The following is a 45,814-nucleotide window of genomic DNA, read 5'->3' on the forward strand; positions in this document are numbered from 1 at the left end:
GAACGCTGCCTCGCGACGATCGCCGAGCGCGAGCCTGCGGTGCGAGCCTTCGTGGTCGTGAACGAGGCCGGCGCGCGGGAGGCCGCGGATGCGAGCGGCGCGCGCTGGCGGGCGGGGCGGCCGCTCTCGCCGATCGACGGCATGCCGGTGGGGATCAAGGACCTCCTCGAGACGCGCGACATGCCGACCGAGATGGGCTGCGTGGCCTACGCGGGCAATTTTCCCCGACGCGACAACGCCGCGGTCTGGGCGCTGCGCGAAGCCGGGGCGGTGGTGCTCGGCAAGACCACGACAGCCGAGCTCGGCGGCACGCATCCGCCGGTGACGACGAACCCGTTCGATCCGGCGCGCACGCCGGGCGGGTCGTCCTCAGGCTCGGCCGCCGCGGTCGCGGCCGGGATGGTGCCGGCCGCGATCGGCAGCCAGGTCGGCGGCTCGATCATCCGGCCGGCGAGCTACTGCGGCAACTGGGCCCTGAAGCCATCCCAGGGCGCGATCAACCGCGGCGAGCGACAGGCGACCAGCATGAGCACGCATGGCGTGCACGCGACCTGCGCGGAGGACATGTGGCGCGTGTCGATCGAGATCGCGCGCCGGGCCGGCGGCGATCCGGGCCGCGCACCGCTCGCTGGTCCCGCGGATCCGCCCTCCCCGCACCGCCCGTTCACCGTGGCGGTGATGGAGACGGAGGGGTGGGAGGCGCTCGACGACGCGTCGCGGGCAGCCTTCGAGGCTGTGGTGGCGCAGATCGCCGACGCCGGCGTCACGGTGCTGCGCCGCCGGGACGTCCCCGCGATCGAACGCCTCGAGCGCGCCCTCGTCGGCGTGCGCAAGATGGCCAACACGATCACGGCCTGGGAGAACCACTGGGCGATCCGCAACCTCGTGGCGCAGCACCCCGACGGCGTCAGCGCGCGGGCCAAGGCCACGGTCGCGACCGCGGAACGCCTAGGGGCCGAGGGCTACCAGGATCTGCTGCGGCGGCGGGAGGCGGTGCGCACCGTGTACGCGGCGCTGGCGCCCACGCTCGACGCGCTGATCGCGCCGGCCTCGCCCGGACCGGCGCCGCCCTGGTCGGGCGATCGTCCCGGCGAGCCGCTCGCGCCTCGCCCGACGGGGGATTCCGTGTTCAACACACCGAGCTCGCTCCTCGGCGCGCCCGTTGTGACGGTCCCCCTCGCGGCCGTGGGCGGCCTGCCAATGGGCATTCAGGTCGTGGGGCAGTCCGGGACAGACGCGCGGATGACGGCGATCGCGCGTTGGATGGATGCGGCGGTGCGGCGGGTGGTCCTCTAACCGAGCGGCGGTGATCCCGTTGCCGTCCGGGATTTACGGCCCAGCTGTGTAGGCATGGCGAGGGCAGGAGAGATCTATGGACATCAATCGACGCCTCCTCCTGGCCGGCGGGGCCGCACAACTCCTGGCGTCCCACGCTGCCACAGCCGAGGATCGCCCCATCGCGCCGGCCGAGACCCGGATGAAGGCCATCGTGGTCGGACCGGAGGGGCCGAGCCTCGTCGAGATCGACATGCCGAGGCCGAAACCCGCGGAGGTGCTCGTCCGGGTTCGGGCCGCCGCCCTCAACCGCGCCGATCTCGCCGTCGCCTCGGGGCAGCCGCACGGCCCGACCGGAGGGCCCGACGCGATCCCGGGGCTGGAGTGGGCCGGGGAGGTCGTGGCGGTCGGCGCGGCCGTGAACGACTTCCATCCGGGTGACCGCGTCATGTGTTCCGGCGCCGGCGGCTACGCCGAGTATGCCGTGGCGGATCACGGGCGGACCCTTCCGCTTCCCGCGGACCTGTCGTTCGAGGTCGCCGCGACCCTGCCGGTCGCCCTGCAGACGATGCACGATGCGCTCATCACGCAGGCGCACCTGCAACCGGGCGAGACCGTGCTGGTCCAGGGGGCGAGTTCCGGCGTCGGGCTGATGGGGCTTCAGATCGCCCGGTGGCGGAGGGCCTCATTGGTGATCGGCACGTCGCGAAGCCCCGAGCACCGCGCGCGGCTGGCCGAGTTCGGCGCAACCGTGGCGATCGACACCAAGGATCCGACTTGGCCCGAACAGGTCCGAGCGGCGACCGGCGGCCGGGGCGTCGACGTGATCATCGATCAGGTCTCAGCGCCGGTTGCCAACGGCAATCTGCAGGCCGCGGCGGTCCTGGGCCGCATCGTCAACGTCGGCCGCCTCGGCGGGAGCCGGGGCGAGTTCGATTTCGATCTGCACGCCACGAAGCGCATCAGCTACATCGGCGTGACCAACCGGACTCGGTCGATCGAGGAGCAGCGCGCGATCACCGCGCGCGTCCGGGCCGACCTGTGGCCGGCGATCGCGGCCGGGGGCTTCCATCTGCCGATCGACGGCCGCTATGCCTTGGCCGAGGCGCCGGCCGCGCTCACCCGCATGAGGAAGAACGAGCATTTCGGGAAGATCGTCCTGACCGTCTGACGCCTGGTTCTCGGTACGCCGATCGCCGACGGCTTGGTCGCGTCGAGCTCAGCCTCTCGGCGCCGCAGCCGGAAGTGCGGGCTTCACGTCACCGCCGAACCAGCCGCGGATCGTGCCGAGGATGTCGCTCGGGATCACGACCCAGGATGGTAGGACGCCCGCGACGCTACCGTTCCAGCGCCCCGCCAGCGTCTGCCGCGCCTGGGCGTCCGAGCGGCGGATCTCTAGGTCGAGGATCCGCTCTTGGATCGGCAGCGTGGCGAGCTGCGCTTGGGCCGATTGCGCCCGCTTGTTGGCCATGAACGTGTCGTCGATCGCCGCCTGGATCGCGGCGTTCTCGAAGTTCAACTCGTCGGCGAAACCCAGCGTCGTGACTGTGACGCCCATCGGCGCGAACTGGTCGATCACCGCCTTCTCGACGGCCGCCATGATCTCAGCCTTCTGGTGGATCGCGTCATCGGTCGAGCGGCGGCCGAACTCGCGCGCGAGCACCGCCTGAACCGTGCGGTGGACGTTGCCGTCGACCACCTCGGCGAGCGAGCGGCCGTACAGCACCGAGGCGAAGCGCGCCTCGTCGGTATCCTGGGCGGCCGGCTTCGTGCCGAACCAATACAGGAACTTGGCCGCGTCCTCCTCCTTGACGAAGGCCGAGATGACGACCGAGGTCGACAGACCGATCGACTCAGCGGTCTCGAAGCGGAAGCCCTGATCCAAGCTCGACGTGCCGCGGTTGGCCGAGGTCGTCCACTCGCGCGACACCGGCGTGCGATCGACGATGATCAGGCGCGCGGCCGGCACGTAGTAGTCCGATAGCGTGCCGGTGTTCGGCAGTTTCGTGTGCGGGATCTGCACGCGCTTGGCCGCGACCTTGCTCTCGGCGAGGAACCTCTCCGAGCCGAACTGCGCCTGCGTGGTTTTCGTGTCGCCGCTCTCCGGGATCACGAAGGCCGACTGGTTCGGCAGGATCTCGATGTATTCGCCGTAGTCGTACTTGCTGAAGTAGGCGCACGCGGGCTCGGGCTCCGCGAATGCGCCAAGTCCGAGGACGACGACCGCCAGGCGCGCGCGTCGGGCGGGCACGAGCCAGATCATCGCGAGGACGGCGAGCAGTGCCGGGAACGCCAGGGGCGAGCCGCCAGCGAGGTCGGACGCGATCTGCGTCTTGAAGGGGGCGGCATCGCTGTCGAAGAGTTGTGCGACGGCCATGCGGCCTGCGGCCAATCCGGCCTCGGTCGAGGCGAGCCGTGGCAGGCCGGCGAAAACCGTTATGGCGCCGAGCGACAGGCCAGCGCGGATGAGCGTAGACATGGAAAGTCTCAAGGATCGAATGCCCAAGACGAGCGTCGGCGATATCAGTACTCGCGCCGAAGCGTGTCAGGGTCTTCTTCGCGAAGCTCGGCCTTGAGCCGAGCAGCCGCGGTATGGAACAACCCCTACACTCCTTCGTTTGGGGGGGCCGCCCTCAGGGGCAGGCCGCGCACCGGCCGGCGTGAGATGCTCCGTCGAAGCGCCTGATCAGGCGTGCCGACTACCCCATGCTGGACCAGCCGCGGCGGTCCTGGCACCGGTCGTGAATTCCGCGGCGCGCAGCGTGGCCACAAAGCCTTCCGGCGCGGCCGTGCCCAAACACGTCGCGGCGTCAGGCTGGCGCCGCGACTATCGCGTCACGCGGGGCGCGGACGGCGTTCACGGCTCCGCCGCCACGGGCGTCGTCGGGGTCACGTGCGGCTCGGGTCGGTCCGAAGATGCTGCGGCCGAGGGCCTCGGGCGTCCGAGCAGGACGACGGCCACCGTGGCGACCGCGGTCACGCCGGCGAGCGGCAGGAGCGCCAACGGCCAGCTTCCGGTCGCATCCTTGATCGCCCCGGTCGCCCAGCTCGTGAAGAAGCTCGCACCGGTGCCCACCGCGTTGATCTGTGCGATCCCCGCGACTGCCGCGCGCGAGGACAACCACTCGGTCGTCAGCGCCCAGAAGGGGCCGCGCGACGCCGATACGCCGAACAAGGCGAGGCACAATAGGCATACGGTCGGGATCAAGCCGTGCAGGACGAGGCACAGGCAGAGGCCCAGCGTCGTCAGTGCGGTGGGGACGGCCGTGTGCCAGACGCGCTCGTCGCGCCTGTCGGAACTCCGGCCGCCCGCGTACATCGCCAAGGCGGCGACAACGAACGGGATCGCGTTCACGAGGCCGACCTCCGCCGTCGAGAGGCCGAAAGACTTCAGGAATTGCGGCTGCCACAGCGACAAGCCTGCGTTGGCGGTGGCTTGCCCCGCGTAGATCAGCGACAGCACCAGCACGGTGCGATCACCCATCACCGCCCAGACGGAGGTCTTCTCGACGCTGATCCGTGCGGTAGCGTCGGCGGCGAGCCGGTCGGCGAGCCAATCCTTGTGCTCCGGGTCGAGCCAACGCGCCTGCGCCGGCGAGTCGGTCAGCCAGAACAGGCCGACGAGGCCGATCAAGACGGCCGGCATCGCCTCGATGATGAACAGCCACTGCCAGCCCGAGAGGCCGAGCCAGCCGTCGAGCCCGAGCAGCGCCGCCGAGATCGGCGAGCCGACGATGCCGGCCACGGGACTCGCGACCATGAACAGGCCGATGACGCGGGCCCGCTCCCGGGCCGGGAACCACTGCATCAGGTACAGGATCACGCCGGGCACGAAGCCGGCTTCCGCCGCACCCAGCAGAAACCGCAGCACGCAGAAGGAGACCGGACCAGAGGTCAGCGCCATCGCTCCGGAGACGAGCCCCCACGTGATCATGATCCGCGTGAGCCATAGGCGCGCTCCGACCCGGACCATCGCGAGATTGCTCGGCACCTCAAACAGCAGGTAGGCGATGAAGAACATCCCGCCGCCGAGACCGAACGCGCTCGCCGTCAGCCCGACTTCCCGGTTCATCTGCAGGGCGGCGAAGCCCGCGTTGACCCGGTCGATGTAGTTCGCGAGGTAACTCAGCGCCAGAAATGGCAGCAAACGCAGGCTAATCCTGCGCAGAGCTTCTCGGCCGACCGCGTCAGCCGGCATCGACGGGATACTCACGGTGTTCCTCCCAGTATTTGGCCGGCCCACGTCTCGACGCGCGGGTCACGGTGGCTCTAGATGGTGGGTGGCCCGAACGCGCCGAAGAGCGAAGGCCGCATCCGCGGTGGCCCCGGGCCGGAGGCGACGTCATGCGCATACGAGATGTCACTGTGACCCTGTTCGGCTGGGACGATATCCCGCCGACGCGCTACTCCGGACGCACGGCGCGCGCGGTGGGCAGCAGCCAACTCGGCCTCGTCACGATCCACACCGACGAGGGCATCGAGGGGCACGCCTTCCTTGGATCGGCCTACGGACCGGCCGATCTCGACGCGCCGCTTCTCGTGCGGGTGCTCAAGCCGGTGCTCATCGGGCGAGATCCCCTCGACCGCGAGCGCCTGAACCAAGAGCTGTGGGCCCGCGTGCGCGCGGCCTCCGTCCGAACGATCGGCGCGCTCGACGTCGCCCTTTGGGATCTCGCCGGCAAGGCCGCGGGACTGCTGATCCATCGGCTCATCGGCACCTATCGCGACCGCGTGCCCGCCTACGCCAGCTCGCAGATCCTCGAGGGGGCCACGGCCTACGTGGAGCAGGCGTGTGCGTATCGCGACGCCGGCTGGAGCGCCTACAAGATCCACCCGCCTCAAGTCTGGCGCGAGGACATCGCGATCTGCGAGGCGGTGCGGGCCGGGATGGGTGACGGGTTCACGCTGATGCTCGACGCCTGCTGGGGGTATTCCTACGAGCAGGCGCTGCGGGTGGGCCGCGCGATCGAGGCGGCGGGCTACTACTGGTACGAGGATCCGCTCGCGGATTCCGACCTCTACGGCTACGTCAAGCTCAAGGCCAAGCTCGACGTGCCGATCATGGCGACCGAGTATCCGCAGGCCGGCTTCGAGTCCTACGCGCCCTGGATCCTGCAGCGCGCCACCGATTTTCTGCGCGGCGACGTGGCGGTGAAGGGCGGCATCACCACGCTCGTCAAGGCGGCCCATCTCGCGGAGGCCTTCGGGATGAACTTCGAGGTTCACCACGGCGGCAACTCGCTCAACAACGTCGCCAACCTCCACGTCGTCATGGCGATCCGCAACACCGAGTTCTTCGAGGTGCTGCTGCCGGATGCGGCGCAGAAGTACGGCCTCGCCGCGGACATCGCGATCGATGCAGCCGGCATGGTGCACGCGCCCACGGGGATCGGGCTCGGCGCGGAGATCGACCACGAACTCATCCGCGCGAAGACAAAGGCGGTCCTGACTTAGGGGCGCGCCCATACAAGTCACGACGCCGCGTGCGCCCGCGGCCGGCGGCTCGCCGCCGGGTCTTCGATGAGCCCGGCGGCGTCGGCGAGACCGGCGATGTACTGGCCCGCCTCGCGGATATCCTGCCGGATCGCGGCGGCTGCCGCCTCCGCGTCGCCCGTGCGCAGGGCCGAGAGTGCCGCGGTGTGCAGGTCGCTCCCTTTCTCAAGCAGCACGTAGTCCGGGATGACGTAGGTCAGGACCGGGCCGCACCTGAGCCAGATGTTCTCGATCAACCCCTCCAGGATGGGCATACGCGCGAGGGCGTAGAGCTCGAAATGGAAGCGCCGGTGCAGATCGAGATACGCGTCGAGGCTCTGCTGCCGGATCAGGGCCTTCATCTCGGCGAGCAGCGCGTCGAGGACACTCAGGTCGTCCGGTACTGCGCGCTCGGCGGCGCGGGCCGCGGCCCGACCTTCGAGGTCGCAGCGGATCGTCAGCAACTCGTCGAAACGCTCCACGTTCATGCGCGGGACCACGGCGCCACCCCCCTGCCCCGAGCTGCCACGCTCCAGCACGTGCTCGGCGATCAGCCGGTTGACCGCGTCGCGGACCGGCGTGAGGCTGATGCCGAGTTCGGCCGCCACCTCGCGCAGGAGGATCCGCTCACCCGGCCCGAACCGTCCGCCGAGCATGGCGGTCCGCAGCTCGGCATAGGCCTGATCCCAGAGCGGCAGCCGCTCGACGTGCCTCATGATGTTGGCCCCCCAGCCCCTCGGCAGCCCACGCGGCACAGATCGAGCCGGACCGATGCCGCGGGATTCGACCCCGCTTGACAACGTACCCGCATACCATCGTTATAACAAACAACGAAGACGTGAGGAACGCCATGATCACCCGCCGCAGCCTCGTCGGAAGCTTCGCCCTGGGTGTCCTCGGGGCACGGACCGCCATGGCGCAGTCGACCTTCCCGGCGCGCGAGGTCACCTTCATCGTGCCTTGGAACGCGGGGGGCTCGAACGACATCCTGGCGCGCGGACTTCAGCCGCTCCTCAAGGAGCGCGGCATCACGATGATCGTCGAGAACCAGCCCGGCGCCACCGGCACGATCGGGATGCGGCGCGTCGCGACGGCCAACCCGGATGGCTACACGCTCGGCATGGGGACGAGCTCGACGCTGGCCTACATGGCCGAGGGCAAGACGCCCCTGAAGAGCAATCAGTTCACCCACATCGCCCGCGTGTCGATCGATCCCCTGATGCTGCTCGTCCCCGGATCGAGCCCGCACCAGACGCTGGACGACTTCCTCGCCCACATGAAGAAGAACCCGGGCAGCGTGTCGATCGGCACGCCGGGCAACTACAACCTCAATCACATCTTCGCCTCGATGACCGCCCGGGCGGCCGGCGTCGCCTACATCAACGCGCCCTACACGGGCGGTGCCAAGGTCATCACCGACCTTGCCGGCGGGCAGATCCAGGCCGCGGTGCTCAAGCCCGCCGAGTCGCTCGGCCAGTTGCAGCAGGGCCTCGTGCGCGCGCTCGGCGTGTTCGCCGACGAGCGCCTCCGGCAGTTTCCCGACGTGCCGACCTTCAAGGAGCGCGGCTACGACGTGTTCCCGTTCGGCCCGGTGGTGCAGATGGCCTACGTGGTCGCCCCGGCCAAGCTCCCGCCGGAGGTGCGCACCAAGCTGATCGACGGCTTCAGCGCCGCGATCGGGGACCAGCGTTTCAAGGACTTTGCCGAGCGCAACGCCTTTCTGACCGCGCCGCTGACCGGGGACGCGCTGGCCGCCGAGGTCGATCGGGTCGAGCAGTCGATCAAGGTCGTGGCCGAGAAGGTCTTCAAATCCTGAGCCGACCTGCCACTCCGAGCGCTCGAACGATCTGAATAACGACTGGGACGGATAGCGTGACCAAGATCAAGACCATCACCTGCCATGTGGTGACCACGCCGATCAAACGGCCGTTCACCTCCTCGCGCGGCTGGCTGTACAAGACCCGCGGCACCTGCCTCGTCGAGATCGAGACGGCGGACGGCATCGTCGGATGGGGCGAGTGCTACGGGCCGTCCGCGGTGGCCAAGGCGTTCATCGACACGCAACTCGCGCCCCGGGTGATCGGTCAGGACCCGTTCGACGTCGAGGTCGTCTGGGAGGACCTCTACAACCGGATCAAGGATTACGGGCCGAAGGGCATGTCGATCGCCGCGATCAGCGGCATCGACATCGCGCTGTGGGACATCATCGGCAAGAGTGTGGGCAAGCCGGTGCACAAGCTCATCGGCGGCGCCTTCCGCACCAGCGTCGACGCCTACGCGACCGGCCTGTACTTCACCGACATGGACCGCCTCGTCGAGGAGGCGGTCGAGGAGGCGCGCGGTTACGTCGAGGCCGGGTTCAAGGCCGTGAAGATGAAGATCGGCCTCGGTTCGATCGAGCGCGACATCGCCCGCGTGGCGGCGGTGCGCGAGGCGGTCGGGCCGGACATCCGGCTCATGGTCGACGCCAACCACTCGCTCACGGTTCCGACCGCCATCCGCATGGGTCGGCGGCTGGAGGAACTCGGCATCGAGTGGTTCGAGGAGCCGATCTCGCCGGAGGATCTCGACGGCTACGTCGAGGTCACCCGCGCCCTCGACATGGCGGTGGCCGGCGGCGAGAACGAGTTCACCCGCTGGGGCTTCCGCGACGCCATCGCGCGCAAGGCGATGGACATCGTCCAGCCGGACGTGTGCGCGGCCGGCGGCATCACCGAGTGCAAGAAGATCGCCGCGATGGCGACGGCGCACGGCGTCGAATGCGTGCCCCACGCCTGGGGCTCGGTGGTCGGCCTGGCCGCGACCATCCACTTCCTCGCCTCGATCCCCGATCAGCCCCCCTGCCTGTTCTCGGTCGCGCCGATGCTCGAGTTCGAACAGGAGGAGAACCCCTTCCGGGATCACCTGGCCCTCGAGCCGATCCGGCAGGTCGGCGGCAAAGTGGCGGTCCCCACCGCGCCGGGGCTCGGGGTCGAGGTCGACCGCGCCGTGATCGACCGCTACCGCGCCGCCTGAGGCACACCGCGATGCGCTTTGTCACCTTCACGAGCGACGGCGCGGAGCGGGCGGGTATCCTGCTGGGCGACGCCAGCGGGCCGGACGACATGGTCGTCGACCTCGCCCATCCTGCGCTGCAGTCGGCGCTCGCCGGCTCTCCGCCGCAGGTCCTCGACCTGATCCGCTCAGGATTGGCCGCCGCCGCAGCCCGCCTGCGCGATCACGCCATCCCGGAGGCGGCACAGCTACCTCTGCGATCGGTGCGCCTGCGCGCGCCGTTGCCCAAGCCCGGCCGGATCTTCGGGATCGCGCACAACTACGTGGACGCGCTGGCCGAGCGCGGCGCGCCCCATCCGGCCGAGCCGTTCCTGTTCATGAAGGAGCCGTGGACGGTGATCGGTCCCGGCGAGCCCGTGGTGCTGCCGCCGGGCATCGGCGGCTGCACCTACGAGGCCGAGATCGCCGCGGTGATCGGCAGCCGCGCCGAGCATGTCGCGGCGCAAGACGCTCTGGCCCATGTCTGCGCCTACGGCGTGTTCAACGACGTCAGCGCCAGCGAGCTGATCCGCCGCGACGGCTTCGGCCCGGGCAAGAACATCGCGACCTTCGGCCCGTTCGGCCCCTATCTCGCGACCAGCGATGAGGTCCCCGACCCGCAGACGCTGCGGATTGGCCTGTCGATCGACGGGGTGAGCCTGCAGGACTCCACCACGGCCCGAATGCTGTTCTCGGTGGCCGACCTCGTCGCCCACCTGTCGCGGCAGACGGTGCTGGAACCGGGCGACGTGATCGCCACCGGCACGCCGGCAGGGATCGCGGCACTGCGCCAACCGCCGGCCTGGATCCGGCCCGGCACGACGATGACCGCCTGGGTCGAGGGTTTGGGCAGCCTGATCAGCCCCATCGTCGAGGAAGGTCCATGACCGAGCGCCCCGTGGTCCTGTTGACCAACCCGATCCATCCGGAGGCGGAGGCGATGCTGGCCGTCCATGCCCGCCCCGTCACCGCCCCCGACCCGAGCCCCGAGACCCTGCGGGCGCTCATCGCCGAGGCGGAGGGGCTCGTGGTGCGCGTCAAGCTGCCCGACGATATCCTGGACGGCGCGACGCGGCTGCGCGGCATCGTCCGCCACGGCGTCGGCCTCGACATGATCCCCGTCGCGGCGGCGACCGCGCGGGGCATTCCGGTCGCCAACCTACCCGGCAGCAACACGCAGGCCGTGGCGGAGTACGTGTTCGCCGCGCTGTTTCACCTGCGCCGCCAGGTCTGGCGTCTCGACGGCGGCCTGCGCGCTCAGGGATGGGGCGCCGTGCGACCGATCGCCGACGGCCTCGCCGAGCTCGGCGGCAGCACCCTCGGGATACTGGGCTTGGGCGAGATCGGCGGCCGCGTCGCGCGGATCGCCCATCACGGCTTCGGCCTGCGCGTGCTCGGCGCCTCCCGCAGCGGCGCGACGCTCGGCGGTCTCGTCCAGGCGGTCGACCTGGAGACCCTGTTCGCGCAGAGCGACGCGGTGGTGATCGCCTGCCCGCTCACCGAGGCGACCCGCGGCCTCGTCGACGCCGCGCTGATCGGCCGGATGCGCTCGCATGCCATCCTCATAAACGTCGCCCGCGGGCCCGTGATTGACGCGGCCGCGCTCGCCGCCGCCCTGCATTCCGGCGCGCTCGCCGGGGCGGCGCTCGACGTGTTCGACGCGCAGCCATTGGCCTCCGACCACCCGCTGTTGGCCTGCCCGAACCTGCTGCTGACCCCGCACGTGGCCGGCATCACGCAGACCAGTTCACGCGCGATGAGCGTCGGCGCCGTCGAAGAGATGCTGCGCATCCTGCGCGGCGAGCGACCGCGCAACCTCGTGAACCCCGAGATCCTGTCCGCCTGAGAGAACCCATGCGCATCACCCGCATCCAGTCCGTCCCGATCTCGTTTCGGGTCCCCGAAGGTCAGAACGTCCGCCTCGGCATCGGCCGCGCGGTCAAGCGCGACGCCGTGCTCGTGAAGGTCGAGACCGACGAAGGCCTCGTCGGCTGGGGCGAGGCCCATCACGGGCGCTGCCCGGGCGCCATCGCCAAGCTCATCGACACGACGCTGTCCGAGCTCGTCCTCGGCATGGATCCCCTCGACGTCAACGGCGTCTGGGCCCGGGTCTACCGAATGCAGCTCGCCAGCCACGGCATGGGCGCGGCCGCCGCGATGGCGCTGTCCGGTCTCGACATCGCCCTGTGGGACATCCGCGGCAAGGCGACCGGATGGCCGATCTACCGGCTGCTCGGGGGTGGCCCCCGCGCGGTGCCGGCCTATGCAGGCGGCATCTCGCTCGGTTGGCAGGAGCCGGCCTCGCTCGCCGACGAGGCGCGCGCCCACGTCTCTGCCGGCTACCGGGCGGTGAAGCTGCGCGTCGGCGACAGCCCCCGGCGCGACATCGCCCGGGTCGAGGCGGTGCGCGAGGTTTTGGGCGCCGACGTCGAGATCCTAGTCGATGCCAACACCGGCTACACGGTCGACGACGTTCGCCGGGTGATGCCGGCGTTCGAGGCGGCCGGGGTCGCGTGGCTGGAGGAGCCGTTCCCACCCCACGACGCCTACAGCTACGGCGAGGCCGCGCGGCTCGGCACCGTGCCGCTCGCCGCCGGCGAGAATCACTTCACCCGCTACGAGTTCGTGCAGGCGCTGCAGGCCGGCTATCTCGGCTTCGTCCAGCCCGACCTGTCGAAGACCGGCGGCATCACCGAGACGATGCGGATCGCCGCCCTCGCCTCCGCGTGGAAGATCTCGATCAACCCGCACACCTCGGCCACCGGCATCAATATGGTGGCGACGCTCCACCTGCTCGCGGCCGTCGACAACCCCGGCTACTTCGAGGGGGACGTGGCTCGGCACAACCCCTTCCGCGACGACGTGGTCGGTCTGCCCTACCGGCTCGACGCCGAGGGCAAGGTGTGCCCGCCGGACGGTCCGGGCCTCGGCGTCGAGGTCGACGAGCGCTTCCTCGCTGCCAATCCGCTGATCGACGGTCCCTGCTACGTCTGATCTTCTTTGACAGATCGCGCGGCCCCGCGACGCCCGGGGGCTTCGCACGAGCAAGAATAAAAAAAGCCAGGTCGACCGGAGGGACGCGTGCTTCACTCGATCCAACTGCACAGGGAGCGCTACGCTGGCGCCCTGACCGCGCTGATCGGCCTGGGGGCCGTCGCGGAATCGGCCAGCTACGGCCTCGGCACGATGGCGGCGATCGGGCCGGGGGCCTTCCCGCTGGCCATGGGCGTGATCCTCGTGGCCTGCGGCCTCGGCATCGGGCTGTCGGAGGCTCCGGCCGCCGACGCGCACGACCACGACCGCGTCGACCTCAGCCGACCCGAATGGCGCGGCTGGGCCTGCATCATCGGCGGGATGCTCGCCTTCCTGCTGCTCGCCCGGACCGCCGGCCTGTTCCCGGCAACGTTCGCCTGCGTGTTCCTGTCGGCGATGGGCGACCGCACCTCGACGGTGCGCGGTGCCTCCCTCCTCGCGACCCTGATCGCGGCGTTCGGCTGCGCCCTGTTCTACTACGGCCTGCACATCCAGCTGCCGCCGTTTGCCTGGGGGCAGTCATGATCGGCACGGCGCTCACCGACCTCGCCCACGGCTTTGAGGTCGCCCTCCAGCCGACCAATTTCTTGGCCTGCTTCACCGGGGTCCTGCTCGGCAACATCGTCGGCGTGCTGCCCGGGATGGGCGTGATGGCGGCGATCTCGATCCTGCTGCCGCTCACCTTCGCCATGCCGCCGGTGGCCGCGATCCTGATGCTGTCGGGCATTTTCTACGGGGCGCAGTACGGGGGCGCGATCTGCTCGATCCTGCTCAACCTGCCCTGCCATCCGCCGCACGCGGTGACCTGCCTCGACGGCTATCCCCTGACCAAGCAGGGCAAGGGCGGCACGGCGCTGGGCATCACCATGATGGGCGGCTTCTTCGGCGCCTCGTTCGGCATCGTGATGATGATCTTCTTCGCCCCCCTCCTCGTGCGGGCGGCGCTGAAGTTCGGGCCCGCCGACGTGTGCTCGCTGATGCTGCTCGGGCTGCTCGCCGGCTCGACGCTGGCCCGCGGCTCGGCGCTGAAGGGCATCGCCATGACGACGCTCGGCCTCCTGCTCGGCATCTTCGGCACCGACGTCACGTCGGGCTACGAGCGCTTCACCTTCGGCCTGCCCGAGCTCGCCGACGGGGTCGAGATCGTCGCCCTCGCGCTCGGCCTGTTCGGGATCGCGGAGTTCCTCAAGAGCGTGAACAAGGTCGAGCCGTTGCGCGGCGGCGCGAGCGTGCGCCTGCGCGACATGCGCCCGAGCGGGGCGGACCTGAAGCGCTCCGCCCTGCCGATCCTGCGCGGCACGCTGATCGGCAGCCTGTGCTCGCTCATCCCGGGCACCGGCCCGACCATCGCCTCGTTCGTCGCCTACGCGGCCGAGAAGAAGATCTCGCGCACCCCCGAGCGCTTCGGGCGGGGCGCGATCGAGGGCGTGGCGGCGCCCGAGACCGCGACGCACTCCTCGGTCCAGGGCGATTTCATCCCGACCATGAGCCTCGGCATCCCGGGGGACGCGGTGATGGCGTTGCTGCTCGCCGCCCTGACCATCCAGGGCATCACGCCGGGCCCGCTTCTGATCTCGCAGCACCCAGACATCTTCTGGGGCCTGATCGCGAGCTTCTGGGTCGGAAACATTCTCCTGATGGGGCTCAACGTCCCCCTGATCGGCATCTGGGTGAAGCTGCTGACGATCCCCTACCGCTACCTCTATCCCAGCGCGCTGTTCTTCGTGTGCATCGGCGTCTTCTCGACCAGCAGCAGCCTGTTCCACGTCGGCGAGACGCTGGTGATCGGGATCTTCGGGTACCTGCTGCTGATCCTCGGCTTCCACCCGGCCCCGATCCTGCTCGGCTTCGTGCTCGGGCCGCGCTTCGAGGAGAACTTCCGGCGCGCCATGCTGCTGTCGCAGGGCGACCTGACGGTGTTCGTCGAGCGCCCGATCAGCGCCGCCTTCCTCACCGTCTGCGCCATCCTGATCCTCGGACAGCTCTACCTGCGCTGGCGACGCCGGGGGGCGTTGGTGCCGGACGGCCCCGTCGTGATGGAAGGATAGGCGGGGCCGAGCACGATCCTTTCCGCCGAGACCAAGTTGCCGAACTTCGGCGAGCGGTCGAACCGGGTAGGCATGCTTCTTGGAACGCGCCGCGGGATTCAGGGTGCGCGCGGGGAGCGCCGTTCGCCACAGCGCGGCGAACCTTCGCGATAGGCTCGAATCGTCCGAGGGCGCGGAAGCGGGGCTTTCGCATCCCCTCACACCCACGCGCGAGGAGCTCCGTGGCTGCATCTGACCTTCATCCCGACCTGCTCGTCTTCGACGGCCTCGTCCTCACCTCCGGCGGTCGCCGGGAACTCGAGCTCATGCGGGCCGGTGGGCTGACGGGGGCCAACTTCACCTGCTCGGTGTGGGAGGGGTTCCGCCCGACCATGGAGCGCATCGCGCGCTGGAAGATGTCGCTCGCTGCGAACGCCGACCTCGCGCGCCCGGTGCTCACCGCAGCCGATCTACGCGCCGCCAAGCGGGAGGGCCGGATCGGCGTGGTCCTGGGCTGGCAGAACGCGTCGGCGATCGAGGACCAAATCCCGTTCATCCAGCTATTCCACGACGTCGGCGTGCGCGTCGTGCAGCTGACCTACAACACGCAGAACCTCATCGGCTGCGGCTGCTACGAGGCGCGCGACTCCGGCCTCACAGGCTTCGGCCACGAGGTCGTGGCGGAGTTGAACCGCGTGCGCATGCTGATCGACCTGTCGCATGTCGGGCCCAAGACCTCCGAGGAGGCCATCGCCGCCTCACGCCTGCCGGTCTGCTACTCCCACGTGGCCGCGCGGGCCTTGAAGGATCATCCGCGCAACAAGTCGGACGGCCAGCTCCGCGCCATCGCCGAGAAGGGCGGGTTCGTCGGCGTGACCTTCTTCACCACGTTTCTGGCGCGCGGCATGGACGCGACGCTCGACGACTTCCTCGACGTCGTCGAGCACATCATCGGCGTCGTGGGCGAGGAGGGCGTCGGCTTCGGCACCGACGCCCGGCAGCGCTACGAAGCGTGGTCGATCTACTGGGAGGACTACACCGAGGCCGACCCGCCCTACTGGACGCATGACAAGGGCTACGCCCGCCAGCTCACGACCTTCGCGCCGCAGCGCCGGCCCGCGGCCTTTGTCGATTACGCGAGCTACGGCGCGCTGACCGCCGCCATGGAGGCGCGCGGCTGGCCGGAGTCTCGCATCCGGCGCGTCATGGGCGAGAACTGGGTTCGCTTCCTCGGCGATGTCTGGGGCGCGTAGCCTCGCGGAGCGATCGGAGGGTTCGAGGATGATGGCGTTCGCTGAGTCCTATTTCACGTCAACGCATCGCTGGCCCTGGCGGCGGGTGGTCGCCGCGGCGCTGATTGCGTTGCTCGCCGGCCTGCCCGGTGCGGCGCAGGCTGAGAAGACCGAGATCGCCATCGCCAAGCAGTTCTCGATCGCGTTCCTGCCACTCATCATCATGGAGCGCGACCGCTTGATCGAGAAGCACGCCCGCGAGGCGGGCCTGCCGGAGGTCAAGGTCAACTGGCTCACCTTCAGCGGGCCGGACACGATGATCTCCTCGCTCTTGTCCGGAAGCGCGGACGTGGCGGCGGCCGGCATCCCGGGGGCGCTCATCGTCTGGGCGCGCACGCGCGGCTCGCGCCAGGCGGTGAAGGGCATCGCGGCGATCGGCGCGGTGCCGCTCTATCTCGTGACCCGCGACCCGGCGATCGCCTCCATCCGGGACTTCAAGGACACCGATCGGATCGCCACCCCGGGCGGCAAGGGCACGATCAACGCCGTCCTGCTGCAGATGGCGGTCGCGCAGACCCTGGGCGAGGCGAGCGTCTCCCGGTTCGATCCCCTACTGTTCTCGATGGGCCAGCCGGACGCCACCACGGGCATGCTGGCGGGCGTCGATACCGTGAAGAGCGTCGTCAGCACGCCGCCCTTCCAAGACCAGCTGCTCGCCGCGTCCGGGATGCGCCGACTGTTCAGCTCGTTCGCCGTGATGGGCGGGCCGCACAGCTACGCCAACGTCCTGGCGACGACCCGATTCCATGACGAGAACCCGAAGCTGTTCGGCGCGATCGTGGCGGCCCTGAAGGAGGCGGAGGCGGCGATCGCGGCGGACCCGCGCGGTGCGATCGCGGGCTGGATCGCCGCCACCGGATCCAAGCTGCCGCTCGCGGTCGCCGCGCGCGTCCTGGACGAGCCCGGGACCAACTGGAGCCTCACCCCGCAGAACGTGATGACGTTCGCCGACTTCATGGCGCGCACCGGCATGATCGCGAGTGCGCCCGCGTCGTGGCGCGACCTCTACTTCCCGGAAGCCGTGTCCGATCGGCCCGGCGGCTGAGGGTTCGATACCCGCCGCGAACGAGGCGAGAACGCGCTCGGCCTCCTGAGGCGGCCTCACCCTCCGCTTGAGGTCTCGCCGCGTCATCGCCGCTGGATCCGTCTCAGGGCGAGCGGCCGCACTTGCGCTCAGGACGCGAAGCGGCCGACGGCGTAAGGGGCCGGATCGATCGGGGCCGCGCGCCGTGCCAGAAGCGCGGCGACCAGGCGCCCGCTCGGCGGGCCGGCGGTCATTCCGTAGTGGCCATGGCCGAACGCCAGGTGCAGGCCCGGCTGCTGCGGGACCGGACCGAGCACGGGCAGCGTGTCCGGGAGTGAGGGGCGGAAACCGAGCCACAGCTGCGGCTCCCCGTGAGTGAGGCCGGGAAAGAGCGCACGCGCGTGCTCAGCCAGGATCCGGGCGCGGGTCTCGTCCGGCGGGGCGTCGAGGCCCGCGAACTCGACCGTTCCGGCCGCGCGCAGGCCCCCTTCCATCGGCGTCACCCCGAAACCGCGCGACTTGTAGCTGATCGTGTAGCGCGGCTCGATCGAGGGCGCGGGCAGCATGGCGTGGTAGCCGCGCTCGGTCTCGAGCGGCACGCGCACGCCGAGCGGATCGAGCAGCGCCTTCGACCACGCGCCGCCCGCGACTACGACGTCGGCGGCGACGCGGTTCGCGACGTTGGTCCAGACCGTGAAGCCGCCGCCCTCGCGCGGTATGAGCTTCAGGGCCCGCTCGGCCACGATCGTGCCGCCCTCTCCGCGCAGACGCTCGGCCAGGGCCCCGACGAGCCGGGCGGGGCTGATCGTGTAGCCGTTGCCGGGCACGAGGAGCGCGCGCCGCACGGCGCGGGAGATGCCGGGCACCATCTGCTGCAGGTCGTCGGCCCCGAGTACCTGCGCCTCGATGCCGTGCCGCTCGCGGATCTGCCGCTCGACCCGCGCGCCCGCGCTCTCGCCCTCGCCGTCCCAGACCTGGATCTGACCGGTACGCCGAACGAGCTCGCCGAACGCCTGCGGTCCGATTAGGTCCTGCCAGCAGGCGAACGCGTCCTTGTGCAGGGCGCGCAGCGCGTCCGAGATCGCTAGGACGCGCTCGATCCGCCCCTCCTTGATCCAGCGCATCAGCCAGGGCAGCGCGGTGGGCAAGTAGGAGGGGTGAACGACGAGGGGTCCCTTCTTGTCCCGGAGCCAGCCGGGCACCTGGCGCAGCATGCCGGGCATCGCGATCGGCGAGGCCGTGTCGGCGCTGATCATGCCGGCGTTGCCGTAGGAGGCGCCGCCGCCCGGCGGCAGCGGATCGATCACGGTGACATTCCGGCCGGCGCGCCGGAGGTAGAGCGCGGTCGACAGCCCGACCACGCCCGCGCCGAGGACGATCGCGGTGTTCTCATCGCTCATGCGGCGTCTCCGGCGGCCGAGGACAGGCGGTGGTTCGACCGTGCTTGGTCGGACGGATAGCGTTTGGATCCCGCTCCGGCGATCGCGGACCGCGCGCGTCGCCCGCACGGTGCGGGCGGGATCGTGGGAGCGGGGCGAGAACCGGGCATGGGGTCATGTGGCCCGGCGCCGGCGCAGGAGCGCGTCTGCGGCCAGGATCACGCCCGTGACGCCGATCAGAAACGCGCTGACCGCCGCCACCGTCGGCTCGACCTGCATGTGCAGGCTGTTCCAGATGCGCACCGGCAGGGTCTGCGTGGCCGCGTTGGTGAGGAAGAGTGAGATGATGAGCTCGTCGAAGGAGGTCAGGAACGCGAACAGGGCGGCCGAGGCGAGGCCGGGTGCGGCGAGCGGCACGACGATCGTGCGCAGCGTCCGCGCGCGGCTCGCGCCGAGGCTCAGGGCCGCCTGCTCCAGGCGCAAATCGACGGATTGCAGCGCAGACAACAGGATCAGAAGGACGACCGGGAAGGCGATCACCGCGTGGCACAGGCCGACCCAGACCACGCTCCCGACCAGCCCGAGGCGCGCGGACGCGTAGTACATGGCGATCGCCGTGACGACGGTCGGCGAGACGATCGGCAGGAGTGCGACGGCCAGGATTAGCCGCTTGGCCGGGAACGCGCCGCGCACGAGCGCGTAGGCCGCCAGGAACCCGACCCCGGTGGCGACGACGCAGGCCACGCCGCCGATCGCGAGGCTCGACCACAGCGCGGCACGCCAGGCCGGATCGCCGAGGAAGGCCGCGAACCAGCGCAGCGACAGGGAGGTGGGCGGGAAGCGCAGGAGGGTGCCGCCGCTGAAGCCCAGCACCACCACGATGCCGATCGGCAGGATCAGGAGCAGGCAGGCGCATCCGACGAACAGCGGCAGCGCGGCGCGCACGCTTCAGGCCCCCATCATGCGGCGCAGATCCGTCACCCGGGCATAGATCGCGAAAAGGATCAGGGTTGCGACGAGCAAGACCACCGACATCACGGCCGCGCTCGGCCAGTCGATCAGGATCTCGACCGCCCGCTCGATCAGCATCGCGACGGTGACGTCGCCGGGGCCGCCCATCAGCGCGGGCGTGATGAAGAAGCCGAGCGCCAGGATGAGGACGATGAGCGAGCCCGACACCACACCAGGGACGGACAGCGGGAAATAAACGCGCCGAAACAGGTAGAGCGGGCTAGCTCCAAGCGCGCGCCCAGCCCGCAGTAGGCCGGGATCGATTGCCTTCATGGTCGCGTAGAGCGTGAGCACCATGTAGGGCAGCAGCACGTAGGCCATGCCGACCACGATGCCGAAGGTGTTGTAGAGGAGCGCCAGGGGCGCCCCGACGAGCCCCGACGCGCCCAGGAGTTCGTTGATGAGCCCGCTGCGGCCGAGCACCACGGTCAGCGCGTAGGTCCGCACGATCACGCTGGTGAAGTACGGCACGATCACGCAGAACACGACGAGCGCGGCGCGCCAGCCGCGGCGGTTGGCCAAGTAGAACGCGATCGGGTAGCCGATCACCAAGGTCGCGAGCGTGACGAGGACTGAGACCCAGAGCGTCGTGAGCGCGGCGACCTGCATCGAGCGCGCGGTCAGGACGTCGACGAAGAGCGCCGGCACTTCGGCGGGCGCCGTCTCGACGAACAGGGTCCGCGCCAGGAACCAAGCGAGCGGCCCGAGGAACAAAAGCGCGAGCAGGCCGAGCGCGGGCAGGAGCAGGAGCCACGTTCGGTCCCGCCCCATCACGCTGCGTCCGGCGGCAGGATGACCGTGTCGGCCGGAGACCACGCGAGGGCGACGCGCTCGCCGAGCTCCGGGTGGTGATGGGCGGCCACGTTCGGGGCGTCGGCGGTCACGAGCGCGCCGCTGCCCGTCTCGACGGCGTAGCGCACGACGCTGCCGAGGAAGGACGCGCGCCGCACCGTGCCGCTCAGGCGGTTGACACCGTGGCGCGGCGGATCGGCTAAAGGGTGCAGGGTCAGCTTCTCCGGGCGCACGAACAGCTGACCCTCAGTCCCCGCCGTGCGCGTTGACGGATCGTCCGCGTGCAGGACTGTCCCGTCCCTGAGCTGAAACGCGACGCGGCCTGGGCAGGACGTCACCACTGCGCCCGGTAGGAGGTTCGCCTCGCCCAGGAAGCGGGCGGTGAAGGCGTTGGCCGGACGCTCGTAGACGTCGCGGGGCGCGCCGATCTGCTCGACGCGGCCGCGGCTCATGATCGCAACGCGATCGGACAGATTCATCGCCTCCTCTTGGTCGTGAGTGACGTAGAGGACGGTCATGCCGAGCCGCCGCTGGATCTCCTTGATCTCGACCTGCAGGTCGTAGCGGAGGTTCTTGTCGAGGGCGCCGAGCGGCTCGTCCATGAGCACGACGGGCGGCTGGAACACGATCGCCCGGGCGATGGCCACGCGCTGCTGCTGCCCGCCCGAGAGCTGGCGCGCGTAGCGGTCGGACAGGTGCTTGAGCTGGACGAGGTCAAGGGCGGCTGCGACCCGCTCGCGCACGAGCGCCTTCGGCATCCCACGCGCCCGAAGCGGGAATGCCACGTTCTCGAACACGTCCATGTGCGGGAAGATCGCGTAGTTCTGGAAGACCATCCCGAAGCCCCGCCGCTCCGGGGGCACAGCCGCGAGGTCGACCCCGTCAACCAGGAGGCGCCCGGCGTCGATCGCCGCGAACCCCGCGACCATCATCAGGGTCGTGGTCTTGCCCGAGCCGGAGGGACCGAGCAGCGAGAAGAACTCGCCCGCCTGGATGCGGGTGTCGAAGCGGTCAACAACAGTCTCGGAGCCGTAGATCTTGGTCAGCCCCTGGAGCTCCAGCGCCTTGCCGGCTGGTGCCGAGATGGCGGCTGCCGAGCGCTCGTGCGGGCGGGCGAGGCCGACGGCGCCCGGCACGGTCGCGCCCCGTTCGATCACAGCACCCAATTCGACCAAGCGCGGCTCACTTTGGTTCGATTGGCCGACCACCAGTTGATGTCGTTCTTGAAGCCCTTCGACACGGTCCAGGGCGTGCCGGTCGCGGGATCGAGCAGGAGCTTCGAGGTGTGCGGGTAGACCTTGGTGTTGACCGGGATCGCCTTGTATTCGGCGAGCCAGCGCTTCTGCACGTCCTCGCTGATCGAGTAATCGATGAACTTGAGCGCGGCCTCGGGCGCTTTGGCCCCTTTCGGTATGGCGTAGGACTGCACCAGGACCTGGTTCTGGTTCCACTGGATGCCGAGCGGCGCGCCGCCGTCGATGGAGGCCTGGGCGCGGGTATTCCAAAGCACGCCGAGCACGGCCTCCTTGTCAGCCATCATCTGTGCTGACAGCGCGCCGGTGTCCCAGAACTTGGGCACGCTGGGCTTGATCCGGCCCATGGATTTCAGGGCGCGCTCGATATCGACGGGGTAGACCTTGTCCATCGCCACGCCGTCGGCGAGGAGCGCGATCTCGAGGTTCGGGGCCCCGGACTCGATGCCGGCCAGTGTGCGCGGCCCTGGAAACGCCTGCGTGTCCCAGAATTCGGCCCAGGATTTCGGCTCGGAGCCGGGCTTGAACACGTCCGTGCGGTAGCACAGCACGAACGCGTACACGAACGAGCCGACTTGATAGGGGAGCTTCAGGCTCGGATCGATGTCCTCGAGCTTCGTGTAGCGAAACGCGCCGTAGTCGATCGGGACGAGGGCACCCGCCTCCTCAAGCATGAGGTTGGCGTCGTTGCCGGTGTCGATACAGTCGATCTCGACCTGCCCGGCCTTGTACATGGCGAGCAGCTTGCCCACCGTGCTCGGGACGGGCACGATCTCGATGCCGGTCTCCTTCAGGAAAGGCTCGTAGACCGTCCGGCGCTTGATCTCGTCGAAGGAGCCGCCGGGGGTGCGCACGCGCAGCTGCGTGGCGGCCCGGGCGGGATTCGTGATCACGGCCGGCATGGCGAGCAATGCCGTGCCGCCTATGACGAGGCTGCGCCGCGTCGGTGTCGTAGACAGCTTCGGCACGGCGGGCTCCCATTACCTCGGCGCGGAGTTTAGGCGCAGGAAATACTGCCCGGCTAGTAGAAATCACGGGCAAGTCTGATCGCATTTGCGACGTCCCGCACACGCAGCGGGCTGCCGGGGTGGTCCGCGGTCTAGCCCCGCGCTTGCATACTCACGTCGGAGATCGGAGCGTGGTCTCGCCGGCCGTCGAAGGGAGCGCCCATGATCAAGAGCGAGCCGTACTGGTGGCAGGCGGCACCTCTGGCCGCGTCGGACCCTATGCCCGTGCGCGACAGCTCCGACGTGGTCATCGTCGGTGCGGGCTATACTGGGCTGTCCGCGGCGCTAACGCTGGCTCGGGCCGGCCGCAGCGTTCAGGTCTTCGACCGCCAGAGACCCGGCGAGGGCGCTTCCTCTCGCAATGGCGGCATCACGAGCGGAAATCTGCGCCCGTCCCTCGCCGCGTTGACGAAGCGGTTCGGCGCCGAGCGGGCGGCCGCCCTCGTGGCCGAGTCCAAGGCGGCGCGCGAGGACCTTTATCGGTTCATCGCCGAGGAAGGCATCGACTGCGACTTCAAGCTTGTCGGCCGCTTCGCCGGCGCCTCCCGGGCCGCCGACTACGACCGCCTGGCGCGGGAGGCCGATCACCTGCGCGGCGCGTTCGGCATCGAGGCCCACCCGGTCGCGCGGAGCGAGCAGCGCAGCTACATCGGTACGACGTTCTACCATGGCGGCAACATCCGCATGGACATCGGGGGCTTGCATCCGGCCAAACTGCACGCCGCGATGCTCCGCCTCGTCCAAGACGCGGGCGCCCTCGTGCACGGCGAGACCGCCGTTCTCGGTATCCGCGGCGAGGCCGGGCGCTATGAGGTCCTGACCGCGCGGGGTGCGGTCCGCGCCAGCCACGTGATCGTCGGCACCAACGGCTACACGGACCGGTTCGACCGATGGCTGCGCAGCCGGCTCGTGCCCGTGCGCAGCCGCATTATCGCGACCGTGCCGCTCTCGGCCAACCTCATGGGCGAATTGATGCCGAGCCTTATGATGTATTCAGAGACGCGCAAGCTCCATTACTACTACCGGCCCTCGCCCGACGGGACACGCATCCTCTTCGGCGGCCGCGACGGGACGATCGCCGGCGATGCCGAGTGGCCGACCGCGAGCCTGCGGCGCGCGCTCGGCGACATCTTCCCCCAGCTTGACGGCGTCGCGATCGAGCACAGCTGGTACGGCAACGTCGCTATGAACCGCGACATGATCCCTCGCATCTTCGCGCGAGACGGCCGGCGCTACGCCGCGGGCTACTGCGGATCGGGCGTGGTGTGGGCGCGATGGGCCGGGCGGAAGGCGGCGCATCAGGTTTTGAGCGATCAGGCTGGAGGCTCGGCCCTCGACTTCCGCCCGCCGCGGTGGGTCCCGCTGATCGCTGGCAAGGCGTGGTTCATGCCGGCTGTGTTCGGCTGGCTGCGCTTCCGGGATCGGTCAGCCGCTCGGGGATGAGAGCATCCCGGTGCAAGAGCTGCCGCGTCAGCCCCTCGCGCTGTCCGCTTCTCGGCAACCGGCGTAACCGTTCGAACGGCGGGAATGGGCGCTGAGCGGAATGTCGGCTTTCGGGCAGCAACCCAATGACGGCTCACCACCCCAAGCCGAACTTGCCGGACAGCCGACGAACGTCCGCTATCGAGCAACGCCGATGACGATCCGGGCGACCGGCTTGGGTCGCAAGCAGCCAGCGACGAGCTATTGTGGTTCGCCCATCGCTGGCTCGCAGCCTACGAGGCGATCGGGGACCTGATCGGCTGCCCCGAGCCCCCGCACGTCGCGCAGGTCAGGGTCATCCTGCGAGTTCCCTTGTCACGCGTGCGGGGCTGATTGGCCTCCGGGCTCGGCGGCCTGAAGGCTTTCCAGCAGGTCGATGGCATTCTCGGCGATCACGTCCCACCGGCAACAATTGTCAGGCTGGGCTTCCAGGATGGGCCGGTTTCGCTCGACGCTCGCAGCGATGATGTCAAAGACCCGGTCCGCTCGCGGGTGCTGCGCTAGTCGGGGCGAATAGTACTCCACAATCTCGATGAGCATCGCCAGGACCTTCGCGTCATGACGTGCCTTGCGGGCCGGATCTCTCAAAGCCCGTCGCGACGCCAGCGGGTTCAGCTTGCTCGGGTTGGGGCATGAGATGCCTGTCAATAGCTCCCGGATCGGCCCGGGTGCCTTCTGGTAGGGCTGGCCTAGTCCATCGCTGATGAACACCTCGCCAGTGTTAGGGAGATGAATAGCGTGAACCATTGGGTTGCCGCGCGCGCGGGTCGCGTCGACCATCGCGAGCATCTCGGGAGCGCTCTGCCGCATCTTGGCCACGGTGGCGCTGTCGAGGGTCATCGTCATGGCGTGCCTCCTTCCACAGGGGTCAGAGACGCGCCGCGACGCCGGCGATCACCGGGTGCGCGGAGGGGTCCACGGTTATCGGTGTGCCGGTGGCGGCCTTCGCGGTGAGGGCGGCCGCAAGCTTGTTCCAATCGCAACCCATGTCGATTGGATCGCAGTTCGCCCGGGCCTCGACGACGCCATGCCAGAGGTCGGCGCCCTTGATCTCCACCAGTAGTTCCTCCGTCGAAAGCCACATGCCGGCGCCCGGATGAGACGCTCTCAGGGCGACCAGGACGGCCACGCCAGCATCGAAACTGTCGAGCCGGAGCGCGTAGCGGTGGGCGGGGCGATCGGGCAGGCCGACGTGAATCGCGAAGCTGCCTTCGTCTTCGGCATCTTCAATCGGTGCCAATAGGTCGTGGTGGCCAAATTCAGTGAAAGCCTCCAGCATAAAATAAGTCGCGCGCGGTAGGTCGTTGCGCACTTCCTGTTCTGGGAAGTAAGGACTTGAGTTAAGGACAGTCATAATCGATCCCTAAAATGTATGGATTTAAAATCGAAGGTGATCCGCACCGCAACGGCGCGTGGTCTTGGATACCGGGCCGGGTCAGCTGGTGTCCATTTTAATTTGCGCCGCGGCAGCCTGTTGCACCCCGGCCAGAGCCTAAATAATCTCGTGACCCTGCAAGAAATCTTTGAGGACGGTATCGTGAAACCGATAAAGCCGCTGACGCCAGCGCAGGCGGACAAGCGGCGCACCCGCCAGCAGCGGTTGCAGCAGCGCGTCGCTGACGAGCGCGCCCGGTCAGCCGCCAAGGTTCGCGAACTTCAGTCTGAGATGCCTTGAGCGCCGGGACCGCGACATGAAAATATGGACGCGGTGCGCGGCGGGCTGGCATTACGGTCGGACGCCGCGCCCACAAGCATTTCGAGGGGCGCCGGCCCGATTGCCGGAGACCATGAATTGCCGAAGACACCCGACAAGGGCCGGAGCGCCCGCGAGCACCTACTACGCCGCCAGTTCGACCAGCGTCTCGCCGCCGAGGGACTGTCCGCGCAGGAGAAGCGGGACCGACGAGCCCAGGCCGACATCGCCGCGTCCGAGCGCGCCGAGCGCCGCCGCCAACGTCACCTGTTGCGGCGGCCCGGCTACGCCACCGCCGAGGCCCGGCAGCCGTTCGAGCCCGAGACCCGCATCATCCGAGCCGTCGACCCCTCGGGCGACCCTCAGACCGATCACCGTGCTGGTAAGCCGTCTCGCCGGTTGACCTTCAGCGAGATGCGGGCCGAGGCCACGGCTTTCCCGGATGTGCCAGCAGAGGTGCGCGAGCGCCAGCGGATCGCGCGGAAAGGCATGCGGGGGCGGCGCAGGAGGTAGCGGTTAGGAGACCCGCAGCAGGCGCTGCACCTCCTGTCCGGGACCGGGATCGGGCGGCCGGCGATTGAGCCGCGCCTCCATCCCCTTGTCCGATGTGAAATGAACATGAACCCTTGCCGAGACCACGATCCTGTCGCCGGTGCGCGGGCTCCGGCTGGCGCGGGGCTCGCGGTCGCGGACGCAGAAAGTCCCGAAATCGCGTAGCTCGACCCGGTGGCCGGACGCCAGGGCATCGGCAACGCGATCGAGGATGGCATCAACCACCGCCTCGACATCGCGTGCGTAAAGGTGTGGGTTCTGCTCCGCGATGCGGATGACGAGCTCGGACCGGATCATGAGCGCAGGGTGACGGCGGCATCACACGCTGCCACCGCCCAGATGCAACTTGTTGAGCCGGCCCTGCGTCTCGGCGATCTGCTTATCGAACAGTCGAAGGGCCGAGACAGCCTCCATAAGCTGGCTCTGAAGCTTGCCCTCCATCGTGAGGGCGAGGGCGGTCTTGTAGATGTCGGACATCGACTAGTCCCTCCCGCCGATGTGCCGCTGAATCCGGCGGCCGACGATCTCGATAAGGTGTGGGTCGTTCTGGGCTTTGGCCGCGCCGAGAACCGGGCGGGGCGGCATCCGGGACGTGTCCAGTTCGAACCAGGCCGCCCGCTCGTCGTCGCTGCCGACCTCGGCGCGGGTCGGGTCTTCGACGTGCCGCTAAAAGGTCTCGGCGAACTCGCCCGTCCGGCGCAGCGGATCGTCGAGCGTGAACCTCTTTCGGGTGCGATCGTCGCCGGTCGCCTTGGCGAGGGCCGGCCACACCGGGTCGGACTGATAGTTGCCCAGGATCGCCTTCACCTTCTCCAGCAGGAACGTGGTGGCGTCGTCCAGCGCGGCCTGGTGGGCCTGGGGCAGGCTGTGCGCGACGCCTTCCAAGTAGGTCGCCAAGGCGCCGGCGCTGCTGAAGGTGCGGGACATCAGCGACCGCCCTCCAGACTGGCAATGCCGAGAAGCTGCGAAGTCAGGCGTTCGAGGTCTGCGGTCGCGTGTCGGAAGGCGACTGCGGCCGGGACAGCCCAACGGTCCAGGGCCGCAGCCTGTGCCGGGGTGGCGCCGCCCGCCTCGATCATCTTGACGGCCGTGGCGTTCATCATCGCCGCGAAGCGCGCATAGGCATCGCCTAAGACAGCCGTCTGCGCCATCGCCGCGTCGAGGGGGGGGGCGGCGGCGGATGCTGCTTCTTGCCAACGGCCGCGGGCACGGCGCTCGGCGCGGTTTATGGCTATGCCCCCGTGCCCTTTTGAGTGTTCATCTTGGGCTGAGGCCGATCACCGGTATCGGCCAGCACCTAGCTCGCGACGCGCCAAGTCGGAGACGGTTAGGCCCTGAGCTTCGGTCGCGCCGACGATGGCCGCCCGCAGGGGGCGGTCCAAACGAACATATAGGTAGCTCGGAAACTTCACGCGACCGGTCATGGCTTCTGCCTTTGCTACGGTCAGACCTTAGATCGTCTTCGCAATTGTGTTGTGCTAATCTGGAACACATCGGGATTGGGCAACGTGTTCGCTGATTATCTATGAGGTTAGCTTGTAATCCTGAGTGATAACCTGGCCCTGCACGAGGCTCATGCCTCATGCTCAACTTGCTCCTCAGTCTTGCGGCGCGCCTGGTCCTCGGCTTCACGGCGGACATAAGTGCCGTCCGCCTTCTTCCGGAGTATATTCGCCATGTATTTTTGAAGCAGGCCCCAAAGGGACACGCGGTAGTTAATCAGGCTCCAGTTCGCGAACAGATTGTCCACGGCATTATGCATGTACGAAGCCGCCCCCTTCATATTATTCGGATTATCAAACCATAATTCATCTGCTGTATTCATTTTCATTAAGCGGTAATATTCAGTGAAGCTTTGACCCATGTGGAATGCGACAGCGAGAGACCACGGATGGCCGAGATCTTCCTGCAATTCCTCCAAGGTCGAATGGATGGCCTGAACCGCGTAGGCATCCTGAGCTTCATCAATAGCCTGACGCGCCGCGGCCGCAGCAGACTTAGCGGTGTCGTCGGTCACGAACGAGATCGCAAGCCGATACTCCATCTCCTCGCTGATCGTGCGCTCCGAAGCCTCAGCGGCCTTCTTAAGCTGGTCATAGAGGCTGCCGCGGACGCGCAGCGAGAGCGTAGGGCGCCGACCCTCTCCCGGATACTTAGCGGGACGACCGCCCTTGTTCCGCTTCGGCTCGTCGTCGGTCATTGCGTGCCCGTCAGTGCCGCTTGATGTTTTGTCGTGGTACGGCAGCAGAAACCGTTTGACAAGCGCGGGGGCGCGACTCCATAGGGTTATGTCGTCATATGGCGACAGAAATGGGGACCCGCGTATGGACCGCGATCTGCTGGAAGTTTTGACGAAGCCGACCGTCGATCCGGTCCTGGCGGGGCGCGTTCTTGGCGTCGGCCGTAGTGCCTCCTATCGAGCAGTTAAGGACGGATCCCTGCCGTCGTTCATGGTCGGGGCGCAGTACCGTATTCCGACTGAGCACCTTCTCAAGCAGCTCGGCCTCGACAGCCCTGAGGCCCGCGCCGCGGCTCTGCGTCGTATTCAAGGTTAGCGCCGGGCCGATGGCATGAGCAGTCCCGCGCAGGCTGCCTATTTCCGCCATTCGCGGGCCGCTCATTTCCGCGTCGATGCGGCCGGCGCACTCAAGCAGGAAGCAGACATGAAGAAGCCCGCAGGCGCGGGCGCTCACGGGCTCTTCAACGGTGTCGTTTTCGCAGCCGACGCCAATGGATATGCCTCAGCGGCCCACGCGCTTCAAGTCCGACATCTCGCCGCCCGCTCCGGATTGAGCCGCGCTGTCGCGGCTCTCAAGGCCGAGCACTGCCATGGTGTGCCCGAGTCATGGAGGACCGCGCGATGAGCGCGGCTGTCTACCACTACACCGACACGGTGCGTCTGCCGTGGATCCTGCAGGCGGCTGAACTGCAGCCTGGGCGGAACGTTCTCAAGTCACGGCCTGCTCCTGATCTGCTCTGGGCCACGGCCATGCCGATCCCGGACAAGACGGCGGCCGGCTACAGCAACGAATCGTTGACGGCGTTGCGTCGGGGCGACACGCGCACCGTCCGGTTCACGCTCCGGGCCGACGATTTCGCCGTCTGGCCTCAGGTGGTCGCGGGTTGTCCTGCCTGGACGCCGGCCATGATCGAAGCGTTGGAAAAGTCGGCCGGTTTTCGAAGCACGCCCCGGGCTTGGCGCGGTCGGATCTATCCGCTTCCCCGAAGCGCATGGTTGTCCGTCGAGACGCGTAGCATCGCGGATCCGACTTGGGTGCCGCTCGACCCCGACGCCGAACTGATCGATCTCAGCATCGAGGGCGGCCCCGCACTCGGCGTGCAGATCGGCGACTATGCCTACATGTCGGGCAAGGTCCCGATGCCATCCGGGGTGGCTGCGTATTCCCCGTTCGTCTTGTCCCGGCGGGCTGCCGCATGAGCGCCCCTGTCCTCAACCCGACTCATAAGGCATGCATCGGCCCGTTCGGCATCTACGCCTGGAAGCGGGCCTACACACCCCGTCAGGATTCTGAGAACCGCGCCCGCGTGCGGTTCTGCCAGGATCGGGCGTGGCGCTTGAACGAGTGGGAACGGGGCTTCCTCAACAACGTCGCCCGCCTGCACGGCAACCTCACGATCCGCCAGGGCGACCGCCTCGCCGTCCTCACCGATCGCCTCGAAATGGAGGGCCGGAGCGCGTGCTGAACTTGCATCGTGCGGCCTCTTGCCTGCCGGGCGGCCGCGTCATCAGTGGCGGCGTCTCGTTCCGCGCCCCGGGGCACCGCGCTGGCGACATGTCGGCTCGGATCCTGCCCGCGGCCGACAAGCGCAACGGCTACAGCGTCACGTCGTTCGCGGGCGACGACCCGCTCTACCTGCGCGACTTCATCGACGCGCAGTGCGGCCTCCCCCGGTGGGAGGAGCGCGAGCGCCAGCAGCCGCTGTATCCGCGCGAGCTTGCCCATCAGGAACGTGTTCGGGAACAGCAGCGCGTCGCCCGCGAGACCGAAGCTCGGATCAAGGCCGAGCGCGTCGTGCGGATCTGGCGCGAGGCGCAAGTCGATCCGCGCGGAAGCCTCGTCGAGACGTACCTGAACAAGCACCGCGGCCTCGAGCTGCCGCGCGGCGTCTGCGGACACGCGATCCGATTTCACCCCGCCGGGCCGTGGGAAGGTCAGCGTGTCCCGATGATGCTCTGCGCCTATCGGGACATCCGCACCGATGACGTCGTCGGCCTGCATCGAACCCGCCTTGATCCCGGCGCTGCGTACAAGGTCGGCCGAAAGATGCTCGGTCGCGCCGGCGGAGCCGCGATCAAGCTCACCCCCGACGCTGAGGTGACGATGGGTCTCGCCCTGGCTGAGGGCATTGAATCCGCGCTGGCCGGCATGGCGCTCGGCCTCGTGCCGATGTGGGCTACGGGCAGCGTCGGCGGAATCGCGGCCTTCCCCATCCTCTCAGGCATCGCATCCCTGACGATCTGCGCTGAGACCGGGGCCGCGAGCGAGAACGCCGTCGAGGAAGTCGGAATCCGCTGGAGTGAGGCCGGGCACGAGGTGCGGATCTGCCGTCCTCGTCACGGCTGCGATCTGAACGATGCGATCCGGGGGGCGAACCGGTGATGGACGCGCCGAAGCAACCCGACCTCGACGCCTCGGCGACGGTCCATCCGTTCCGGCGCGCACAGCGCGAGACCGAACCCGACGAAGGGCGGTTTGCTCCGATCGAGGGGCAACCGGCGTCATCAACGTCTAAGATCCCCGAGATCCGTTGGCATGGCGATGGGGATCCTCACGCTGATCGCGGGTGGCTTGTCCGCGACCTGGTGCCCGAGAGCGGCAAGGGCCTGATTTCCGGACAATGGGGGGCGGGCAAGACCTTCGGTGCGCTCGACCTGTCGGCTTCGGTGATGACGCTGACCAAGTTCGCCAACCGCCGCACGGAGCGTCAGGGCGGCGTCCTCTTTATCGCGCCGGAGGGCGCCTTCGAGATCCCGATCCGCCTGCGCGGCCTGATCGAAGGCAAGCTCACTCAGATGGAGGCGCTGTCGGGCCAGCCGATGTCGCTCGACCGCCTGCCCTTCGCCTGGATTGAGGAATGCCCTCGACTCGTCGAGCGGAGTGCCCTCGCGACGCTGCTGACCGTCGGGAACGAAGTCCGAGACCGTCTGCGCCAGGAATTCGACCTGCCGCTCGTCCTCGTCATCATCGACACGATCGCTGCCGGAGCCGGATTCGACGATGAGAACAGCGCCGCCGAGACCCAGAAGGTGATGGATGCGATGCAGGCGCTTAGTCGAGGGACTGGCGCCTTCGTGATGGGCGTCGATCACTTCGGGAAGTCGAGCGAGACCGGCACTCGGGGGAGCTCGGCCAAAGAGGGCGCCGCCGACACGGTGTTGGCCTTTCTCGCCAACCGCGACGAGGCCGGAAACGTCAGCAACACGCGCATGGCTCTCCGGAAGCTCCGCGGCGGCCGAGTCGGGATGGAGACGCCCTACACCCTCGACGTGGTGCAGATCGGCGAGTCCTACAATCACGAGCCGGTCACGACGTGCGTCGTGAACTGGCAGGATCGCGAGCGCGGAAACGCATCGCCGCCAGCTCGCAACCCTTGGCCGAAGAAGCTGCACCTCTTCCGCAAGGCGCTCGAGGCGACCGTCGCCAGCCAGGGTAAGCGAATCCGGCCCTTCGGGAACGAGGGTGCCGAGCAGGTTGCCGCGGAGGCCGCGATGGTCCGCGCCGAATTTGTCGCTCGCTACCCTGCGGCCGCATCCGACACCGAGGCCAAGAGGTCCGACGCCAAGCGGAAGGCTTTCGATCGAGCGGTGCTGACGGCCACCGAGAGTGGGCTGATCGGGTGCTGCGAGATGAGCGGATTCGACCACTACTGGGTCATCGCCAATGTCCCGTGATGCGGTTCGTGGCCCGGATGGACAGACAGGACACTCTCTAGTGTTCGTGTCCTGTCCGTCCAAAATGTCCAGTTCACTCGGACGGGTCGGACATTCCAGATTTTGTCCGCTTTGTCCGTTTTGTCCGGGAGGGGGATGCCCGATGATCCCCACCACCGATCGCTGGGGGCCCTTCCGGAGCAATCTGGACGAGGCCGGGCGCCGCGCCTGCCTTCGCGGTCTCCGGTCGACCGCTCGACTGCTGGCTGGTCCGCGCGCGGTTGAACTCTGTCGCCTCCTCGCCCGATTCGAGACCGACCCGGCATCCCTGAAGCCTGCGAGCTGCACGTCGAACGCTGTAGCCGCCAACGATCGCCGCAAGATCTGGGCCGCCTACGCCGCGCTCGCCCGGTCCGATTTCAAGCTCGCCGCGGGAGGCCGATAGCGCCATGCCTCGCGAGCGCCACCCCGCCGACGTGCTGCCGGGCTCGCTGCCGCCCCGCGGACTGTCGCGCACCGAATCAGCCGCCTACCTCGGTGTCTCGGCCTCGTTGTTCGACGTCATGGTCAGGATGGTCGCATGCCGCCGCCGAAGCGGATCAACGCCCGCATTGTCTGGGATCGGATCCGGCTTGACGCCGCGTTCTTCGCGTTGCCCGATGATGGCGACGACGAGACCGCTCCGAAGTCACCGGACGCCTGGGGGGATCTCGCCGTATGAGGATCGAGGTCGACATGCCGGGGCGGCTCCCTCGCTACTGCGTCGAGGACGTGGACCGGCACGGGAACGTGCGGGTCTACCTGCGCCGCAAGGGCTGGCCCAAGGTCCGGATCCAGGGGGTGCCGTGGACCCAACCGTTCATGGAAGCGTACCGGGCCGCGCTCGACGGCACGCCCGAGGAGAAGCCCCGCGATCGGCACGCCACGCAGGCCGACAGCTGGAAATGGCTTTGCCAGCAGTACATCGCCTCGACCAAGTTCAAGGGCCTCGACCCCGTGACCCAGCGCCGGCGCCGCGCGCTCCTTGAGGCCACGTATGAGGAACCGACGAAGCCCGGGGCCAATACCGTGTTCGCCGACTTCCCCCTAGCGCGCCTGACTCCGGCCGCGATTCGGATCTTGCGCGACCGCAAGGTCGCTGTGCCGGACGGAGCCAACAACACGATCAAGGCGATCCGGGCGGTGTTCAAATGGGCAATCCATCCCGAGGTGGCCCTGGCACAGCACAACCCCGCTCGGGAAGTCACCTACTTCACCAGGGCTTCGGAGGGCTTCCATACCTGGAGCGTCGAGGAGGTGCAGGGCTTCATCGTCCGTCATCCGCCGGGCAGCCGCGCCTACCTCGCCCTTTGCCTGTTGCTGTTCGCCGGCGGTCGCCGATCGGACGCGGTGCTGTTCGGCCGCCAGCACCTGCAGGGGGCCTGGCTCCGCTACACGCAACACAAGGGTCGGAATTCCAAGCCGATGACGCTGGAAGTCCCGGTGCTGCCGGTCCTGCGTGCCGCGATCGAGGCATGCCCGAATCAGACCCTGACGTTCCTCATCACCGAGCGCGGCCAGCCTTTCACGTCGAACGGATTCGGTAACTGGTTCAAGGATCGGTGCCGGGAGGCCGCCCTGTCCCACTGTTCGGCCCATGGCCTTCGGAAGGCCGGCGCGACCCTCGCGGCCGAGAACGGCGCGACTGAGCGGCAGCTGATGGCGATGTTCGGCTGGAGAACGTCCAAGATGGCCGAGCACTACACCCGCCGGGCCGAGCAGAAACGGCTCGCTGGGGGCGCCATGCATCTGATCGATCTGGATCGCCTCGGCTCAGGTAGTGTCCCACTTTTCGAGGCTCAGAGAGCCGGTGGGACTTCGAGCGGAAAAACCGCAATGAAATCAGCGTCGATTTCAGCGATTGGTGCCCAGGAAAGGACTCGAACCTTCACCTCTCGCGAGACTGGTACCTGAAACCAGCGCGTCTACCAATTCCGCCACCTGGGCATACCGCCGGCTATCGGCCGGCGACGGCTCCGTTTAGGCAACCGAGCCGTCGCCGTCAATCGCGATTTCAGCCCCGTGGCCATTCCCGGATGTCGACGAAGCGTCCGGCCACCGCCGCCGCCGCCGCCATTGCGGGCGAGACCAGATGCGTGCGCCCGCGCGGACCCTGGCGGCCCTCGAAATTGCGGTTCGAGGTCGAGGCGCAGCGCTCGCCCGGCCGCAGTTTGTCCGGGTTCATGCCGAGGCACATGGAGCAGCCCGGCTCGCGCCAGTCGAAGCCCGCCGCCTTCAGGATCTTGTCGAGACCCTCGGCCTCGGCCTGCGCCTTCACGAGGCCCGAACCCGGCACGATCATGGCCGAGACGCCGTCGTGTACCTTCCGGTCGCCGACCACCCGCGCGACCTCGCGCAGATCCTCGATTCGGCCATTGGTGCAGGAGCCGATGAAGATCCGGTCGAGGGTGATGTCGGTGATCCGGGTACCCGGCGTCAGGCCCATATAGGCCAGCGCCTTCTCCTTGGATTGACGCTTGTTCTCGTCGGCGATCTCGGACGGGTCCGGCACGCGGCCCTGGACCGAGATCACGTCCTCGGGGCTGGTGCCCCAGCTGACGATCGGCGGCAGGTTGGCGGCGTCGAGGCGCACCTCGCGGTCGAAGAAAGCGCCTTCGTCCGTGACGAGGCTCTCCCAGTGGCGGCACGCCGCTTCGAACGCCGCGCCCTTCGGGGCCTTCGGTCGGTCCTTCACGTACGCAAAGGTCGTGGCGTCGGGCGCCACAAGGCCGGCGCGGGCACCGCCCTCGATCGACATGTTGCAGATCGTCATCCGCCCCTCCATCGAGAGGGCGCGGATCGCCTCGCCGGCATATTCGATCACGTGGCCGGTGCCGCCCGCGGTGCCGATCTCGCCGATGATCGCCAGGATGATGTCCTTGGCGGTCACGCCCGGCGGCAGGGTATTGTCGACGGTGACGCGCATGTTCCTGGCCTTGCGCTGCACCAGCGTCTGGGTGGCCAGCACGTGCTCGACCTCCGAGGTGCCGATGCCGTGCGCCAGCGACCCGAAGGCGCCGTGCGTCGAGGTGTGGGAATCGCCGCACACGATGGTCTGGCCCGGCAGCGTGAAGCCCTGCTCCGGCCCGATGATGTGGACGATGCCCTGGCGCCGGTCGAGGGCGTCGTAGAACTCGATGCCGAAGTCGCGCACGTTCTCGGCCAGAGCCTCGAGCTGAGTCCGGCTCTCGGGATCCTCGATGCCCTGGCTGCGGTCGGACGTCTGGACGTTGTGATCGACCACCGCCAGCGTCTTCTCCGGGTGGCGGACCTTGCGGCCGGCCGTGCGAAGGCCCTCGAACGCCTGCGGGCTCGTGACTTCGTGAACGAGGTGCCGGTCGATGTAGAGGAGGCTGGAGCCGTCCGGCTGAACATCGACGACGTGGTCGTCCCAGATCTTATCGTAGAGGGTGCGCGGGCTGGTCATCGGTCTTCGTCTTCGACGTTGGGGCGGTGCAGAATTCTCGCGATGGTGCGGCTTCCTTAGTAGGCATCGCGGTGGGTTTGCGAAAGAGGCGAGCCCCGCCCCTGTCATATGGCCGCCCGGCGCCGGCGGGCGGATGTCACGGGCCGCGCCGGATCCCGCTGGCTTTGCACCCCGTCGAGGCCCTATGCCGGGATGGGGGAGCCGGCCGTGCCGCCGAACGGTCGAAGGTGGGAGTGTGCGATGCCTGATGCGCCGGCCGAGATCCTGTTCCTGCGGAAGATGCACCCGCTGGTGGAGGCGGCCTTCGAAGGGCGGCACATCGTCCATCGGCTCGCCGGTGCCGCGGATCCCGACGCCCTGCTCGCCGAGGTCGGATCGAGGATCCGAGCCTTGGTCGTCGGCGGCGGGGCCGATGCCGCCTTGATGGACCGGCTGCCGAAGCTCGAACTCATCGCCAATTTCGGTGTCGGGTACGACGCGGTCGATGCCGTGGCGGCGCAGCAGCGTGGCGTGGTCGTCACCAACACGCCCGACGTGCTCACCGACGAGGTGGCCGACCTCGCGATCGGGCTCACCCTCGCCACCCTGCGGCGGCTTCCGCAGGCCGACCGCTACCTGCGCGCCGGCCACTGGCCCAAGGCCCCCTTCCCGCTCACCGCCTCGCTGCGCGGGCGGCGCGTCGGCATCCTCGGGCTCGGACGGATCGGGCGGGCGATCGCCCGGCGGCTGGAGAGTTTCGGCGTCGCGATCGACTATCACGGCCGGCGCCGGCAGGCGGACGTGCCCTACACCTATCACGACAGCCTGATCGGGATGGCCAAGGCGGTCCACATCCTGATCGTGGTCGCCCCCGGCGGCCCCGAGACCCGCGGCCTGATCGATGCCGCCGTGCTGGAGGCGCTGGGGCCGGAGGGCATCCTGATCAACGTGGCGCGGGGCACCCTGGTCGACGAGGCGGCGCTCACCGCCGCCCTCAAGGCCGGCACGATCCTGGGGGCCGGCCTCGACGTGTTCGAGAACGAGCCGCACGTGCCGGAGGATCTCGCCGCCCTCGACAACACGGTGCTCCTGCCACATGTCGGCTCGGCCTCCGAGCACACCCGCGCGGCGATGGCCCAGCTCGTCGTCGACAACGTCGTCTCGTGGTTCGAGGGGCGGGGACCACTGACGCCCGTCGCCGAGACGCCGTGGAGACCGAAATCGTGAAGCCGGCTTCGGCTGCCCTGCTCGCCGCCCTCACCCTGTCGCCGTGGCCCGCTGCGGCGCAGGATGCCCCGGATGCGCCGCCCGAGGCGGCACCTTTGGAGACGCCTGCCGCGCCGCCCGCCCTGCCGACTCTCCCTGAGAGGCTCGGCGAGGCTCCGGGCACCTGGGATCTGTCGCGTGATGGGACCAACCGGCGCTGCGTGATGACGCTGGCCCTCGACAGCGGCGACGCTGGCCGGCGCCTGCGCTTCCCCGCGGGTTGCCGGCGGGCCCTGCCGATCATGAACGGGATCGCCGGATGGCTGTTCGTCAATGACGGCGTGAGCTTGGTCGACAAGAACGTCCGCCCGATCCTCGAATTCGTCCGGCGCTCCGACAAGCGCAGCCTCGTCGCCAAGCTGGAGAACGGCGAGCACTACAGCCTCGTGCCGCTCGACACCGTGGGCATGCGTCCGGCCGCCGCGGCAGCCGCGGAGGCAGAGCCGACCGCCGCGACGTCCCCCGCCCCCTCCCCGCTTCAGGCGGCAGCGCCCCTTCCGGCCGAGCTGCAGCCCTCGGCGACCGCCACGGCCGTGGCGCCCGGCCCGGCGCCGGGGCTCTACACCCTCGACCGGTTTCAGGAGCGCGATACCTGCCGGCTCACGCTCGATGCGGCGGGCGGCGGCGTCCACGTCGTTCCCGGTTGCCACGATGGCGGCCTGGAAGTGTTCGATCCGGTCCGCTGGCGCTACGCCAACGGCCGGATGACCCTCACGGCCAAGCGCGGCCACAGCATCGACCTCGTGCCGAGCGGTGATGGCCGCTGGCGGCGCGATCCGGAGGTCGGCACGACCTTCGTGCTGCGCCGCGTGGAGTAGACGCTACAGCGACGAATTCCGGCCGTCCTGAACCGGCAGCATCCGCTCCAGAAGGCCGTCGCGACGGATGATCAGGTGCCACGCGGTGCCGGCGATGTGCAGGAGCACCAGGGCGTAGACGAACCACTGCCCGACGAGGTGGATCGATTCGGCGATTCGTTGGGGTCCCTCGTCCTTGGTCAGGCCCGGAATCGTGAACAGCCAAAAGTACGGCGTGTCGCGGCCCGAGAAGGCGCTCAGCAGGTACCCGCTGATCGGCATGATCAGGAAGATCGCGTAGAGCAGAAAGTGGTTGACCCGCCCGATCAGCGTCAGGAGCCGCGGCGCCTGGGGATCCGGCGGGGCGGGCCGGACCATGCGCCAGACGATCCGCAGGACCACGATCGCCAGGATCGTCAGGCCAACCGACTTGTGCAGGACGAACATGGTGCCCTTGGCGGGCGCGGGCGGCAGGCTGATCGCCACCCAGGCCAGCGGCAGGACGGCCAGGAACAGGCCGGCCGTCAGCCAGTGCAGGGCCTGCGCGACCGGGTTGTAGCGCGGCATCCCGGTGGCCGTGACGTAAGTCGCGGGCAGCGCGGTCGGCGCGGCCTTACCAACCGAGATCGGAGAACCTGACATGATCCCTCGCGCATGAGCGTGGCTCGTCTCAGCACCTAGGGCCGGCTGCGACCCCGGGGAGTGCGTGATCGCATCGCTTTCGCGTGTGGTTTCGAGGCGTCGATTGGACGAGGGTGCGAGTCGGATGTCTGGCGCATCGCCCCTATACGAATAACCTCAGCGCGCGTTCAGAACGGCCACATCCACCGGCCGCGCCACGTCGATCAGTGCCGCGAGTTCCGCCGCCGCCGATCCGATCCGGGCCGCGACCGTCCGGTCCAGGATCTGGCCGTCGACGATATCGTCGGAGCCGGCATAGACCGAGGTCGGCGCCACGTGCGCGGCGAAGAAGCCGAACAGGGGCCGCAGGCTGTGCTCGACCACCAGGGCATGGCGCAGGCCGCCCCCCGTGGCGGTGATCGCCACCGGCATTCCCGCCATCCGGGCCGGATCCACGAAGTCGAACACGTGCTTGAACAACCCGGCGTAACCGCCCTGATAGACGGGCGTTCCGACGATCAGCGCATCTGCACCCTCGATCGCTTCGATCAGTTGCGCGGCCGAGGCCGACAATCCGTCGCGCTGCGTCGCGCCGAGGCCCGGGCCGGCATCGATCAGGTCGTAGACCGTCAGGTCGATCCGGCGCAGGCGGCCGAGTTCGGCCCCGAGCGCCTCGACCAGGATGCGGGTCCGGGACGGGCGCTTGGCGCTTCCCGAGAAGGCGACGACGCGGGCGGAATGCGGCATGGCGCTCGACTGCATATTCATCGGATAACCTTCCGCGGCGGGACGCCCGGGTTCGGGACGTCGAACGATCTGGCGCCTGCCCGACACGCCGCGTGGGCCAAGGCGAGGGTAGCGCATTTCGGTCCCGGAAGAACCCTCGGCGCGTCGGCGCGCCGCGATTGGGTGAATCGATCGGGACGTTTGCCGATGGCAATCCTCATGGACGCAACCGCCAGACGTGGCTGCGCTTGATCTCGGTGTCTTCCAGGGATCGCGAGACGGGAACCGCGTAGGTCGCGAGACACTCGAGGCGGTCGCGCGGTAGGTAGGTGCGGCCCGGATCGCCGATCAGGACCTGAATCCCGCGCGCCTGCAAGCCACAGAGCCACGCCGTCACCGCCGCGGCGAGGTCACGCTCGTAGAAGACGTCGGCTGCCAGAACGAGATCGACCTCGGGTTCCGTCCCCAGGAGGTTGTCGGAGACCGGCTCGATCCGGCCCGCCACGTCGTTGGCGGCGGCATTCAGGCGGATCGCCGCCATGGCGAACGGGTCGAGGTCGCTGGCGGTGACGTGCCGGGCGCCGGCCTGCGCCGCGGCGATCGCCACGAGGCCGGAGCCCGACGCGAAGTCGATGATCCGGGCGCCGGTTACGCGGTCCGGATTGTCGAGGATGTAGCGGGCCAGCGCCTGACCGCCCGCCCAAGCGAAGGCCCAGAAGGGCGGCGGCAGGCCAATCGCCTCCAACTCTTCCTCGGTCTTCTCCCACAGGGCGGTCGCCTCGTCCGCGACATGGAGCCGGATCTCGGGGGCGTGGGGCACCGGCAGCAGGCGGGTGTTGGCCCGGATGAAGCCGGCGGGATCGTCGGGCGGGCGCATCCTCAACCTTCCAGCAGGTCGCGCCACAGGGCGCAGACGGCCTCGGTCACCGCAGCCTCGGTGAAGCCGCCCGCCTCGATCCGCGCCCGCGCCGCATCGCCGAGACTCGCCACGAGGGTGGGGTCGCGGCTCAGCCGAACCAAGGCCCGTGCCAGTGCCGGCGCGTCGTCCGGCGGGACCAGCAGTCCCTCGACGCCGTCGCGCACGAGGCTGCGGCAGCCCGGGACATCCGAGGCGACCAACGCCCGGCCGCAGGCGGCGGCCTCCAGCAGCGTGCGCGGCAGGCCCTCCCCGCCCCGGGACGGCAGGCAGGCGACGTGGTGGGACGCCCATGCGGCGGGCACATCGGCGGTGGGCCCGTGCCATGCGACGCCGTCGCGGCTCCAGTCCCGCAGCGTCGCCTCGGCGATCGCGCGCCGGTTCGACGGATCCGGCGCGCCGTAGAGATCGAGCTCGATGGGGGCGCCCTGGGCGTGGGCGAGGCGGACGGCTTCCACCGCGACGTCGACACCCTTCGACCACAGCATGCGCGCGACCAGGGCGACGCGCAGGGGCGGCATCGGCGGCAAAGGGTGTGGCCGGTAGGCGGCGGGGTCGACTCCGGCGCCGCCGATGACGGTGACCGCCTGATCCAGCGGGTCGAGGCCCAGCGCCCGGGCGTCGTCCGGGTTCTCGAACAGGAAGCGGGTGCGCGAAGAGGCGAGCGGGCCGCGGATCAAGCCCCGGAGGGCGAGCCGCGCCGCGTAGCCCAGCCGGTCGCTGCGGGCGCCCATGAGTCCGAGGCCGGTCAGCGCGTAGACCCGCGCCGGGATGCCGGCCATCGCGGCGGCGGTGCCGCCGACCAGGATCCCGCGCAGCGCGATGCAGTGGACGATGTCGACCTGGAGCGCCTTCAGGATCCCGGCGAGCTGCCCGGCCGCGTAGCCGGCGGCCATGGGATTGAGGCTCGAACGCTCCGCCTCCAGGGGCACGACCCTGGCGCCGGTCGCCTCGATGGCGGTGCGGTGGGCGCGCACCCGTGTGACCACGGTGACCGACAGGCCCATGGCGATGGCGGCCCGCGCCATCGGCAGGAAGTGCGAGGCGAAGAACCAGTCCTCCGTCACCACGAAGGCGATGCGGCGCATCGGTGCGGGCAGGTTTTCGGGGGCGGCAGGCGTCATCGCAGCCCTCTAGCACGCCGCGGCGGATCGGCCTGCGGCGGATGCGCAGGCCAGGAACAGGGCTCGCGCACCGCCGGTTGACCGAGGCCTTCTAGCCGGCGGCGTATGCGGGAGGAACGGGTGATGGCGGCGGTCGAAACGGTCGAAGGTGGCGGGACCCTGCGCGAAGCGGCGGAGGAGGCCGGGCTGGCCTACGTCGATGACGGCCGGCCGGGTCTGACCCGCAAGCGCAGCGGCACCGGCTTCCGCTATCTCGACGCGCGGGGCGCCCCGGTGCGCGACAAGGCGGTGCTGACCCGCATCAAGTCGCTTGCCATCCCCCCGGCCTACACGGACGTCTGGATCTGCCCCCGCCGCAACGGCCACATCCAGGCGACCGGCCGGGACGCCAAGGGGCGCAAGCAGTACCGCTACCATCCGGATTTCCGGCAGGCGCGCGAAGCCAACAAGTTCGCACGGATCATGGCCTTCGCGGATGCCCTGCCGCGTATCCGCCAGCGGGTCGATGCCGACATGAAGCGGTCCGGGCTTCCGCGCGAGAAGGTGCTCGGCACGGTCGTCCACCTGCTGGAGACAACCCTGATCCGTGTCGGCAACGACGATTACGCGCGCACCAACAAGAGCTACGGGCTCACCACCCTGCGCGACCCGCATGTCCGCATCGAAGGATCCGCCCTGTCGTTCCGCTTCAAGGGCAAGAGCGGCAAGACCTGGGACGTGTCCTTGAAGGACCGCCGCGTCGCCCGGATCGTGAAGGCCTGCCAGGACCTGCCCGGGCAGGAGCTGTTCCAGTACATCGACGCGGACGGCACGCAGCGCGACGTCACCTCTTCGGACGTGAACGCGTATCTGCGCGAGATCACGGGCGAGGATTTCACCGCCAAGGATTTCCGCACCTGGGCCGGCACGGTGCTGGCCGCCCTTGCGCTCCGCGCCTTCGAGAGCTTCGACAGCGACGCGGCCGCCAAGCGTAATGTCCGGGCCGCGATCGAGAGCGTGGCGGGGCGCCTGGGCAACACGCCGACCATCTGCCGCAAGTGCTACATCCATCCGCAAGTCCTCGACTGCTACATGGAAGGGGGCCTGCTCGAGCACGTGAAGGATGTCGTCGAGTCCGAGCTGAGTGAGGATCTCTCCAGCCTCCGATCGGAGGAAGCTGCCGTCCTCGCGCTGCTCCAGGCCCGGCTCTCCGCGAGCGAGGGCAAGGCGGGGGGCGGCAAGCCGGTCAGGCCGGCCGCCAAGCGGGGTTCTCAGGGACGGAAGGCGCGGCCCAGGGCTACGGCCTCCAAGGTTTCAGCCACCAAGGCTTCAGCCATCAAGGCTGCGGCCGCCAAGGCGGAACTCCCGTCGCCGGCCGGAGCCGACGCACGCGTCGGTGCCGAGGCGCGGGTCGGTGCCGCCTGAGTCGGCGACACCCTGCGCGGTCTCACGGTTTCCGATCAGTGCCGGGACTGGATGGTGTTGCTGGGCGACCGCCGGTCGGCGTTACGTCGGACCTGATCGGCCGTGTCCACGACCGGGGCCAGCCCGAGCTGGCGTGCCAGGGAAACGAGGTCCTTCAGGCGTCCGGTCTGGGTCTTGCGCCGCAGGTTGAGCCGGTGCGTCTCGACCGTGCGGACGCTGAGCGCGAGGCGCCGGGCCACTTCCTTGTTGCTGAAACCCGAGCTGAGGAAGCGCAGCACCTCCGCCTCGCGCGGCGTCAGCCCAAGGCTGTCGGCCGGCTCGTTGGACAGCGCCAGGGGCTGCTCCGGCGGAACCAGACAGTCCGAGCCCTCTGCGAGGGCGAGGAGCGCCGCCGCGAGTTCGCGCGGGGACTTCGAGCGCGCCACGAAGGCGTCGGCGCCTGCGGTCAGCAGGGCGCGGAGATCGTCGGCCGTCAGTGCACCGAACACCACCAGGGTGCGCAGGCGCGGCTGCCGCTCCTTGAGATCGACGATGTGTGCGATCCCGTCGGCGAGCCGGATCTCGTCGAGGAAGACCAGGGCGACCGCGTGCTCGGTATTGGTGAACTCCAGATCGGCCTCGCCGATCGTATGGAATTCCGGCATGTGTTCCAGGGTAGCGCGGACAGTCGCGCTCAGGTCCTGCGGCTCATCCAGGATCAGGACGCCAACGGCGGTACTCATTGCCTCGCACTCCACTCTCCCGGCTCGATACAGACGTCCGGGATCGGAGGCTAAGTTCCAAGAACTGTTCCACCACGAATTCAGAAATATTAAGCTTTATATCGGCATATATGCCGCCAAATCAGGTGATTTTAATCAGGCCGCGTCCCGTTCTGGGATCGAGCTGCGGTATGCTTAATTGCAGCGTTCCGATTTGGGGCAGCGTCGCTGGCTCATTACGCGACGACTGGCATCGCGTGGTCCGAAGACGCCACGACACGGTTCCGCCCGCCGCTTTTGGCTGCGTAGAGGGCAATATCCGCACGCTTCATCAAGGCTTCGACGCTGTCCCCGTCGATCCAGCTGCTGACGCCGAAGCTGCAACTCAGCGTGGCGGTCGCGTTGCCCGCGCGAATCCGAAGGTCCTGCACACTCGCACGCAGGCGCTCGGCCCACGCCGTCGCATCCGCGATGCAGCATCCCGGCAGGATCAGGGCGAATTCCTCTCCGCCGAGCCGACCACCGATACCGCCGCCGGCGATCAGATCGGCCACGGCCGTGATCGCGAGATCGCCGACATCGTGCCCGTACCGGTCGTTGATGCGCTTGAAGTGATCGATGTCGGCCAGGATCGCCGAGACGCCGCCCGGCCGGCCATTCTGAGCTGCGGCGATGCGGGCCCGGTTGAAGAACGCGCGGCGATTCAGGGCGCCGGTCAGCGGGTCCGTCTCGGCGAGGCGGATCAGCTCTTCCTGCATGGTGGTCAAGCGCTCGGCCGCGCGCAGCCGCGCGTTCAGCTCCTCGGCGCTCGGCGGCTTCTCGATGAAGTCGTCGGCACCGCTGTCCAGCGCCTCGGCGAGGCTGCGGACGTTGCGGATCGACGACATCGTGATGACGTGCAGAGGCCCCCGCTCCTCTGCGAGCAACCGCGCGGACCAGCACAATTCGAGCCCGCAGAGCGGCCGGACCTCAAGGCTGGTGATGAGGACACGCACGGCCGGCGTGCCTTTCAGAAACGCGAGCGCCTGGGCTGAATCCGTGAAGGCGTGCACGGTGTGGCCCCGGGGCTCGATCAACGACGTGATGATCTGAAGAACGACCCGGCTCGAATCGACGATAACGATCTGCATGGCGTGACCTGGACACGATATCCGCAGTCTGGCGCAGAAGACTTAACCCACCACAAACGGGCCAGATAATAATATGAGCGTAGCAATAACTACCCCGGATCAGCGCTATATCATTGTTCGCGGACGACTTTGGCGCTGCGCGAACCCCGATCTTTCGCCGGAGCGTCGATCGGATCTGGTGGCCGATCTGATGGCGGCTCGCCGTTCCGTGAAGGCGGCCAAGCAGTCCGAGCGCGAGGGCGCGTCCGGCGCCGCCGAGGCCCTGAAAGCGGCCCGCGCGGCGGTCGATGCCGCCAAGGTGGGACTGGGCGAGCGGGGACCGGTCTGGTGGCGCGACGGGGCGCTCGATCTCAACCGGCATCTGGTGCGTACCACGCCCTACGCGGACTGGTACGCCGCGCTCAGCGACGGGGAACCCGGACCGCGATGATCTGGGCTCCGGCCGTCCGCTCCTCGGCCACCGCCCCGAGGCGCTGGCGACCCTTCGCGCCGGCCGCCTGGATCACCGTCAGCATCGGCCGAGCCGTCGGGGCAGCTGCGATTCCGGAGACCGTGGGAACACCGTAGGTGCCGTAGCTCCAGGGTGACGGGACGATCTCTGAGGGCCGCGGCACGCGGGTCAGGGGCGCCCCGATATAGTCGCCCTGCACGAACTCCCCGGCGAAGCCGTACCCATCTGCGTAGGGCGTTGGACCTCCGAAGCCCTGGGCCGCAGCGGGCGTGGCCAGGATGAAGGCCATGAGCGGCAGGATCGTCCGGATCGCCATGGGCCGGGTCCACTCCGTCGAAAGGCGCGGGTCGCGCAGGATGCAGGGGCAACCGGGTCCACCCCACACCGTTCCGCGGCTCCAGCCGCGAAGACTGCTTAACGCCGGACGACTTGGGTAGGCTCAGCGGCAGGTGGTGATGCGACGGACGACCCAGCCCTCACCCTCGATCCACAGACGGCGACGGGCCCGGCTGCAGCTGGCTTCGTCGTCGCGGTCCACGCCCGCAATGGCGTGCGCCTGCGGGCTGGCATCGGCGACCTTGGTCTCGACCGGATCCGTCGCGGCCTGGGCCGTCGCGGTGGCAAGGAGAAGCGCGGCTGCGGCTGCGCCGAGTGCGGTCGTGCGAAATGTCATGATGGAGAGAGTGCCCTGCGGCCGTACTGCGGGATTGATGCAGAAATGCGCGGCCGACCGTTTCGGTTTCATCGCAAGCGGGGGCGCTTAGATTTCCCTGCAATCGCCGTTAAGGAGATCGGGCCCAGACGCGACGGCGCCCTGCAGATGCCCCGGCTCGGGGATTGCCGCGCTTGGTCCACGCTGCGAGGGTCCGGAAGCCAGGGTTTATGAGCAAGCCGAAACCGCCGACCAACGCGCTTCTGACGCCGGAGAAGCGGACCGAGGACGTCGATCAGACGATCCGTCCGCTGAGCCTGGCCGAGTTCATCGGCCAGCGCGCGGCCCGGGCCAACATGCAGA

Annotated in this window: 50 protein-coding genes, 1 tRNA gene and 3 pseudogenes; 29 read left to right on the top strand and 25 right to left on the bottom strand. The window is 69.0% G+C overall.

Translation table 11 applies throughout. From position 1 onward, the window contains the following. Together OXS27_RS24750 and OXS27_RS24755 are read left to right on the top strand one after the other, a co-directional pair. Window positions 1-1,296, top strand: a 1,296-nt coding sequence (locus OXS27_RS24750) for an amidase (protein ID WP_267359455.1), incomplete at its 5' end; no start/stop codon positions are given. 181 nt (window positions 1,297-1,477) lie between these two features. Continuing rightward, window positions 1,478-2,446, top strand: coding sequence for a zinc-binding dehydrogenase (locus tag OXS27_RS24755; protein ID WP_267359548.1), 969 nt, complete (start codon window positions 1,478-1,480; stop codon window positions 2,444-2,446). Between the two features lie 48 nt (window positions 2,447-2,494). On the opposite strand, the gene OXS27_RS24760 is transcribed toward OXS27_RS24755, so the two are convergent. Next, on the bottom strand, window positions 2,495-3,754 hold the full coding sequence (locus tag OXS27_RS24760; protein ID WP_267359457.1) for an SPFH domain-containing protein: 1,260 nt from the start codon (window positions 3,752-3,754) through the stop codon (window positions 2,495-2,497). 378 nt (window positions 3,755-4,132) lie between these two features. Further along, window positions 4,133-5,488: an MFS transporter gene (locus tag OXS27_RS24765; protein WP_346733018.1), complete on the bottom strand. Its 1,356-nt coding sequence runs from the start codon at window positions 5,486-5,488 to the stop codon at window positions 4,133-4,135. A gap of 131 nt (window positions 5,489-5,619) precedes the next feature. On the opposite strand from OXS27_RS24765, the gene OXS27_RS24770 reads away from it, so the two are divergent. Beyond that, complete coding sequence (locus OXS27_RS24770; protein ID WP_267359459.1) at window positions 5,620-6,729, top strand: enolase C-terminal domain-like protein; 1,110 nt, start codon at window positions 5,620-5,622, stop codon at window positions 6,727-6,729. A gap of 17 nt (window positions 6,730-6,746) precedes the next feature. Here the strand turns inward: OXS27_RS24770 and OXS27_RS24775 are convergent, their stop codons facing one another. Then, the gene (locus OXS27_RS24775) at window positions 6,747-7,463 is read right to left on the bottom strand and encodes a GntR family transcriptional regulator (RefSeq protein ID WP_243999637.1); all 717 of its coding nucleotides are present in this window, start codon (window positions 7,461-7,463) and stop codon (window positions 6,747-6,749) included. A gap of 134 nt (window positions 7,464-7,597) precedes the next feature. Between OXS27_RS24775 and OXS27_RS24780 the strand changes: the two genes are divergently transcribed. From OXS27_RS24780 to OXS27_RS24820, 9 genes are all read left to right on the top strand, one after another. Continuing rightward, the gene (locus tag OXS27_RS24780; RefSeq protein ID WP_267359464.1) at window positions 7,598-8,563 is read left to right on the top strand and encodes a tripartite tricarboxylate transporter substrate binding protein; all 966 of its coding nucleotides are present in this window, start codon (window positions 7,598-7,600) and stop codon (window positions 8,561-8,563) included. A 56-nt stretch (window positions 8,564-8,619) separates the two neighbouring features. Beyond that, window positions 8,620-9,762, top strand: coding sequence for a mandelate racemase/muconate lactonizing enzyme family protein (locus OXS27_RS24785; RefSeq protein ID WP_267359466.1), 1,143 nt, complete (start codon window positions 8,620-8,622; stop codon window positions 9,760-9,762). Between the two features lie 11 nt (window positions 9,763-9,773). Beyond that, window positions 9,774-10,667: a fumarylacetoacetate hydrolase family protein gene (locus tag OXS27_RS24790; protein ID WP_267359468.1), complete on the top strand. Its 894-nt coding sequence runs from the start codon at window positions 9,774-9,776 to the stop codon at window positions 10,665-10,667. Then, entirely contained in the window at window positions 10,664-11,626 is a 963-nt protein-coding gene (locus OXS27_RS24795; RefSeq protein ID WP_267359470.1) for an NAD(P)-dependent oxidoreductase, read from the top strand. Before OXS27_RS24790 ends, OXS27_RS24795 begins: the two co-directional genes overlap by 4 nt. 8 nt (window positions 11,627-11,634) lie before the next feature. Then, window positions 11,635-12,774, top strand: a complete 1,140-nt coding sequence (locus OXS27_RS24800; protein WP_267359472.1) for a mandelate racemase/muconate lactonizing enzyme family protein — start codon at window positions 11,635-11,637, stop codon at window positions 12,772-12,774. Between the two features lie 87 nt (window positions 12,775-12,861). After that, window positions 12,862-13,338, top strand: coding sequence for a tripartite tricarboxylate transporter TctB family protein (locus OXS27_RS24805; protein WP_267359474.1), 477 nt, complete (start codon window positions 12,862-12,864; stop codon window positions 13,336-13,338). Then, window positions 13,335-14,861 carry a tripartite tricarboxylate transporter permease gene (locus OXS27_RS24810; RefSeq protein ID WP_267359476.1) on the top strand — a complete coding sequence of 509 codons (1,527 nt, stop codon included), beginning with the start codon at window positions 13,335-13,337 and terminating at the stop codon, window positions 14,859-14,861. Before OXS27_RS24805 ends, OXS27_RS24810 begins: the two co-directional genes overlap by 4 nt. Window positions 14,862-15,082: 221 nt before the next feature. Next, on the top strand, window positions 15,083-16,093 hold the full coding sequence (locus OXS27_RS24815) for a dipeptidase (protein WP_267359478.1): 1,011 nt from the start codon (window positions 15,083-15,085) through the stop codon (window positions 16,091-16,093). A 28-nt stretch (window positions 16,094-16,121) separates the two neighbouring features. Next, the gene (locus OXS27_RS24820; protein ID WP_267359480.1) at window positions 16,122-17,177 is read left to right on the top strand and encodes an ABC transporter substrate-binding protein; all 1,056 of its coding nucleotides are present in this window, start codon (window positions 16,122-16,124) and stop codon (window positions 17,175-17,177) included. A 128-nt stretch (window positions 17,178-17,305) separates the two neighbouring features. Here OXS27_RS24820 and OXS27_RS24825 read toward each other — a convergent pair whose 3' ends face one another. From OXS27_RS24825 to OXS27_RS24845, 5 genes are all read right to left on the bottom strand, one after another. Then, entirely contained in the window at window positions 17,306-18,556 is a 1,251-nt protein-coding gene (locus tag OXS27_RS24825) for an FAD-dependent oxidoreductase (protein WP_267359482.1), read from the bottom strand. Between the two features lie 153 nt (window positions 18,557-18,709). Then, window positions 18,710-19,480, bottom strand: a complete 771-nt coding sequence (locus tag OXS27_RS24830; protein ID WP_267359484.1) for an ABC transporter permease — start codon at window positions 19,478-19,480, stop codon at window positions 18,710-18,712. A gap of 3 nt (window positions 19,481-19,483) precedes the next feature. Next, window positions 19,484-20,317, bottom strand: a complete 834-nt coding sequence (locus OXS27_RS24835) for an ABC transporter permease (RefSeq protein ID WP_267359486.1) — start codon at window positions 20,315-20,317, stop codon at window positions 19,484-19,486. Next, window positions 20,317-21,495 (bottom strand): ABC transporter ATP-binding protein, encoded by a 1,179-nt coding sequence (locus OXS27_RS24840; RefSeq protein ID WP_267359488.1) that lies wholly within the window; start codon window positions 21,493-21,495, stop codon window positions 20,317-20,319. The genes OXS27_RS24835 and OXS27_RS24840 overlap by 1 nt, the downstream gene beginning before the upstream one ends. Then, a complete protein-coding gene (locus tag OXS27_RS24845; protein ID WP_243999598.1) occupies window positions 21,492-22,559 on the bottom strand; it encodes an ABC transporter substrate-binding protein in 1,068 nt (355 codons plus the stop codon). The genes OXS27_RS24840 and OXS27_RS24845 overlap by 4 nt, the downstream gene beginning before the upstream one ends. Window positions 22,560-22,760: 201 nt before the next feature. Here OXS27_RS24845 and OXS27_RS24850 point away from each other — a divergent pair, with 201 nt between their 5' ends. Continuing rightward, complete coding sequence (locus tag OXS27_RS24850) at window positions 22,761-24,041, top strand: FAD-binding oxidoreductase (protein WP_267359491.1); 1,281 nt, start codon at window positions 22,761-22,763, stop codon at window positions 24,039-24,041. Window positions 24,042-24,395: 354 nt separating this feature from the next. Here OXS27_RS24850 and OXS27_RS24855 read toward each other — a convergent pair whose 3' ends face one another. Beyond that, window positions 24,396-24,926: a hypothetical protein gene (locus tag OXS27_RS24855; protein WP_267359493.1), complete on the bottom strand. Its 531-nt coding sequence runs from the start codon at window positions 24,924-24,926 to the stop codon at window positions 24,396-24,398. A gap of 22 nt (window positions 24,927-24,948) precedes the next feature. Further along, entirely contained in the window at window positions 24,949-25,434 is a 486-nt protein-coding gene (locus tag OXS27_RS24860) for a hypothetical protein (protein WP_267359495.1), read from the bottom strand. A gap of 36 nt (window positions 25,435-25,470) precedes the next feature. On the opposite strand from OXS27_RS24860, the gene OXS27_RS24865 reads away from it, so the two are divergent. Next, a complete protein-coding gene (locus tag OXS27_RS24865; protein ID WP_267359497.1) occupies window positions 25,471-25,755 on the top strand; it encodes a hypothetical protein in 285 nt (94 codons plus the stop codon). Between the two features lie 117 nt (window positions 25,756-25,872). Then, on the top strand, window positions 25,873-26,286 hold the full coding sequence (locus OXS27_RS24870) for a hypothetical protein (RefSeq protein ID WP_267359498.1): 414 nt from the start codon (window positions 25,873-25,875) through the stop codon (window positions 26,284-26,286). A 3-nt stretch (window positions 26,287-26,289) separates the two neighbouring features. On the opposite strand, the gene OXS27_RS24875 is transcribed toward OXS27_RS24870, so the two are convergent. The 5 genes from OXS27_RS24875 to OXS27_RS24895 all read right to left on the bottom strand — a co-directional run bounded on the left by OXS27_RS24875 (window position 26,290) and on the right by OXS27_RS24895 (window position 28,525). Further along, a complete protein-coding gene (locus OXS27_RS24875; protein WP_267359499.1) occupies window positions 26,290-26,622 on the bottom strand; it encodes an HU family DNA-binding protein in 333 nt (110 codons plus the stop codon). 21 nt (window positions 26,623-26,643) lie between these two features. Beyond that, window positions 26,644-26,802, bottom strand: coding sequence for a hypothetical protein (locus OXS27_RS24880; RefSeq protein ID WP_267359501.1), 159 nt, complete (start codon window positions 26,800-26,802; stop codon window positions 26,644-26,646). Window positions 26,803-26,991: 189 nt separating this feature from the next. After that, window positions 26,992-27,252 carry a hypothetical protein gene (locus OXS27_RS24885; protein ID WP_267359503.1) on the bottom strand — a complete coding sequence of 87 codons (261 nt, stop codon included), beginning with the start codon at window positions 27,250-27,252 and terminating at the stop codon, window positions 26,992-26,994. Further along, complete coding sequence (locus OXS27_RS24890; RefSeq protein ID WP_267359505.1) at window positions 27,252-27,476, bottom strand: hypothetical protein; 225 nt, start codon at window positions 27,474-27,476, stop codon at window positions 27,252-27,254. The genes OXS27_RS24885 and OXS27_RS24890 overlap by 1 nt, the downstream gene beginning before the upstream one ends. A 422-nt stretch (window positions 27,477-27,898) precedes the next feature. Next, the gene (locus tag OXS27_RS24895; RefSeq protein ID WP_267359507.1) at window positions 27,899-28,525 is read right to left on the bottom strand and encodes a hypothetical protein; all 627 of its coding nucleotides are present in this window, start codon (window positions 28,523-28,525) and stop codon (window positions 27,899-27,901) included. A 124-nt stretch (window positions 28,526-28,649) separates the two neighbouring features. On the opposite strand from OXS27_RS24895, the gene OXS27_RS24900 reads away from it, so the two are divergent. From OXS27_RS24900 to OXS27_RS24940, 9 genes and pseudogenes are all read left to right on the top strand, one after another. Next, window positions 28,650-28,880: an excisionase family DNA-binding protein gene (locus tag OXS27_RS24900; protein WP_267359509.1), complete on the top strand. Its 231-nt coding sequence runs from the start codon at window positions 28,650-28,652 to the stop codon at window positions 28,878-28,880. Between the two features lie 15 nt (window positions 28,881-28,895). Then, window positions 28,896-29,189, top strand: coding sequence for a hypothetical protein (locus OXS27_RS24905; protein ID WP_267359511.1), 294 nt, complete (start codon window positions 28,896-28,898; stop codon window positions 29,187-29,189). Continuing rightward, window positions 29,171-29,764, top strand: coding sequence for a hypothetical protein (locus tag OXS27_RS24910; RefSeq protein ID WP_267359513.1), 594 nt, complete (start codon window positions 29,171-29,173; stop codon window positions 29,762-29,764). Before OXS27_RS24905 ends, OXS27_RS24910 begins: the two co-directional genes overlap by 19 nt. Further along, window positions 29,761-30,030 (top strand): hypothetical protein, encoded by a 270-nt coding sequence (locus OXS27_RS24915; RefSeq protein ID WP_267359515.1) that lies wholly within the window; start codon window positions 29,761-29,763, stop codon window positions 30,028-30,030. Before OXS27_RS24910 ends, OXS27_RS24915 begins: the two co-directional genes overlap by 4 nt. Continuing rightward, window positions 30,024-30,947 (top strand): toprim domain-containing protein, encoded by a 924-nt coding sequence (locus OXS27_RS24920; RefSeq protein WP_267359517.1) that lies wholly within the window; start codon window positions 30,024-30,026, stop codon window positions 30,945-30,947. Before OXS27_RS24915 ends, OXS27_RS24920 begins: the two co-directional genes overlap by 7 nt. After that, window positions 30,947-32,239, top strand: coding sequence for an AAA family ATPase (locus OXS27_RS24925; RefSeq protein WP_267359519.1), 1,293 nt, complete (start codon window positions 30,947-30,949; stop codon window positions 32,237-32,239). The genes OXS27_RS24920 and OXS27_RS24925 overlap by 1 nt, the downstream gene beginning before the upstream one ends. A gap of 142 nt (window positions 32,240-32,381) precedes the next feature. Next, window positions 32,382-32,663: a hypothetical protein gene (locus OXS27_RS24930; RefSeq protein ID WP_267359521.1), complete on the top strand. Its 282-nt coding sequence runs from the start codon at window positions 32,382-32,384 to the stop codon at window positions 32,661-32,663. A 4-nt stretch (window positions 32,664-32,667) separates the two neighbouring features. Then, window positions 32,668-32,939, top strand: a pseudogene (locus tag OXS27_RS24935) (hypothetical protein). 140 nt (window positions 32,940-33,079) lie between these two features. Beyond that, window positions 33,080-33,919: pseudogene (locus OXS27_RS24940) on the top strand (tyrosine-type recombinase/integrase); the annotation flags it as partial. 200 nt (window positions 33,920-34,119) lie between these two features. Here OXS27_RS24940 and OXS27_RS24945 read toward each other — a convergent pair. Together OXS27_RS24945 and leuC are read right to left on the bottom strand one after the other, a co-directional pair. Then, window positions 34,120-34,204: transfer RNA gene (locus tag OXS27_RS24945), tRNA-Leu, on the bottom strand. Window positions 34,205-34,271: 67 nt separating this feature from the next. Beyond that, on the bottom strand, window positions 34,272-35,684 hold the full coding sequence (gene leuC, locus OXS27_RS24950; RefSeq protein WP_243917863.1) for a 3-isopropylmalate dehydratase large subunit: 1,413 nt from the start codon (window positions 35,682-35,684) through the stop codon (window positions 34,272-34,274). Between the two features lie 240 nt (window positions 35,685-35,924). On the opposite strand from leuC, the gene OXS27_RS24955 reads away from it, so the two are divergent. Next, the gene (locus tag OXS27_RS24955) at window positions 35,925-36,890 is read left to right on the top strand and encodes a 2-hydroxyacid dehydrogenase (RefSeq protein ID WP_243917865.1); all 966 of its coding nucleotides are present in this window, start codon (window positions 35,925-35,927) and stop codon (window positions 36,888-36,890) included. After that, window positions 36,872-37,747, top strand: coding sequence for an AprI/Inh family metalloprotease inhibitor (locus OXS27_RS24960; RefSeq protein WP_267359525.1), 876 nt, complete (start codon window positions 36,872-36,874; stop codon window positions 37,745-37,747). Before OXS27_RS24955 ends, OXS27_RS24960 begins: the two co-directional genes overlap by 19 nt. A gap of 3 nt (window positions 37,748-37,750) precedes the next feature. Here OXS27_RS24960 and OXS27_RS24965 read toward each other — a convergent pair whose 3' ends face one another. The 4 genes from OXS27_RS24965 to OXS27_RS24980 all read right to left on the bottom strand — a co-directional run bounded on the left by OXS27_RS24965 (window position 37,751) and on the right by OXS27_RS24980 (window position 41,113). Further along, entirely contained in the window at window positions 37,751-38,368 is a 618-nt protein-coding gene (locus OXS27_RS24965) for a cytochrome b (RefSeq protein WP_267359527.1), read from the bottom strand. A gap of 156 nt (window positions 38,369-38,524) precedes the next feature. Then, window positions 38,525-39,115, bottom strand: coding sequence for an NAD(P)H-dependent oxidoreductase (locus OXS27_RS24970; RefSeq protein WP_267359529.1), 591 nt, complete (start codon window positions 39,113-39,115; stop codon window positions 38,525-38,527). Window positions 39,116-39,290: 175 nt separating this feature from the next. Continuing rightward, entirely contained in the window at window positions 39,291-39,950 is a 660-nt protein-coding gene (locus OXS27_RS24975) for a methyltransferase (RefSeq protein ID WP_267359531.1), read from the bottom strand. A 2-nt stretch (window positions 39,951-39,952) separates the two neighbouring features. Then, complete coding sequence (locus OXS27_RS24980) at window positions 39,953-41,113, bottom strand: glycosyltransferase family 4 protein (RefSeq protein ID WP_267359533.1); 1,161 nt, start codon at window positions 41,111-41,113, stop codon at window positions 39,953-39,955. A 123-nt stretch (window positions 41,114-41,236) separates the two neighbouring features. Between OXS27_RS24980 and OXS27_RS24985 the strand changes: the two genes are divergently transcribed. Then, window positions 41,237-42,517: a DNA topoisomerase IB gene (locus tag OXS27_RS24985; protein WP_267359535.1), complete on the top strand. Its 1,281-nt coding sequence runs from the start codon at window positions 41,237-41,239 to the stop codon at window positions 42,515-42,517. A gap of 35 nt (window positions 42,518-42,552) precedes the next feature. Here OXS27_RS24985 and OXS27_RS24990 read toward each other — a convergent pair whose 3' ends face one another. Both OXS27_RS24990 and OXS27_RS24995 read right to left on the bottom strand, forming a co-directional pair. Next, a complete protein-coding gene (locus tag OXS27_RS24990; protein WP_267359537.1) occupies window positions 42,553-43,239 on the bottom strand; it encodes a response regulator transcription factor in 687 nt (228 codons plus the stop codon). Between the two features lie 215 nt (window positions 43,240-43,454). Continuing rightward, on the bottom strand, window positions 43,455-44,348 hold the full coding sequence (locus tag OXS27_RS24995; protein WP_267359539.1) for a diguanylate cyclase: 894 nt from the start codon (window positions 44,346-44,348) through the stop codon (window positions 43,455-43,457). Window positions 44,349-44,421: 73 nt separating this feature from the next. Here OXS27_RS24995 and OXS27_RS25000 point away from each other — a divergent pair, with 73 nt between their 5' ends. Next, window positions 44,422-44,778, top strand: a complete 357-nt coding sequence (locus OXS27_RS25000; RefSeq protein WP_267359542.1) for a hypothetical protein — start codon at window positions 44,422-44,424, stop codon at window positions 44,776-44,778. Here OXS27_RS25000 and OXS27_RS25005 read toward each other — a convergent pair. Both OXS27_RS25005 and OXS27_RS25010 read right to left on the bottom strand, forming a co-directional pair. Continuing rightward, on the bottom strand, window positions 44,750-45,115 hold the full coding sequence (locus tag OXS27_RS25005; RefSeq protein WP_267359544.1) for a hypothetical protein: 366 nt from the start codon (window positions 45,113-45,115) through the stop codon (window positions 44,750-44,752). The two genes, OXS27_RS25000 and OXS27_RS25005, sit on opposite strands and share 29 nt — an antisense overlap. A gap of 123 nt (window positions 45,116-45,238) precedes the next feature. Next, window positions 45,239-45,472, bottom strand: coding sequence for a hypothetical protein (locus OXS27_RS25010; protein WP_267359546.1), 234 nt, complete (start codon window positions 45,470-45,472; stop codon window positions 45,239-45,241). A 209-nt stretch (window positions 45,473-45,681) separates the two neighbouring features. On the opposite strand from OXS27_RS25010, the pseudogene OXS27_RS25015 reads away from it, so the two are divergent. Beyond that, a pseudogene (locus OXS27_RS25015) lies at window positions 45,682-45,814 on the top strand (Holliday junction branch migration DNA helicase RuvB); the annotation flags it as partial.

The organism is Methylobacterium sp. GC_Met_3, from assembly GCF_026540775.1.
Classification (GTDB): domain Bacteria; phylum Pseudomonadota; class Alphaproteobacteria; order Rhizobiales; family Beijerinckiaceae; genus Methylobacterium.

Bases quoted from the DNA above. Each gene is read 5' to 3' on its own strand.
- OXS27_RS24755 (WP_267359548.1), top strand. From the start codon at position 1,478: ATGAAGGCCATCGTGGTCGGACCGGAGGGGCCGAGCCTCGTCGAGATC.
- OXS27_RS24760 (WP_267359457.1), bottom strand. From the start codon at position 3,754: ATGTCTACGCTCATCCGCGCTGGCCTGTCGCTCGGCGCCATAACGGTT.
- OXS27_RS24770 (WP_267359459.1), top strand. From the start codon at position 5,620: ATGCGCATACGAGATGTCACTGTGACCCTGTTCGGCTGGGACGATATC.
- OXS27_RS24775 (WP_243999637.1), bottom strand. From the start codon at position 7,463: ATGAGGCACGTCGAGCGGCTGCCGCTCTGGGATCAGGCCTATGCCGAG.
- OXS27_RS24780 (WP_267359464.1), top strand. From the start codon at position 7,598: ATGATCACCCGCCGCAGCCTCGTCGGAAGCTTCGCCCTGGGTGTCCTC.
- OXS27_RS24790 (WP_267359468.1), top strand. From the start codon at position 9,774: ATGCGCTTTGTCACCTTCACGAGCGACGGCGCGGAGCGGGCGGGTATC.
- OXS27_RS24795 (WP_267359470.1), top strand. From the start codon at position 10,664: ATGACCGAGCGCCCCGTGGTCCTGTTGACCAACCCGATCCATCCGGAG.
- OXS27_RS24800 (WP_267359472.1), top strand. From the start codon at position 11,635: ATGCGCATCACCCGCATCCAGTCCGTCCCGATCTCGTTTCGGGTCCCC.
- OXS27_RS24810 (WP_267359476.1), top strand. From the start codon at position 13,335: ATGATCGGCACGGCGCTCACCGACCTCGCCCACGGCTTTGAGGTCGCC.
- OXS27_RS24820 (WP_267359480.1), top strand. From the start codon at position 16,122: ATGATGGCGTTCGCTGAGTCCTATTTCACGTCAACGCATCGCTGGCCC.
- OXS27_RS24825 (WP_267359482.1), bottom strand. From the start codon at position 18,556: ATGAGCGATGAGAACACCGCGATCGTCCTCGGCGCGGGCGTGGTCGGG.
- OXS27_RS24835 (WP_267359486.1), bottom strand. From the start codon at position 20,317: ATGGGGCGGGACCGAACGTGGCTCCTGCTCCTGCCCGCGCTCGGCCTG.
- OXS27_RS24850 (WP_267359491.1), top strand. From the start codon at position 22,761: ATGATCAAGAGCGAGCCGTACTGGTGGCAGGCGGCACCTCTGGCCGCG.
- OXS27_RS24855 (WP_267359493.1), bottom strand. From the start codon at position 24,926: ATGACGATGACCCTCGACAGCGCCACCGTGGCCAAGATGCGGCAGAGC.
- OXS27_RS24860 (WP_267359495.1), bottom strand. From the start codon at position 25,434: ATGACTGTCCTTAACTCAAGTCCTTACTTCCCAGAACAGGAAGTGCGC.
- OXS27_RS24875 (WP_267359499.1), bottom strand. From the start codon at position 26,622: ATGATCCGGTCCGAGCTCGTCATCCGCATCGCGGAGCAGAACCCACAC.
- OXS27_RS24880 (WP_267359501.1), bottom strand. From the start codon at position 26,802: ATGTCCGACATCTACAAGACCGCCCTCGCCCTCACGATGGAGGGCAAG.
- OXS27_RS24885 (WP_267359503.1), bottom strand. From the start codon at position 27,252: ATGTCCCGCACCTTCAGCAGCGCCGGCGCCTTGGCGACCTACTTGGAA.
- OXS27_RS24890 (WP_267359505.1), bottom strand. From the start codon at position 27,476: ATGGCGCAGACGGCTGTCTTAGGCGATGCCTATGCGCGCTTCGCGGCG.
- OXS27_RS24895 (WP_267359507.1), bottom strand. From the start codon at position 28,525: ATGACCGACGACGAGCCGAAGCGGAACAAGGGCGGTCGTCCCGCTAAG.
- OXS27_RS24900 (WP_267359509.1), top strand. From the start codon at position 28,650: ATGGACCGCGATCTGCTGGAAGTTTTGACGAAGCCGACCGTCGATCCG.
- OXS27_RS24905 (WP_267359511.1), top strand. From the start codon at position 28,896: ATGAGCAGTCCCGCGCAGGCTGCCTATTTCCGCCATTCGCGGGCCGCT.
- OXS27_RS24910 (WP_267359513.1), top strand. From the start codon at position 29,171: ATGGAGGACCGCGCGATGAGCGCGGCTGTCTACCACTACACCGACACG.
- OXS27_RS24915 (WP_267359515.1), top strand. From the start codon at position 29,761: ATGAGCGCCCCTGTCCTCAACCCGACTCATAAGGCATGCATCGGCCCG.
- OXS27_RS24925 (WP_267359519.1), top strand. From the start codon at position 30,947: ATGGACGCGCCGAAGCAACCCGACCTCGACGCCTCGGCGACGGTCCAT.
- OXS27_RS24930 (WP_267359521.1), top strand. From the start codon at position 32,382: ATGATCCCCACCACCGATCGCTGGGGGCCCTTCCGGAGCAATCTGGAC.
- leuC (WP_243917863.1), bottom strand. From the start codon at position 35,684: ATGACCAGCCCGCGCACCCTCTACGATAAGATCTGGGACGACCACGTC.
- OXS27_RS24955 (WP_243917865.1), top strand. From the start codon at position 35,925: ATGCCTGATGCGCCGGCCGAGATCCTGTTCCTGCGGAAGATGCACCCG.
- OXS27_RS24965 (WP_267359527.1), bottom strand. From the start codon at position 38,368: ATGTCAGGTTCTCCGATCTCGGTTGGTAAGGCCGCGCCGACCGCGCTG.
- OXS27_RS24970 (WP_267359529.1), bottom strand. From the start codon at position 39,115: ATGAATATGCAGTCGAGCGCCATGCCGCATTCCGCCCGCGTCGTCGCC.
- OXS27_RS24975 (WP_267359531.1), bottom strand. From the start codon at position 39,950: ATGCGCCCGCCCGACGATCCCGCCGGCTTCATCCGGGCCAACACCCGC.
- OXS27_RS24980 (WP_267359533.1), bottom strand. From the start codon at position 41,113: ATGACGCCTGCCGCCCCCGAAAACCTGCCCGCACCGATGCGCCGCATC.
- OXS27_RS24985 (WP_267359535.1), top strand. From the start codon at position 41,237: ATGGCGGCGGTCGAAACGGTCGAAGGTGGCGGGACCCTGCGCGAAGCG.
- OXS27_RS24990 (WP_267359537.1), bottom strand. From the start codon at position 43,239: ATGAGTACCGCCGTTGGCGTCCTGATCCTGGATGAGCCGCAGGACCTG.
- OXS27_RS24995 (WP_267359539.1), bottom strand. From the start codon at position 44,348: ATGCAGATCGTTATCGTCGATTCGAGCCGGGTCGTTCTTCAGATCATC.
- OXS27_RS25000 (WP_267359542.1), top strand. From the start codon at position 44,422: ATGAGCGTAGCAATAACTACCCCGGATCAGCGCTATATCATTGTTCGC.
- OXS27_RS25005 (WP_267359544.1), bottom strand. From the start codon at position 45,115: ATGGCGATCCGGACGATCCTGCCGCTCATGGCCTTCATCCTGGCCACG.
- OXS27_RS25010 (WP_267359546.1), bottom strand. From the start codon at position 45,472: ATGACATTTCGCACGACCGCACTCGGCGCAGCCGCAGCCGCGCTTCTC.